Raw genomic sequence first — 57194 nt, 5'->3', positions numbered from 1 at the left:
ATGCACAGCCAGACACCTTTGACGTTGACGCCCATGATCGCGTCGAACTCGTCGAGCGTACCTTCGGCCAACTTGCCTTTCTCGATTTCGATGCCGGCATTGTTGAAGGCATAGTCGAGACGACCGTAAGTATTGATCACCTCCTCCATCAGATTTTTTACATCGCTTTCCAGGGTAACGTTGCAGCGCACGAAGGTCGCTTCGCCACCGGCCGTACGAATCAGCGCCACCGTGCCCTCGCCGCCCGCCGTGTCCATATCGGCCACTACTACCTTAAGGCCCTCGGCGGCAAATGCCTGGGCAGTCGCGCGGCCAATACCGGCCGCCCCGCCTGTTACCACGACCACCTGGCCGGAAAACGTCATGCTCATTGTTATGTCCTCGAAAAGAAGAATGCGGGGAATCGCGTAGGACCAGTCTAGCCATGGAGGTCTTGAACACGGCAGCACTATCAAGGCTCCGGTTGGGGGCCCATGAGTTGCAGTGATGGAACTGCCGTACCAACTATCACTGCACTGGATCAACCTGCATTCGCCACATCAGCCGAACTTGCGGCAACGGCGCTGACCGGCTATCAACAAAGCTTCATTCATCTTGAGCGCCTGCCATGACCTCCCAGACCAATCGCCAATTCCTGCTCGCCAAACGTCCGGTTGGCGCGGCGACCCGTGAGACATTCACCTACCAGGAAGTACCGGTCGGCGAGCCGGCGGCGGGTCAGATCCTGGTCGAAAACCAATACCTGTCCCTGGATCCGGCCATGCGTGGCTGGATGAACGAGGGCAAGTCCTACATCCCGCCGGTCGGGCTCGGCGAAGTCATGCGAGCCTTGGGCGTGGGCAAAGTCATTGCGTCGAACAACCCGGGGTTCGCGGTCGGGGATTACGTCAACGGCGCCCTGGGCGTGCAGGACTTCTTCCTCGGCGAGCCGCGAGGCTTCTACAAGGTCGATCCGAAACTGGCGCCACTGCCACGTTACTTGTCCGCGCTGGGCATGACCGGGATGACGGCGTACTTCGCCCTGCTCGACGTCGGCGCTCCGAAGGCCGGTGACACCGTGGTGCTGTCGGGCGCAGCGGGCGCCGTGGGCAGCATTGCCGGGCAGATCGCCAAGATCAAAGGCTGCCGGGTGGTCGGCATCGCCGGCGGCGCCGACAAGTGCAAGTTCCTGATCGATGAGCTGGGTTTCGATGGCGCTATCGACTACAAGAGCGAAGATGTCCTGGCCGGCCTCAAGCGCGAGTGCCCGAAAGGCGTCGACGTGTATTTCGATAACGTAGGCGGCGACATTCTCGACGCAGTGCTGAGCCGCCTGAACATGAAGGCGCGGGTGGTGATTTGCGGTGCCATCAGCCAGTACAACAACAAGGAAGCGGTCAAGGGACCGGCCAACTACCTGTCACTGCTGGTCAACCGCGCGCGCATGGAAGGTTTTGTGGTGATGGACTACGCCGCCCAATACGCCAGCGCCGCCCAGGAAATGGCCGGCTGGATGGCCAAGGGGCAGCTAAAGAGCAAGGAAGACATCGTCGAAGGACTGGAGACTTTCCCGGAGACACTGATGAAATTGTTCAGCGGCGAGAATTTCGGGAAGTTGGTGTTGAAGGTTTGACCCGAAATTTGAACTAACCCAAAAACCAATGTGGGAGCGGGCTTGCTCGCGAAGAGGGAATGTCAGTCGACATATTTATTGACTGATCTACCGCATTCGCGAGCAAGTCGGATCGCCGCACCGCCGCTCCCACATTTGGATCTTCAGTGTTTGATCAGGCGAGTTCAGCCACTACGTCGGCCAACGCCTTCGCCGGATCCGCCGCCTGGCTGATCGGACGGCCGATCACCAGATAGTCGGAGCCGGCATCCAGCGCCTGACGCGGGGTCAGAATGCGCCGCTGATCGTCCTGGGCGCTGCCCGCCGGACGAATCCCCGGGGTCACCAGTTGCAGCGACGGGTGCGCCGATTTCAGCGCCTGGGCTTCCAGGGCCGAGCACACCAGGCCGTCCATCCCGGCTTTTTCCGCCAGGGCGGCCAGGCGCAGCACCTGCTCCTGGGGCTCGATGTCCAGGCCGATGCCCGCCAGGTCTTCACGCTCCATGCTGGTCAACACGGTCACACCGATCAGCAGTGGCTTGGGACCGGTTCGTTGATCCAGCACTTCACGGCACGCAGCCATCATGCGCAGGCCACCGGAGCAATGCACGTTGACCATCCACACGCCCATTTCCGCAGCCGCCTTGACGGCCATCGCGGTGGTGTTCGGGATGTCGTGGAACTTGAGGTCCAGGAACACTTCGAAACCCTTGTCGCGCAGGGTACCGACGATTTCCGAGGCGCAACTGGTGAACAGTTCCTTGCCGACTTTGACCCGGCACAGCTTCGGGTCCAACTGATCGGCCAGCTTCAGTGCGGCGTCACGGGTAGGGAAATCCAGGGCGACGATGATGGGAGTCTGGCAGGCGGACATGAGTGGGCTCTCAGGCAAGTCGAAATCGGCGCGCATTGTAGCGGAACCAGCGCCGCTGCGGGACCCGATGATCGGTAAATCGTCGCAACGGCTCAGGCAAGACTAGCCCCCAAGGCCATTGTGTCGAGTTCGATACACACACGACACGCCGGCAACACCCGGGCCCGCTACCCTCGGCAACCGCAACATGTCCCTGCAACGGCACTTCCCGCCTCAGGGCCGGACGCCTATGCTGGAACCACAACCTCGCAGCCTATCTTTGTGGTTGGCAGCCTACCTGGCAGATGAACGCACGCATGCACAACGCCCAAGCACCCGTGAACGAAGAGCAAAAAACGCCCGGTGACGACAAACGCTGGAGCATCCGCGCCCTGATCGTCGACGATGACGTCCCGATCCGCGAATTGATGATCGACTACCTGGCCCGGTTCAACATCCACGCCAGCGGCGTCACCGATGGCGCCGCGATGCGCCTGGCGATGCAGGCGGAGCATTTCGATGTGGTGGTGCTCGACCTGATGCTGCCCGGTGAAGACGGTCTGTCGCTGTGCCGCTGGCTGCGCGCCGAGTCGGACATCCCGATCCTGATGCTCACCGCCCGTTGCGAACCCACCGACCGGATCATCGGCCTCGAACTGGGCGCCGACGACTACATGGCCAAGCCGTTCGAGCCCCGCGAGCTGGTGGCGCGAATCCAGACCATCCTGCGCCGGGTGCGCGATGACCGCAGCGAACAGCGGGCGAACATTCGTTTCGACAATTGGCGCTTGAACAGCGTGCTGCGGCAACTGATCGCCGATGATGGCCTGGTGGTGCCGCTGTCCAACGCCGAATTCCGCCTGCTCTGGGTGTTTATCGAACGTCCGCGCCGCGTGCTCAGCCGTGAGCAACTGCTGGACGCCGCTCGCGGTCGTTCTATCGAAGCCTTTGACCGCAGCATCGACCTGCTGGTGTCGCGCCTGCGCCAGAAACTCGGCGACGACCCCAAGGCTCCTCAGTTGATCAAGACCGTCCGCGGCGAGGGTTACCTGTTCGATGCCCGAGACATCGGCTGATGCGCGGGCGCTTCGATACGCTGTTCGGCCGCCTGTTTGGCGTGCTGTTGCTGGCGATTATCCTCGCGCACCTGCTGGCCTTTGCCTGGTTTCACCATTACGGCCCGCCACCACCACCGCCTCCACCGGAGTTTTCCGAAGGCCTGGACGGGCCACCCCCGCCAATGGACCCAAACCACGAGAAACGGCCACCACGGCCGTGGTTCGGCGGCCCCCTGGTGCCCCTGACGTTTCAGTTGGTCACACTGATCATCGCCGCCTGGTACGGTGCCAAACTGCTGAGCCGGCCGATCCAGCGCCTGAGCGACGCGGCCGAGCGATTGAGCGAAGACCTCGACAGCCCGCCACTGGATGAATCGGGACCACGGGAAGCGCGGCAAGCGGCGCACACGTTCAACAAAATGCAGCGCCGCATCCTGGAACAAGTCAAGCAGCGCTCGCGCATGCTCGGCGCGGTGTCCCACGACCTGCGCACGCCATTGTCGCGGCTCAAGCTGCGGCTGGAGAAAATCGACGACGACAAGCTGCAAGGCCAGATGCGCCAGGACCTCGACGACATGATCAGCATGCTCGACGCCACCCTCACCTATCTGCATGAACAGCGCACCAGCGAAGCCCCACAGTGGATGGACGTGCAGGCGTTGGTGGAATCCCTGAGCGAAAATGCCCAGGACCAGGGCGCGAACGTCCAGGCCAGCGGCCACTGCGCGCCCCTACAGGTGCAGCCGATGGCCTTGCGCTCCTGCATCAACAACCTGATGGACAACGCCCTGCGCTATGCCGGACAGGCGCTGATTACCCTGCAAGACCATCGTGAACAGTTGGTGATTCGGGTCATCGACCACGGCCCGGGCATCGCCCCGGAACAACGTGAAGCGGTGTTCGAACCCTTCTTTCGCCTTGAAGGCTCGCGCAATCGCAATTCCGGCGGCGTAGGCCTGGGCATGACCATTGCTCGTGAGGCGGCGCAACGAATGGGCGGGCAGTTAACTTTGGAAGAGACGCCAGGTGGCGGCCTGACGGCCGTGATTCGCCTGCCGCGAACCTGACACCCCCACCGAACCAGTGTGGGAGCGGGCTTGCTCGCGAAAGCGGTGTATCGGTCAACTGATGTATCAACTGACAGATTGCCTTCGCGAGCAAGCCCGCTCCCACAGGTTCAGGGGCTTGGCGATCTATGTGTTTAGCTATCGGTACAAACTCCACATACCCACGACAACTCACCCCTTGAGTCTGCATAAACCGGTGCACCACCGGTTTGTCTTTCCAGGGAGTGAGCCCGATGATCGGTAGCATCAGCAGTAATTACTCGAACTACACCAGCACCAGCAGCACAACCAATAGTACCCGCAGCCAGCAATTCCAGAAGGACCTGCTGGCCAAACTCGACAGCAACAGCGACGGTTCCGTCGATCAGGATGAACTCGACAGTGCCCTGTCGCAAAAATCCGACGACGGTTTGCTGGTCAGCCTGAGCAAGAATTTCGCCGACCTTGACAGCGATGGCAGTGGCAACCTGAGCGGCGAAGAAATGGCCGCGATGGCTCCACCGCCGCCACCGCCTCCACCACAACAAGTGTCCAGCGACGAACTGTTCAGCCAGCTCGATGCCGACAGTGATGGCAGCGTCAGCGCAACCGAACTGAGCAGCGCGTTGCAGGCCAGCAACAACGACTCGTCGACCAGCACCGACACCAGTGCTGCGCTACTCAAGGCGCTGGACAGCGACAGCAGCGGTGGCGTCAGCAGTGATGAACTCAAGACGGCCCTGCAGGCCGGTCGCGAGCAGAACACCACCCGTTCTTCCGATCAAGGGAGCGTAAATGAAGCGCTGCAAAAAATGATTGCCAACCTGAGCAAGCAGTACTCGCTCGATAACGTGGCGAGTGTGGGCAAGCACCTGAACGTGGCGACCTGAGTCAAAAGCTTCGTCGGAACGCCGCCCGGAGCGGGCTTGCTCCGGGCGGCGTTCCGACGAATAGGCCCTAAGCAAATACAAATCTCAGGGCCGGCGATCTTCGACCCGCGCCTGAGTCTTGCTCCAGTCGATCAACAGACTGTAGGCCACCGCCAGCAATGTCGGGCCGATGAACAGGCCGATAAATCCAAAGGCAATCAACCCGCCAAACACCCCAAGCAGCACAATGACCAGCGGCAGGTTACCGCCACGGCTGATCAGGTACGGCTTGAGCACGTTGTCGACACCGCTGATGACGAATGTGCCCCAGATACCGAGGAATATGGCCATCCCGTACTCGCCTTTCCAGGCCAGCCACGCGGTCGCCGGAATCCACACCAGCGGCGGGCCCATCGGGATCAGGCTGAGCATGAACGTCACGATGCCAAGCACCAGCGCACCCGGTACGCCGGCAATCAGGAACCCGATCAGCGCCAGGATCGCCTGGGCCGCCGCGGTGCCGATCACGCCGTTCACCACCCGCTGTACCGTGCCCGCCACCAGTTCGATGTAGTAGCCGGCCCGTTGACCGATCAGCCGCTCCAGCAATGTGTGTACAAACGCCGCCAGGCGCGGCCCATCACGATAGAAAAAGAACACGAAGACGATGCTCAGGGTCAGTTCGAGAATACCGCCACCGATCTGCGCGCTGCGCGCCAGCAACCAGTTACCCATCTGCCCCAGATAAGGCTTGAGCGACACCATCATCGCCGCGCCCTGCTCATCGATGCTGTTCCAGAGTCCGACCAACCGCTCGCCCACCAGGGGAATCGAACCCAGCCAGACCGGTGCTTCAGGCAGCCCCTCGACCTGCGCATCCTTGATGAATGCGGTGGCATCACGCACATGATCGGCGAGGTTGAAACCCAGCCACACCAGCGGTGCCGCGACCAGCACCATCCAGCCCAGCGTCAGCAATGCCGCCGCCAGAGACTCGCGGCCGTTGAGCCAACGGGTCAACAGGCGCATCAGCGGCCAACTGGCGAATGCCAGGACCGCGCCCCAGAACATCGCCGACCAGAACGGCGCCATCACCCAGAAGCTCGCGCCGAACAGCACGACGAGCAGGATCTGCACCAACAGGCGATCGTTATTGATCATCGAAAGTCTCGAAAAAGTCAGTCAGCAAAAGAGTAGGCGAACGCAGCGTGCACGCTCGCCCGGTACAGCCTAGCGCAATAGCTCGATGTGCAGGCCAGAGCCTTCGGCACTGCCGGCTTCCATCCGCGCGGCACGCACGCCCTGGGTAATCAGTGCCTGACGCCAGGCTTCGGCGTTCGCTCCGGAAATACTGACCCGCAAGGTGGTGTCCAGATTCAGTCCGCGAGAAATCAGCCGTAGCCAGGTCTCGTCAGGTGCGCTGTTCAACGCGGGAAAATCGAGCTCGCCGGTGCTTCTGAGTTCACGCAGCAAGGTCGCGGAAGTCGGCAGCAACTCGCCTAGCGGTGCCGATGCGTCGAACTGCTCGACATGCAGGTAGGCTTTGCGATTACCCCGGGTGATGCTGTACAGCGCAACGAGCGTGTTGTCCCTTGGAGCGGCAAGTCGCAGCAGCAGATAGGCCTGTTGATCGTCGGAACCGTACAGCTTGGCGTTGCCGAAGACCTCATTGGCCCAGAGACTGCTTTCGCCGCAATCGCGCGCCTGGCACCAAAAGAGCAACCCGGCGTCCTGCTTTTGCAAAGCCTCGCGGGCAGCGGTGAACGCCTCGATGGATGAATGCTCCGGTGGCAACTCGTAGGTCACCGAAGTGACGTTGCCGCGGGCACTGACCTGGCCGTCGAAACGTAACTGGCCACTGATCTTGCGGATCGAGCCCAAGGGGTAGATCCGCTCCAGTTCGGCGGCGGGGCGATAGTCGACAATCTGGGCGTCGACCATGCGCGGCACTATCGGCAGGTCCTGACTGCCCGGGACATCGGCGGCAAACGACAAGGAACTGAAACTGCACAGCACCAGCAAACTGAATGAACGCATGGATAGACTCATCGGATCAGCATGGCCTGGGCGCCCTTGATAATACTGGCTTCATCGGCGCGTTGCGGTACCTGCAAACCACGCTGCACCGCCGGACGGGCCTCCAGGGTTGCCATCCAGCGTTGCAGCGCCGTCAAGCCCTCCACCGAGACGCCCGACCACTCGTAACCGCGCACCCAGGGAAAGGTGGCGATGTCGGCGATGCTGTACTCGCCGGCGAGGAACTCCACGCTTTGCAACCGCGTGTCGAGCACCTCGTAGAGGCGACGGGTTTCATGCTGATAGCGGTCGATGGCGCCCTGGAGTTTTTCCGGAAAATAGCGGAAGAACACATTGGCCTGGCCCTGCATCGGGCCGATGCCGCCCATCTGGAACATCAGCCACTGCAATACCAGCGAACGTCCCTTCGGGTCGCTCGGCATCAGTTTGCCGGTCAGTTCAGCGAGGTAGATCAGGATGGCGCCAGACTCGAACACGGCGAAATCGCCGTTGGCGCGGTCGACAATCGCCGGAATCCGGCCATTGGGGTTGATCTTGAGGAAGTCCGCGGACTTCTGCTCCTTTTTGTCGAAACTCAAGGCATGTACCGTGTAGGGCAGGCCGAGTTCCTCGAGCACGATAGAGACCTTGTGGCCATTCGGGGTCGCAGCGGTGTAGAGATCTATCATGGTTGTCTCCCTTTTCAACCCGCCAAGCCTCGACAGTTGCCCGGCGCAAGTCAAGGAATGGCGAAAAACCGATTGAAACAGTCTGCGACAAGATCGGCACCGGACTCGTCATTGAGGTGCAAATGGTGGCCGCCTGGCAGCTGTTCCCGGCTAAAGGGTAGACGCTCCAGCAACTCCGGGTGTTTGGCGAGCATGCCATCGGCAGCGACCACCAGAGTTGCAGGACACTTGATCCGCTGGACGAAGGCCATGGCCTGTTCGGTGGTCAGACGCAGCGGCGATGGCAGTGTGAGGCGATTGTCGGTGCGCCAGGTGTAACCGCCCGGCACCGGCATCAAGCCACGCTGCGCCAGCAGTTCAGCGGCTTCGCGGCTGACCGCCACCAGGCCCTTCATACGCGCTTCGATGGCCCGGTCGAGGGTGTCGTAGACTGGCTTGCGCTTTTCCCGCAGGTCCAGTTGCGCCTGCAGGGCCATGCCCATGCGCTCGGCAGCGTTTTCACCTTTGTCTGTAGGAGGAATGATGCCGTCGATCAACGCCAGGTGGGTGATCCGCTCGGGCATCGACCCGGCGATGATCAACGATGCAATGGCGCCCATCGAATGCCCCATCAGCGCAAACTTGCGCAGTCCAAGCTGTTCGGCCACTTGCAGCACATCGTGGGCATAGTCCCACATGGCGTAGCCGGCGCCCGGCGGGCGATGCCCGGAATGACCGTGACCGGCCATGTCCAGCGCGATGATGCGCAAGCCTTTGAGCTTCGGCGCCAGACGGGCAAAGCTGTTGGCGTTGTCCAGCCAGCCATGCAGGGCAATCACCGGCAGACCGTCTTCAGGGCCGAACAGGTGCGCCGCCAGTTCGATGTGCGGCAGGCTCAGGCGGACCTCTTCGACGACGTGGTTCATGCGCAATCCTGCTGTCGACGGCCGCCCCAGCGATGGAACAGGCCTTTGAGCATGTCAGCGGTATCAAGGGGACGTTCGAGCGGAAACATGTGGCCGCCAGGCATGGTCAACGACTCACCCAGGGGCAGGCGGTCTACCGAACTGGCGTGATGGCGCATCACCACGCGGCTGTTGTGCCCGCGAACCACCGCCAGCGGCACTTGCAACTGCCGGGTGCTGCCTGGGCTTGTGTGCGGCACGCCGCGATAGATGCTGATTTCCGTGGCCGGGTCGAAGCGCAGACGCAACTTGTCGCCGACCTGATGCAAACCGTGTTGCAGGTAGGCATCGAAACATTCCGGGTCGAACCCGCGAAACAGGGTTTTGCCGGCGAAATACTTGCGGGCGCTTTCCAGGTCGGCGAATTCTTCACGGCGGCCCAGGGTACGCCCGGCCGGGGTCAAGCGGTCGATGAAACCAAAGCGTTTGGCCGCCCGTATGACCCATTGGTCGGTGCGGGTCAGCACGGGCGAGTCGAGCATCACCACCCCGCGATACAGCTCAGGGCAGCGCAACGCCGCATGCAGGTGCAACACGCCACCGAAGGAGTGACCGACCCCCCACACGGGCTCGGCCTGTTGTTGCAGGTGATGGATCAGCTCGTCCACCAGGTTGTACCAGTTGTCGTCCGCCGGGTAACGCGGGTCGTGGGCGTGCTGCTCCAGATGCGTCACCTGAAACTCGGGTGCCAGCGCCGCAAACAACTTGCCGTAGGTCCCCGAAGGAAAACCATTGGCGTGGGCGAAAAAGATCTGTTGCGACATACCTGCAAATCCATGAGCGAGAACAGGCATTGATTGTCCGCAAGACCGCGTCCTTGAGCAATGACCGTAACTGACAGGAATGATGACAGTCCGGTCAAAGCGATGGCTTGAGCTCAACGCGCCGGCGGATTCTCACCCAACGGCACCACTGCCATGGTCAATCGCGACACACAACTGGCCTTGCCCTCATCGCTGGTCAGGCGAATGTCCCAGACATGGGTCGTGCGGCCGATGTGGATCGGCTTGGCCACCGCCGTCACCCGTCCGCTGCGCAGGCCGCGCAAATGGTTGGCGTTGATTTCCAGGCCCACGCAATAGAACTTGCTGGCATCGATGCACAGGTAACTGGCCATCGAGCCGACCGATTCTGCCAGCACCACCGAGGCACCGCCATGCAGCAAGCCGTAGGGCTGGTGGGTGCGGTGATCGACGACCATGCTGGCGGTCAGGGACTCGTCGTCAAAGGCCTCGAAACGGATGTCCAGCACTTCGCCAATGGTGTTTTTCTGGATTGCGTTCAACTGCTCAATGTTCGGGGTGGTGCGCCACAGGCTCATCGCAGAGGTTCCTCGTTGGTTTTGTTCGTGGATCAATCCTGCCACAGCACCGCTCCGTTGCGCTCGCTCCATTCCTCAAAGCGCTCACCGTAAGCCGCTTCGATCACGTTGCGCTTGATCTTCAGGGTCGGGGTGAGGAAGCCGTTTTCCACGGCCCAACTGTCCTTGACCACCACCAGGCGCCGCAGTTGTTCATGCTTGTCGAGGGCGCCGTTGACCTCTTCCAGCAGTTTTTCCAGGCTCGAATGCAGGCCGGCGCGCGCGACCCCGCCGGCATCCTGCTGGCCGACCGCCGACAACACGCACAACCCCAGCGGTGCGCTCAAGCCATCGCCCACCACGCAGACCTGCTCGATGCGCGAATGCACGGCCAGGCGATTTTCAATCGGTGCCGGGGCCACGTACTTGCCTTTGCTGGTCTTGAAGATTTCCTTCAGGCGCCCGGTCAGGCGCAGATTGCCTTCGGCGTCCTCCTCGCCCTTGTCGCCGGTACGAAGGAAACCGTCCTCAGTAATGGTGTCGGCGGTTTTTTCCGGTTCCTTGTAATACCCGAGCATGGTTGCACCACTGCGCACCATGACCTCCCCCGTCTCGGCGATCCGCACTTCGACGTCCGGACACGGCTTGCCGATCCAGCCCGGTTTGTGCTGGCCCGGTATGCCGATGTGGGAGTAGCCGCAACTCTCGGTCATGCCGTAGACCTCCAGCACATCCAGGCCCAGTTTGCGGTACCACTCAAGCAAGGTCTGCGGTACCGGCGCCGCGCCCGACAATGCAACACGCAACGCATCCAGCCCCAAACCGGCGAGGACTTTATGCCCGACCCGTTTGCCGATGATCGGCAGGTCGAGCAGGAAGTCGAGGCGTTTAGCCGGGATCTTGCTGTACACGCCCATCTGGAATTTGGTCCAGATGCGCGGCACGCCAAACAGTGCGGTGGGGCGCGCACGCTTCAGGTCGGTGAGGAAAGTATCGAGGCTCTCGGCGAAAAACACCGTTTGGCCGGTATAGATCGACGCCAGTTCGACGAACATCCGCTCGGCAACGTGGCACAACGGCAGATAGGACAACAGCCGGTCCGACTCGTTGAGGCCGAACAACGCAGTGCCCCGTGTGGTGGCGAACCCCAGATTGCCGAAGCTGTGCATCACGCCCTTGGGCATGCCCGTGGTGCCGGATGTGTAGATGATGGTCGCCAGGTGATCGGCGTCAGGTTTGGGATTGTCCTGGATGGGCGAGTTGCGTTGCAGGTCGTCCCAACTGAAATCAAAGTCGCCGGGAGGATGCAGGGGCAGGCTGATGGTGGGCAGGTCGGGGCTGACGCCACGGGACATGCCTGGCCAGTCGTCGAGCTTGCCGATGAATGCCAGTGCCGCCTCCGAATGTTCGAGTACCTGGGCAACGGTCTCGGCGGTCAGGTTCGGGTACAACGGCACCGAGACATGCCCGGCCATCCAGATCGCCAGGTCGGCAATGATCCAGTGCGCACAGTTCTTCGAGATCAGGGCGATATGGCTGCCCTGTGGCAGTTCCCGCGCTCGCAGCCAGTGGGCGGCACAGCGTGCCTGATGACCGACATCGGCCCAGGTCAGGGTCTCGACCTGGCCGCCGCCGACAGGCTGGACCAGAAAGCGCTGGCGGGGATGACGGGCCTCACGCTCGTAGAAAACGTCCAGCGGCAAACGAAAAGCAGCAGACATGCGACTCGCTCCTTTGTTTTTGGTCTGGAGCAAGCGTAGTCAACCAAGCAAGTGCTTGGTTGACTATTTCATACAAAACTTTTCGGATTATGACGTACCTGTGGGAGCGTGGCTTGCCCGCGATGCAGGCTCCGCGGTTTATCAGGCATGACCGAGTCGATGCCTTCGCGGGCAAGCCACGCTCCCACAGAAAAGCGGTGTTATGGGTGCTTGATGCTGTCGAGCGTCATCGACCCGACCAACAGCTCATCACCCTTGAGCTCGGCCAGCCCGGCGGTGCTGACCCTCTCCGGGGGATATCCGGCGCCATGTTGCAGATAGCTCACCAGATTCCCCACCAGCGGGTTGTGACTGACCAGCAACACGTTGCTTACCGCGACCATCTGTTCGGCCACCTTGTCCGGCTCCGTGTCCGGTGTAAGCCACTCGACGGTGCGGATTTCCGGTTCGAAACCCAATGCCTCCCGTACCAGTTGCGCTGTTTGCTGCGCTCGCAGGTACGGGCTGGCGTAAATGCCGGTCAGCGGCTGTCCCACCAGCTCTGCGGCGATTTTCAATACTTCCTTACGACCGTTATCCGTCAGTTCCCGCTCCGAATCGTGGGGACGGGAGCCGTGTGGTACAGCTTCACCATGACGCAATACCCAGAGTTTCATAGCTTGGGTTCCTCATCTCGGGCCGGATGCGGTGCCGGTGCCACGACATGCGGCGCCTCACCTTCCGGTGTACGCGGCGTCGGCCAGTCGGCGAACGGCCAAGGCTTCTGGTCGCTGTGAAAGCTGCCGAAACGACCGATCTGCGCCAGAAACTGGCTCAGGCTGTCGCCGAAGTTCATCAGGCTGGCGCTTGGGGCGCCATAGAACAAACGATAGATCAACTGCACCAGCACGACGGCGCCGAGGATGAACTGCGCCACTTGCCACACCAGCACGAAGACGATCATCCACAGCACCCGCAGCAGGATGGATTCGTACTTGGCTTCTACTTTTGGATCGTTCATGCGCAACTCCCTGCTTTTCTGGCAAGCGTGATTAATTGAAACCACTGGTGGAAATAAAATCGACGTCGGTTTTCGGCTCGCCACGCATTAACAGTGCGATGACCTGCTCCAGCGTGCGGCCTTCGAACAGGATCGCGTGCAGCCCGGCGACCAGCGGCATGTACACGCCAACCTCCTGGGCCTTGGCCTTGAGCACTTTAAGGGTGTTGACCCCTTCGGCGACTTCACCCAGGCGCGTGACCGCCTCGTCCAGGCTCAGGCCCTGGCCGAGGGCAAAGCCGACCTGATAGTTGCGGCTCTTGGGCGACGAACAGGTCACGATCAGATCGCCCACGCCCGCCAGCCCCAGGAAGGTCATCGGGTTCGCGCCCTGATTCACCGCAAAGCGGGTCATTTCCGCCAATGCCCGGGTGATCAGCATGCTCTTGGTATTTTCCCCCATGCCCAGCGCCACCGCCATGCCGGCGATGATCGCGTAGACGTTTTTCAACGCCCCGCCCAGTTCGACGCCGAAACGGTCGGCGCTGGCGTACACACGGAACGTGCGCCCGTGCAGCGCGGCCTGAACCTGCTGGCAGAGTTCTTCGTCTTCACTGGCGACCACAGTGGCCGTCAGTGCATGTTCGGCGATTTCACGGGCCAGGTTGGGCCCGGACAGGACGCCGATGCGCGCCTGCGGGGCGATCTCTTCGAGGATCTCGCTCATCAGCTTGAACGTATGGGCTTCGATGCCTTTGGTCAGGCTCACCAGCATTTTGCCGGTCAAGCGTTCGGCGTGGGGCACCAGCACCGAACGCAGCGCGCTGGAGGGCAATGCAACGAAACACAGGTCGCAGGCGTCCAGGGTGGCTTGCAGGTCGGTGACCGGCGTGACGCCGGACAGAATCTTGATGCCTTTGAGGTAACGCGGGTTCTCGCGATTGACCCGAATGGCCTCGGCCTGTTCGGGGTCACGCATCCACTGAAGGACCTGATGCCCGTTCTCGGCCAGCAGATTAGCCACGGCGGTTCCAAAACTTCCGCCTCCCAGGACCGCAATCGGGCGCTGTTCAGTCATATGCAATCCGTTAATCCATACCAGTGGCGATGTCGGCATTATACGGCGCAGCCCATCGGCGGCCAGCCCCGACATCAAATACCTGCACCCGTAGGAAGAAGACCGATAAAACCGAGGAAAATGCAGACATCGTGAATGGAAAAGTCATTCGGCTCGGTTAACATGCGCGCCATCAATCACTGGCAGGGATCTGTTGTGTCTCCGGGCTCTCCTTCACCGCATTCGCCTCTGGTACTGGCGCTGATTTTCAGCTCGCCGGTGCTGGCCGACGACTTGTTCCTGGACAGCGAACCGCTGCCGCAAGTGCTGACGGCCACGCGCCTGAAGCAGTCGCCGGCGGCAGTGCCGGGCAGCATGACGGTGATCGACAGCGCCCTGATCCACGCCAGCGGTGCCCGTGACATCAGCGAACTGCTGCGCCTGGTGCCGGGGATGATGGTCGGCAACATCAGCGGCAACCAGGCTGCGGTGAACTATCACGGCACCAACGCGACGCAAGCACGACGCATGCAAGTGCTGATCGACGGGCGCTCGGTGTATCGCGCCGGCCTGGCCACCGTGGACTGGAGCGACATTCCGGTGGCCATGGAAGACATCGAGCGCATCGAAGTCTTTCGCGGGCCCAATACCGTCAGCTACGGCGCCAACGCCCTGATGGCGGTGGTCAACATCATTACCCGGCGGCCGGCCGACAGCCACGGTACCCGCATGAAGATCACCCGGGGCCAGCGCGGCATCAACGATTTTTATGCCAGCCAGGGCCTGGGCTGGGAGGATGGTGACATGCGCCTGTCCCTGTCCGGCCAGCAAGACGACGGCTTCGACACCGACCGAACCGGCGCTGATTACCATGACAGTCGTCGCCTCGATCGCTTCAACCTCGCAGTCAGCCAGAGCCTCGACGAACGGCAAAGCCTCGATTGGCAAGTCAATGCCAAGGACGGCACCAACCAGCGGCCCTATACCTACCGGCCGGTGTTCCCGGGAATTACCCGAGCGGGCAACGACTCCGACGTCACCGCCAAGGATTACGCCGGGTCATTGCGCTGGAATCTGGACATCGATCCCGACCACAGCCTTTATATCCAGGGTTCGGCCCAACACTGGGATCGCCAGCAAACCTGGCGCGCCTGCGACGCTGAAATATCGTTCAGCCCGCAACTGACCGAACTCTGGCAAATGAACCCGAACTACACCGAGCGCCTGGCCCGCAATATCACGCGTTTCCTCGGCCCTGGTGCGCCGGCCGGCACACCCGCCGAGCAGGCCCTGGCCAACCAGGTACTCGATCAATGGCGCAACGGCGCGAGCCAGACCGTTTGCGGCGACATCGACCAGAGCACCCGGGAATCGCGTTACGACCTCGAATTGCAGGACACTCTGAGCCTTGCCGATAACCTGCGGCTGGTCAGCGGGATAAACTATCGTTACGACCGGGCCGATTCCGAAACCTATTTCAATGGCACTCTCGATGACACGATCTGGCGGGCGTTCGGCCAGTTCGAGTGGCGTGCCACCGAACACTGGCTGCTGCAAGGCGGTGCCATGTTCGAGGACACACGGCTGATCGGCAGTTCGCTGACACCTCGCATGGCGGTCAACTACCTGATCAATCCGCGCCACGGCTTGCGTGCGGTGTACTCCGAGGCCGTCCGTTCGCCGGACATGTTCGAGAACAACGTCAACTGGAGTTATCAGGTCACCAACCTCAAGCCCGGTGCCTTCGGCCAGTCCAGCGCCCGTTATTTCGTCAAGACCCGTGGCCCCGGCGATCTCGACCAAGAGCACATGCGCTCCCGGGAACTGGGCTACAACGGCTATTTTCCCGAACAGGGGCTGGCGCTCGACGTGAAGCTGTTCCACGACGAAATCACCGGCATGATCAGTGAACCGCTGCGCAACAATCAGTACATCGCCAGCAACGCCAACAAAGCACGTTTTTCGGGCGCCGAAACCCAGCTTGACTGGCGCGTCGGCAGCCTCGATCGCCTGCGACTGACCTACGCCTACGTCGATGCCGACGCCAGCAACCCGCTGGATGCCAGGCAGACTGCAAGCAACAGTGGCTCGGCCGGATGGCTGCGCGATTGGGGTCGGGGCTGGAACAGTGCGCTTTTCTATTATGGCGATGACGCCCTCAACGGCTACCGTTTCGAACGGGTCGATGCGCGCATCGCCAAACGTATCGCCCTGGGCAAGGCCAGCCTGGAACTGGCCGGGGTGCTCCAGCAACGGCTGGACAATCAGCCGACCACCTTCATCGACAATAATTTTGACCAGCGCCACGTGATGTATTTCAGCGCGGAGCTGGAGCTTTAAGATGCCGAATCGTCCGGCCTGCAGAATGCCGCCCCTGGGTCGGCTGCTGGCCATACTCTGCCTGCTGACAAGCGGCCTTCTGGGCAGCCTGGCGAGTAACGCGGCCGACATTTTGCTCACGGGGGCCGAAGACAGCCCCGCTGTGCGGGCGTTTACCCAGGCCCTGAGCGAGCTGCGACCAAGCGACAACGTACGCTTCCAGACGCTGGCCAAAATGCCGATACCGGACAAGCTGCCGGAAAACATCCGCTTGATACTGCTCGACCTGCCCAGCCTCGACTGGCGCCTGCAAAACACCCAGGGCCCGGCGACACTCGTATTGCGCATCAGCCGCCTGCAAGCCCGGCAACGCTTGAACAACTCGCTGCCTGCGCGCCTTTGCCTGCTTTGGAGCGATCCACCACTGGACCGCCAGTTGCGCTTGACCCGCACCTTGCTGCCCCAAGCCAGACGCATCGGTGTGCTCTACGACACCCACAGTGAGTTCCTCTTGAATGAGCTGCGTCAGGCCGCCCTCCCCCTGGGTCTTGAGATGGTCACCCAGCGCTGGGACAACATCCACGACAGTCGTCCATTACAGGCCCTCCTTAATAACAGTGACGTGTTGCTGGGCCTGGACGATGCCGACCTGTACAACCCGCAAACCGCAAAAAACCTGCTGCTGAGCAGCTACTCGCGGCAAGTGGCGCTGATCGGCCCCAACGCCGGATTCGTCAAGGCCGGGAGCCTGGCCAGCACCTATAGCGATCAGAGCGACTGGCTGGCGGTCCTCGACGAATTGCTCGACCGACCACCGGCCACCTGGCCGCGCACGCACTACCCCCATCAATTCAAGGTCGCGAGCAATCGGCAGGTGGCGCGTTCATTGGGCATCGAACAGATAGACGAAGCGTCTGTCGCCACACTGCTGGCCGAAGGAGAACGCCGTCCATGAGCTTGCGCCGTCGCTGGGACATCAACACCCGTACCCAACTCATCAGCCTCGGCCCTGCACTGCTGCTGACCTTGTTGCTGATCAGCTTCTTCACCTTCGTGCGCATCCAGGATCTACGTCAGGAAATCACCCACACCGGCCAGTTGATCGCCAATCAACTGGCCCCGGCCACCGAGTACGGAGTGATTTCGGGCAACATCGAAGTGCTCGAAACCTTGCTCAAGGCGACGCTGGCCACGCCCAACGTGAGCTTTCTGGAAATCCAGGACAGCGCCAACCGGGTTCTGGTGTACGTCGAACAACCGAACGAACACCACAATCGCGCGCAACAGCTCGAAGTGTTCCAGGCTCCGATACGGCTCCAGCGCATCGCGTTGCACAATGATTTTTTCCAGAGCAGCAAAACCGCCACCGCGGCCCCGGTCGAGGACTATCTGGGCCGGGTGATCGTCGGGCTGTCCAACGACGCCTTCAGCCGACGCCAACAGGAAATCGTGCTCAAGGCCGCCATCCTGGCGCTGTTTGCCCTGCTGTTTACCTTCCTCGTGGCCCGGCGCCTGGCGGGCAGCCTGTCGCAACCGATCCGCGATATCGGCAATGCGGTCAAGGCAATCCAGGACGGCGACTACAGGACACCGCTGCCGATTGTCGACGACACCGAACTGGGGGCGCTGTCGCAACACATCAACAACCTCGCCAGTGGTCTCGACCAGGCCAGCCGCGAACAGCATCAGGCCATGGCACAGCTGATCCAGACCCGCGAAGAAGCGGAAAAGGCCAACAACGCCAAATCCGATTTCCTCGCCATGATGAGCCATGAACTGCGCACGCCGATGAATGGCGTACTGGGCATGCTGCAGTTGCTGGAAACCACCGACATGACCGAGGAGCAGGTGGAGTACGCGGCGCTGGCCTCGGAATCCACCGAGCACTTGCTCAAGGTCATCAACGACATCCTGGATTTCTCGCGGATCGAACGTTCGGAGCTGGAACTCGAGCACATCCCGTTCAACCTCGCCGACCTGATCGTCAGTTGCGCCCAGTCGTTCCAGCACAGCGCCGCGCAACGCGGTCTGGACCTGCAACTGATGATCCCCGACGACATGCGCGGCTTGCAGGTAAAGGGCGACCCGACGCGTATCCGGCAGATACTGGTCAACCTGGTCGGCAACGCGCTGAAGTTCACCGAAAAGGGCCGCGTCACCATCGAGGCGCAGTGGCAGTCGCTGGACCACGAGCTGCTGTGGTTCACCTGCACCGTGCGCGACAGCGGCATCGGCATCCCGGTGCAAAGCCTGGAATTGATGTTCAACGCTTTCCAGCAGGCCGACAGTTCCATTTCAAGGCGCTACGGCGGCACGGGGCTGGGCCTGCCGATTGCCCGCACCCTGGCCGAACGCATGGGGGGCACCTTGCGCGCGCAGAGCGAGGAAGGCCGCGGTTCGGTGTTCACCCTGGAAATCCCCCTGGCTCTGCACCAACAGACACAACCGTTGTTGCCCCCTCGCGCGCAATCGCGCAACAGCAACGGCGAAGGGCGCAATGTGCTGTTGGTCGAAGACAACCCGGTCAACCAGACCGTCATCGAAGCCATGTTGCGCAGCCTGGGCTTCAAGGTCAGTGTCGCCGCCGACGGCGCGCAGGCGGTTCGCAGTGCCGAGAGCCTGATCTTCGAAGCGATCCTGATGGATTGCCGCTTGCCGATCATCGATGGCTATGAAGCCACCCGACAAATCCGCAACCTGCCCGGTTGCACCGACCTGCCGATCATCGCCCTGACCGCCAACGCCTTGCAGGGAGACCGCGAAGCCTGCCTGTCGGCGGGGATGAACGATTACCTGGCCAAGCCGTTCAAACGCACCGATCTGCAGCAAATTCTGCAACGTTGGGTGCAGTAGTACAGGCCTTTCGACCATCTGCGACTGGCGTGAAAGGCGAAAGTGCGGCAGTCTTAGTCACCCGAACAGGCCCGAAAAGGGGCTTGAATAATAATTTCAGTGCACAAGTGTACATTCATGTCCTTGGTGCTGTGACTTTCACCACAACGCAATAGTCTATGAGTAGGCTGCCGGTTCGAGGCATGAACGCTTCGATCGGCCGGGAAGATTTGCCCCACCTGCCGCATGGGACTATTGAGGAGCTCGCATGACCAAACAAAACGCCTTTACCCGGGAAGACCTGCTGCGCTGCAGTCGCGGTGAGCTGTTCGGCCCAGGTAACGCGCAACTGCCCGCCCCGAACATGCTGATGGTTGATCGCATCACCCTGATCAGCGAAGAAGGTGGCAAGTACGGCAAAGGTGAATTGGTCGCCGAGCTGGATATCAATCCGGACCTGTGGTTCTTCGCCTGCCACTTCGAAGGCGATCCGGTGATGCCGGGCTGCCTGGGCCTCGACGCCATGTGGCAACTGGTCGGCTTCTTCCTGGGCTGGCAAGGCCTGCCGGGCCGTGGCCGTGCGCTGGGTTCGGGCGAAGTGAAATTCTTCGGCCAGGTCCTGCCGACCGCCAAGAAAGTCACCTATAACATTCATATCAAGCGCGTCCTCAAGGGCAAGCTGAACCTGGCCATCGCCGACGGTTCGGTCACTGTCGACGGTCGCGAAATCTACACCGCCGAAGGCCTCCGGGTCGGCGTGTTCACCTCCACTGACAACTTCTAAGGGTTATCCGCATGCGCCGCGTCGTTATCACTGGTCTGGGCATCGTTTCTTGCCTGGGCAATGACAAAGAGACCGTCTCCGCTAACCTGCGTGCAAGCCGCCCTGGCATCCGGTTCAATCCGGAATATGCCGAAATGGGTCTGCGTAGCCAGGTTTCCGGCTCCATTGACCTCAACCTTGAAGAACTGATCGATCGAAAGATCTATCGCTTCGTCGGCCACGCGGCAGCTTATGCCTACCTGGCCATGAAAGACGCCATCACCGACTCCGGCCTGACCGAAGAGCAGGTGTCCAACCCGCGTACCGGCCTGATCGCCGGTTCCGGTGGCGCATCGACCCTGAACCAGATGGAAGCGCTGGACATCCTGCGCGAGAAAGGCGTCAAGCGCGTCGGCCCATACCGCGTAACGCGGACCATGAGCAGCACCGTTTCGGCATGCCTGGCCACTCCGTTCAAGATCAAGGGCCTGAACTACTCCATCGCTTCTGCCTGCGCCACCAGTGCTCACTGCATCGGTACCGCCATGGAACAGATCCAGATGGGCAAGCAGGACATCGTCTTCGCCGGTGGCGGTGAAGAAGAGCACTGGAGCCAGTCGTTCCTGTTCGACGCCATGGGCGCCCTGTCCAGCAAGCGCAACGACACTCCGGAAAAAGCTTCCCGTGCCTACGACGCTGACCGTGACGGTTTCGTCATCGCCGGCGGTGGCGGCATGGTCGTGGTTGAAGAGCTGGAACACGCTCTGGCCCGTGGCGCCAAGATCTACGCGGAAATCGTCGGCTACGGCGCGACCTCCGACGGCTACGACATGGTTGCCCCAAGTGGCGAAGGCGCGATCCGCTGCATGCAGCAGGCGCTCTCCACCGTCGATACTCCGATCGACTACCTGAACACCCACGGCACCTCGACCCCGGTCGGTGACGTCGCGGAAATGAAAGGTGTGCGTGAAGTGTTCGGCGACAAGGCTCCGGCCATCAGCTCCACCAAGAGCCTGTCGGGTCACTCCCTGGGCGCCGCCGGCGTTCACGAAGCGATCTACTGCATGCTGATGATGGAAGGCAACTTCATTGCCGGCTCCGCCAACATCGACGAGCTGGACCCTGAAGTGGCCGACCTGCCGGTGCTGACCAAGACCCGCGAAAACGCCACCATCAACACCGTGATGAGCAACAGCTTCGGTTTCGGTGGCACCAACGCCACGCTGGTACTGAAGCGCTGGGAAGGCAAGTAATTCCCCGCTGCTGAGCCGCACATGAAAACGCCCCGACTGGTTCGGGGCGTTTTTTTTGCCTTGAGAAAAGCCCGGGACAGAGGCAATACCTGTGCTCTAAACAGGATTTTCGGTGCTCTCAACATGAAACGTTTGTCATGAAACTAAACGCCCGACGACTGAATGTCGCGGATTCCGCGGGCTGCAGGACTGTTTCCGTTTTTGCAAAAAACCCGTCCCAAATTCAGTCGTTTACTTAGCAAGCTACCAACACCTATAACAGAGGCCTGCACACGCCTTGCTGCAGATAACAGAGATTGGAGCTAGCAGATGACAGTAAAAGTAACTGAACGCGACGATTCACATAAATCCCACGAGGGTGTAGCCGCCGGTATCCGGATCTGGGACGTGCATCAACAAGACCTGCTGGTCGGGATGTTCCACTCCGAGACCGAAGCGCAGCACTACAGGGCCGAACTGGAAATGCTCGAGCGTGATCGCGAGCTCGCAAGCCGTTGAAGACAGACTCCACCACCGTGCAGCCTGCCCCTCCCCCCACGGGCAGGCTGCGATCGGAGCACGCGGCTCAGGCAATCTGAATGACCGCTAAATGAAGGGAGTCGTCGATCACCACCGAAGGAACAACACCGACGATCCAGCCCGCCTCAAGTTTCACCACCTCGCACTCACCGTCGCTCATGCCGTCATTGAACTTCATTCCATTAGTTCTCTCCCCGAGAATATTCCGGGCAAAAGAAAACCCGAGAGATCGTATCGGCGCGATCTTTCGGGTTCGATTGATTAATCCAGCAATGTACTAACAAACATGTAATGCCAGAGAAGCGACTACCACATCAGATCATCAGGGATCTTGTAAGCCGCGTACGGATCATCCTCGACGCTGACTTCTTCGGTCTGCACATTCAACTGCACGATGCGTTGCGGGTCGCGCTCCTGAATCTTCAGTGCCGCCTCGCGCGGAATCACTTCGTAGCCGCCGGCGTGATGCACGATGGCCAGCGAACCGCTGCTGAGTTTGTTGCGCATCAGGGTGTTGACGCAGATGCGCTTGACCTTCTTGTCGTCGACGAAGTTGTAGTAATCCTCGGTCGTCAATTTCGGCAGGCGCGAGACTTCGATCAATTGCTTGACCTGCGCGGCACGGGCCTTGGCCTCGGCCTTTTCCTGCTGCTGGCGGTTGAGCTCCTGGTCGCGCTTGACCTTCTCGGCCATGGCTTCCTGTGCCGCGCGTTGCTGGGAGTCATCCAGCTCGATCTGGCCTTTGTGGGCCAGGCGTTGCTGTTTCTGCTTGTCTTTGCTGACCTGCTTGGCCTGCTTCTGGTTGACCAGCCCTGCTTTGAGCAACTGGTCGCGAAGGGAAATGCTCATGGTGCTTATTACTCACTTAGGCTACTGCTCAACCGCAGCTGGGCAAATTTTTTTCCTGACGTTTGGCTTCGCCCCACAAGGCGTCCAACTCTTCGAGGGTGCAATCTTCCATGGGACGGCGGGTGTCGCGCAATGCCTGTTCGATAAAACGAAAGCGTCTTTCAAACTTGCCGTTGGCGCCACGCAGTGCGGTTTCCGGATCAACCTTGAGATGCCGCGCCAGATTGACCACGGAAAACAGCAGGTCACCGATCTCGTCGGCCACGGCCTCGGGATCATTTTCCGACATGGCTTCGAGGACTTCATCGAGCTCTTCACGCACTTTATCGAGCACCGGCAAGACGTCCGGCCAGTCGAAGCCGACCTGCCCTGCGCGCTTTTGCAATTTCGCCGAACGTGACAACGCCGGCAATGCAGCGGGGACGTCATCGAGCAATGACAGCTGCTCTGGAGCTGAGGACTTCTCTGCGCGCTCCTCGGCCTTGATCTCTTCCCAACGCTGCTTGACCTGCGCTTCACTCAGGCGCGGGACATCCAGTGGTGCGTAGAGATCGCCGGTGGGGAACACGTGGGGATGACGGCGGATCAGCTTGCGGGTGATGCTGTCGACCACGCCGGCGAACTCGAAGCGCCCTTCTTCTCGGGCCAGTTGACTGTAATACACCACCTGGAACAGCAGATCGCCCAGCTCACCCTGCACGTGATCGAAGTCACCGCGCTCAATGGCATCGGCAACTTCATAGGCTTCTTCAAGGGTGTGCGGGACGATGGTGGCCCAGGTTTGCTTGAGATCCCACGGGCAACCGTACTGCGGGTCGCGCAGGCGGTTCATCAGGTGCAATAAATCTTCAAGTGAATACATTTATCAAACTCTACTGGGCCCTGTGGGAGCGGGCTTGCTCGCGAAGAGGGAGTATCAGGCAACACAGTTGCCGACTGACACACCGCTTTCGCGAGCAAGCCCGCTCCCACATTGGATCGGCACCGGTCTTCACGGCGTACGGTTACGCCGGGTTTCGATGATGTTCGGCAACTGGGAAATCCGCCCCAGCAACCGTCCCAACGCATCCAGCCCCGGAATCTCGATGGTCAGGGACATCAACGCGGTGTTGTCCTCTTTGTTCGAGCGGGTGTTGACCGCCAGCACGTTGATCCGCTCATTGAGCAGCACCTGCGAGACGTCACGCAGCAGACCGGAACGGTCGTAGGCGCGAATGACGATATCCACCGGATAGGTGAGCACCGGCACCGGGCCCCAGCTGACCTGGATGATTCGCTCTGGCTCCCGCCCGCTCAGTTGCAGCACCGAGGCGCAGTCCTGGCGGTGAATGCTCACGCCACGGCCCTGGGTGATGTAACCGACGATGGCATCCCCCGGCAGCGGCTGGCAGCAACCGGCCATCTGGGTCATCAGGTTGCCGACGCCCTGGATCTGGATGTCGCCGCGCTTGCCCGGTTTGTAGCCGGTGGCCTTGCGCGGTATGAGTTCAAGCTGTTCGTTGCCACGCTCCGGCTCGACCAGTTGCTGCGCCAGGTTGACCAGTTGCGCCAGGCGCAGATCCCCGGCGCCGAGGGCGGCGAACAGGTCTTCGGCGGTTTTCATGTTGGCCTTGTCGGCCAGCTTGTCGAAATCCACCGCCGGTAGACCGAGTCGATTGAGTTCGCGCTCGAGCAGGGTTTTACCAGCCGCGACGTTCTGGTCGCGAGCCTGCAACTTGAACCAGTGAACGATCTTCGCCCGTGCCCGCGACGTGGTGACATAGCCCAGGTTCGGGTTCAGCCAGTCGCGGCTCGGGGTGCCGTGCTTGCTGGTGATGATCTCGACCTGCTCACCGGTTTGCAGGCTGTAGTTGAGCGGCACGATGCGCCCGTTGATCTTGGCGCCACGGCAGTTGTGACCGATTTCGGTGTGGACGCGGTAGGCGAAGTCCAGCGGGGTCGCGCCCTTCGGCAAGTCGATGGCGTGACCGTCCGGGGTGAAGATGTAGACCCGGTCCGGCTCGATATCGACCCGCAACTGTTCCGCCAGGCCACCGATGTCACCCAGCTCTTCGTGCCATTCGAGCACTTGGCGCAGCCAGGAGATTTTCTCTTCGTAGTGATTGGAGCCGGACTTGACGTCGGTGCCTTTGTAGCGCCAATGCGCACATACGCCGAGTTCGGCTTCTTCGTGCATCGAGTGGGTGCGAATCTGCACTTCCAGCACCTTGCCCTCGGGCCCGATCACCGCGGTGTGCAACGAGCGATAGCCGTTTTCCTTGGGGTTGGCGATGTAGTCGTCGAACTCTTTCGGGATGTGTCGCCACAGGGTGTGGACGATGCCGAGCGCGGTGTAACAGTCGCGCATTTCCGGCACCAGCACGCGAACGGCACGCACGTCGTAGATCTGGCTGAACTCCAGACCCTTGCGCTGCATTTTGCGCCAGATCGAATAGATGTGTTTGGCCCGGCCGCTGATGTCGGCATCGACACCGGTGGCCTGCAATTCGTTTTTCAGCTGGCTCATCACGTCGCTGATAAAGCGTTCGCGATCCAGTCGCCGCTCATGGAGCAACTTGGCGATCTGCTTGTACTGGTCAGGCTCCAGGTAACGGAAGGACAAGTCTTCCAGTTCCCACTTGATGTGACCGATACCCAGGCGATGGGCCAGCGGCGCGTAGATGTCGAAGACTTCACGGGCCACGCGATTGCGCTTTTCGTCGTCGGCGGTCTTCACCGCACGGATTGCGCAAGTACGCTCGGCCAGTTTGATCAGGGCAACGCGAACGTCGTCGACCATGGCCACCAGCATCTTGCGCAGGTTTTCCACCTGGCCCTGGGTGCCCAGCACCAGGGATTTGCGCGGGCTCAGACTGTCGCTGATCGCGGCCATGCGCTGCACGCCGTCGATGAGCTTGGACACCACCGGACCGAAGCGCTGGCTGACCGCCGGCAACTTGATCTGGCCTTCACGTACGCCTCGATACAGGATCGCGGCGACCAGTGAGTCCTGGTCGAGTTTGAGGTCGGCGAGAATCTCGGCGATCTCAAGCCCGGTACGGAAAGTCGAGTTACCTTCCGACCACAGATTCTGTGCCGCATTGGCTTGTTGTTCGGCCTCGCGAGCGTACTCGCAGGCCTCTTTCAAGGCTTCGCGATCCAGTGCCAGATCGACACTGACCGCATGATCGAGCCAAGCCTCGAGATTGATACTGCCGTCGGTGTTGATCGGCTGGTGTGCTCTCACCTGTACCATCTTGCTTACCTTCCCTACGACGCAGATTCAATGCGTCAAATCGCTGACCTTCGTTGCCCGTGCGCCCACGTCGGGCTGGTGCGCGGCTGCACGGGCGGGCCAGTCGGACCAGACGAGCATCCTAGCTCGCTTCAAATAACGCCATGGCCTCGACATGTGCCGTTTGAGGAAACATATCGAGAATCCCGGCACGTTTTAACCGGTAGCCCTGCTTGATCAATTCGACCGTGTCGCGCGCCAGAGTTGCCGGGTTGCACGACACATACACCAATCGTTCGGCGCCCAGGGTCCTGAGCTTGCGCACGACCTCGAAAGCACCGTCACGCGGTGGGTCCAAGAGTACCGCACAAAAGCCTTCGTCGGCCCATTCAGCGTCCGTCAAAGGCTGGGATAAATCGGCCTGAAAAAACCTCGCGTTATGCAGATTATTGCTAGCCGCATTCGCCGCTGCCCGATCGACCATCACCTGCACGCCTTCGACCGCCACCACCTCACGAGCGGCCTTGGCCAGCGGCAAGGCAAAGTTGCCCAGGCCACAGAACAGATCGAGTACACGCTCATCCGCTGTCGGCTTCAACCAGTCCAGTGCCTGGGCGACCATCGCTTCGTTGACGGCGGCGTTGACCTGGATGAAATCCCCTGGCCGGTAAGCCAGCTCCAGATCCCACTGTTCAAGACGATAGCCCAGCGACTGCCCAGCCTCGACCGGTTGCGGTTCACCGTCGCCATGCAGCCACAACTGGGCTTCATGGAACGCGCAGAAATCCTTGAGGATCGTCAGGTCGGCGTCGGACAACGGCGCCATGTGCCGCAGCAACACGGCCAGCTTCGAGCCGCTGAACAACTCCACATGCCCGAGTGCCTGGGGTTTGCTCAAGCGCCGCAGCATCTCCGGCAAGCGGCTCATGATCGGTTGCAAGGGCTGTACCAGCACCGGGCAATCATCAATGCCAACGATGTCCTGGCTGCCGGCGGCACGGAAACCGACTTCGAGTTTTTTCGCCTTCATGTCCCAGCGCACTGCCACGCGGGCGCGACGCCGGTAAGCGAACTCAGCACCGCTCAATGGCGCCGCCCACTCTTCGGGTTCGACACCTGCGACCCTCGACAACTGCTCGGCGAGCATGCGCTGTTTCAGGGCGAGTTGTTCATTGTGAGGCAGATGCTGCACGCTGCATCCGCCGCAACGGCCGGCGTGGGCGCACGGTGCCGCGCGGCGTAATTCGCTGGCCTTGAACACCCGTTCGGTACGCGCCTCGACCACTTTGCCGTGGGCACCGAGGACGCGCGCCTCGATCTCTTCACCGGCCAATGCGCCGATGACGAACCAGGTGCGGCCTTCGAAAAACGCGATACCGCGACCGTCATTGGCCAGGCGCTCGATGGTCAGGCGCTGCTTTTTGCCGGTCGGGACTTGCGGGGCCTTGCTGCCGCCGGTGGGCTGGAAGCGCAGGCCTCTTTCATGTTTGGCCATCAGTTGGGCGCGTCGAAAATGCCGGTCGACAGGTAACGGTCGCCACGGTCGCAGATGATCGCGACGATCACCGCGTTTTCAACTTCTTTGGACAGACGCAGCATTGCCGCTACGGCACCGCCCGAGGACACGCCACAGAAAATGCCTTCTTCGCGGGCCAGACGACGGGTCACGTCTTCGGCTTCGCTTTGGGCCATGTCGACGATCCGGTCCACGCGGTCGGCCTGGTAGATCTTCGGCAGGTATTCCTGAGGCCAGCGGCGGATACCCGGGATCGCCGAGCCTTCCATCGGTTGCAGGCCGATGATCTGCACGTTGTCGTTCTGCTCTTTCAAGTAGCGCGACACGCCCATGATGGTGCCGGTGGTGCCCATGGAGCTGACGAAATGGGTGATGGTGCCCTGGGTCTGGCGCCAGATTTCCGGGCCGGTGGTGGTGTAGTGCGCCTCGGGGTTATCACCGTTGGCGAACTGATCCAGTACCTTGCCGCAACCTTCGGCTTCCATCTTCTGCGCCAGGTCACGGGCGCCTTCCATACCCTGCTCCTGGCTGACCAGAATCAGCTCGGCGCCATAGGCCGTCATGGCCGCTTTGCGCTCGGCGCTGGAGTTGTCCGGCATGATCAGGATCATCTTGTAACCCTTGATCGCAGCGGCCATGGCCAGGGCGATCCCGGTGTTACCCGAGGTCGCTTCGATCAGCGTATCGCCGGCGTGGATCTGCCCGCGCAGTTCGGCGCGGGTGATCATCGACAGCGCCGGACGGTCCTTGACCGAACCCGCCGGGTTGTTCCCTTCGAGCTTGAGCAAAAGGGTATTGCTGGTGGCGCCGGGCAGGCGCTGCAAACGGACCAGCGGAGTGTTGCCGACGCAATCGGCGATGGTTGGGTACTGCAAGGTCATGGCGTATTCGCAATCCAGACTGCGGGGGCACCTATCATACCGGCAAACGTTCCCAGGCCATATCACGCAAAGTGTGGTGCTTATGGCTTATGGGAATAAGGGTGGCATTTTTTGGGAAGCCCCCCCTTCCATTTTCCTTACGCGATCCTAAAGAGGCGCCGAAAGACAATCACAAAGTAGAACCTGAAGTCGCTTCTCCACCCTCCCCTTGCGCCGTATTCAGTGCATAAAACTCATGCAGTTTGGCCTGCAACAACTGTTTATCCGGTAGCTGCACCTGATACTCAGCGATCAGTGCTGGAGACAAGCTGCGATTGAGGGCGTACTCGACAACTTCGTCATCCTTACTGGCGCAGAGCAATACCCCAATTGCGAGGTTTTCATGAGGTTTGCGTTCTTCGCGATCCAGGGCTTCCAGATAGAAGCCCAACTTGCCCAAATACTCCGGCTCGAAACGGCCGACCTTGAGCTCGATGGCCACCAGGCAGTTGAGACCGCGGTGAAAGAACAACAGGTCCAGTGCAAAATCACGCCCGCCGACTTGTAAAGGGTATTCGGAGCCGACAAAGCAGAAATCGCGGCCAAGCTCACTCAAGAACTGCTTGAGGCGTCCCAGTAAGCCCCGATGCAGATCCGTTTCGGCGTGGGCGCCGGGCAAGTCGAGAAACTCGACCATGTAGGCATCACGGAATATCTCTAACGCAGAGGGGTGGGCTTGTTTCAAAACTGCGGAGACTTTGGCCGGCTGGGTCACGCTGCGTTCAAACAGCGCTGCCTTGAACTGTCGCTCCAGTTCGCGCTTCGACCATTTCTCCTGGATCGCCATACGCAAGTAAAACTCCCGCTCTTCCGGGAGTTTGCTTTGGCTGAAGATGACCAGATTTTGGGTCCAGGGTAATTGTCTCACCAGCGGTGAGACTTTCACGTCGCCCCGGTAAGTCTCGTAGAACTGACGCATACGAAACAGATTGGGACGGGTAAAACCACGCAAACCCGGTTGAGTCTGAGCCAGGTGCACGGCGAGTTGACCGACCACGGAATCGCCCCATTCAGCTTTCTCCAGCTTGCGGCTGATATAGGCACCAACCTGCCAGTACAACTCGATCAGTTGGGTATTGACCGACTGCATGGCCTGGCGCCTGGCACGTTGAATGAGCCCAAGCACTTCATTGAAACGGTCCTCGGCTAGGTTGCCGGGAACGTGGGGGGCAATCATGCCTGGGTCCTTGAACATGAGTAAAAGCGTGAGCTTAAACTGCCAGGGATGCTTGAAATAACCGGTGATACCCCTTGGGAAATGTCGTACAGAAACTTGGGAACGCTCTGGCAAAATCAGAGTACTGGAGGATAGGAGAGCCTCTACGCGAGCGGGCTTGCAAAGACGTCATCACTGACAGTTCCATCATCCGCCACCAACTGCATATTCATCCGCAACCCGCTCCCGGTGTTCTGCGCCCAAAGCTGCCCGCCCTGACGCTGCACCGCATTCCTGGCGATGCTCAGACCCAGGCCAAACCCACCATCCCCCGGCCTCGAACCGTCGAGTCGGGTGAACGGCAGGAAGATCCGCTCCAGATCAGCTTGCGCCACGCCGCCGCCCTGATCTTCCAGCCACAGGTGCCAGAAATCGCCATCACGCTGACCGCTCAGTTGGACAATGCCGCCAGCCGGTGAATGCCGAATCGCATTACGCAGAATATTTTCCAATGCCTGGGCCAGAGTATTCAGATGACCGCGTACCCAGCAGGATGACTCCACCGTGCATTGCAACTGCGTATCGGGCCAGCCACTTTCATAGCAGGCATTCTCCGTGAGCATCTCCCACAGCGCCTGGATCTGGATCGCTTCGTCGGGCAAGCGGGTGCGCTCGGTGTCCAGCCAGGCCAGTTGCAAGGTGTCTTCCACAAGCCGCTGCATGCCATCGACCTCGCGACCGATGCGTTCGCGCAAGGCTTCCAGCTCCTGCTCGCTTTCACTGGCCACCCGCAAGCGGCTCAGGGGCGTACGCAATTCGTGGGACAAGTCGCGCAGCAGTTGCTGCTGCAAGGCCACGGTGCTTTGCAGACGTTCAGACATGTGATCGAACGCCCGACCCAACTCACCCAATTCATCCGATCGATTGGTGGTCCGGGTCGACAGCCGTACGTTCAGTTGATCGGCACGCCAGGCATTGGCCTGTTCACGCAGGCTGTTGAGCGGCACCACCAACTCGCGATACAGCCCGACGCACAGCAGCAAGGTGAACAATCCGGGAATCACGCCGTTGGTGATCACCCGCCAGAACACCCGGTAACGCCCGGGTACGAAGCGCTTGGGCAGCTCGATCACCAGGCTGCCGGCGGACGGGTCGCCGGGAAACGGTATGCGCATCCACGGTTGGCCTTTCTTGTGGATCGGCCAATCGAGGCCGCGTAAAAAAGTCAGGCGTTCGACTTCCTTCTCCGTCAGCGATTGGTTGCTCAAGGACTGCAAATCACCGCCGATGACACCGACCCAGCCTTTTTCCCGCTGATGCATGCCTTGCAGCCAGTCATCGACACCGGCGCTCTGGCGCTGCCGCCATGCCTGCTCGGCCTCGGCGGCATAGCGTGTCAGGGTGCCGCGAGCCTCATCGGAGAGGAACTGGTTACGCTGCTCCATGTACCGGCCCCAGGACCAACTCAGCCAGATCATCAGCAGACAGAAAGCGACCAATAGACAGGCCAGTTTCCAGAACAGCGAATGCCTGCCCGGCAAGTTACATTTCATCAGTGGCGCTCAGGATGTAACCCTTGCCCCATACCGTACGCACTTCGCGCTCGGTGTAGCCAATGGCCTTGAGCTTGCGACGGATCTGGCTGATGTGCATGTCCAGGCTGCGGTCATGGGTCGCGTAACCGCGTTGCAGTACCTGTTGATAAAGGAAGGCTTTGCTTAACACTTCATCGGTACTGCGGTGCAAAGTCTCCAGCAACCGATACTCGCTGCGGGTCAGGCCGCCGGCCTGTTCGCCATAAAAGACCTCGAAGCTTTCATCGTCGAAGCGCAGGCTGTCCATCGAAGGAACAGGCACTGTCGGCACCGGCCGGCGGTCGAGTGCCACCCGCCGTAGTATGGCTTCGATGCGCACCCGCAACTCCACCATGCTGAAGGGCTTTGGCAGGTAATCATCGGCCCCCAGACGAAAGCCGCTGATGCGATCGGCCTCGGCGCCGAGGGCCGACATCAGCAACACCGGGGTGGAATGGCTCTGGCGCAATTGGGTCAGCACCGCCAGGCCGTCCAGGCCCGGCAGCAGAATATCCATCAACACCACGTCGAAAGGTTGCCGACGGGCGATGTCCAGGCCTTCCTGACCGTTCTGGCACCAGGTCACCTGGAAGCCGCTGCGGTCCAGATGCTCATGAACGTAGGCGCCGAGCACAAGGTCGTCTTCGATGGACAGGATTCGCGGGGGGGCGGCAGCGATGGGAGTCATGACTATCTGCAAACAATTCTCAGTTAAGTGATTATTCAAGATTGCCTCGCCAGGGGCAACCCACGGTTTGTCCGCATTGCCAAAGAGTTGCCCGGGCCGACGAATGACCGCACCATTTTTACGAGGATTGCCCGCGAGCAAATCGCTACACTGCGCAAGGTGGTGCATGGCGGACGCATGTGCAGGTCAATAAATTGCGGGATGCAGGAGAGATGCGTGCTCAAGAAACTGGGAATCAAAGGCCGCGTGCTATTGCTGACCCTGTTGCCAACCAGCCTGATGGCGTTGGTGCTGGGGGGATATTTTACCTGGATGCAACAGGCTGACCTGCAATCCCAACTCATGCAGCGCGGCGAAATGATCGCCGAGCAGCTGGCGCCACTGACAGCGCCAGCCATGGGCCATCAGGACAACGAACTGCTCGAGCGCATCGCCACCCAGGCCCTGGAACAAACCGACGTGCGGGCCGTGACCTTCCTGGCTCCTGACCGCACGCTGCTGGCCCACGCCGGCCCGACCATGCTCAACCAGACACCCTCAGGCAGTGGCACGCAGATGCTGCGCCGCAGTGGCAGCGATGCGACCCGCTATCTGCTGCCGGTATTCGGCAAACACCGCAACCTGGCCGGGGACGTGATACCCGAAGAGGCCGACCGCCTGCTGGGCTGGGTCGAACTTGAACTGTCCCATAACAGCATGCTGTTGCGCGGTTACCGCAGCCTGTTCGCCAGCCTGATGCTGATCATTGCGGGACTCACGGGTGCGGCACTGCTGGCCCTGCGTATGGGCCGAACGATCAATCGGCCGTTGAGTCAGATCAAGCAGGCAGTGGCCCAACTCAAGGACGGTCATCTGGAAACCCGCTTGCCGCCCCTCGGCAGCCAGGAACTGGACGAACTGGCCTCCGGCATCAACCGCATGGCCGGCACCCTGCAAAATGCGCAGGAAGAATTGCAGCACAGCATCGACCAGGCCACCGAAGACGTGCGCCAGAACCTGGAAACCATCGAGATCCAGAACATCGAGCTGGACCTTGCGCGCAAGGAGGCTCTGGAGGCAAGCCGGATCAAGTCCGAATTCCTGGCCAACATGAGCCATGAAATCCGCACGCCGCTCAACGGCATTCTCGGCTTCACCCACCTGCTGCAAAAAAGCGAACTCACCCCGCGCCAGCTTGACTACCTGGGCACCATCGAAAAATCCGCCGACAGCCTGCTGGGCATCATCAACGAGATTCTCGACTTTTCGAAAATAGAGGCCGGCAAGCTGGTGCTCGACCATATTCCGTTCAACCTGCGCGACCTGCTCCAGGACACCCTGACCATCCTCGCCCCCGCCGCCCACGCCAAGCAGCTGGAACTGGTGAGCCTGGTGTACCGGGACACACCGCTGTCACTGGTGGGCGACCCGCTGCGGCTCAAGCAGATCCTGACGAACCTGGTGAGCAACGCGATCAAGTTCACCCGCGAAGGCACCATCGTCGCCCGCGCCATGCTCGAAGAAGAACACGAAGACACCGTGCAGTTGCGCATCAGCATTCAGGACACCGGCATCGGTCTGTCGAACCAGGACGTACGCGCCCTGTTCCAGGCCTTCAGCCAGGCCGACAACTCGCTGTCGCGACAACCCGGCGGCACTGGCCTGGGCCTGGTGATTTCCAAGCGTCTGATCGAACAGATGGGCGGCGAGATCGGCGTCGACAGCACGCCGGGGGAAGGCTCGGAGTTCTGGATCAGCCTGAGCCTGCCCAAAGCCCGCGACGATGTCGAAGACCTTCCTTGCGCGCCCTTGCTCGGACGACGGGTGGCAGTACTGGAAAACCACGAGCTGGCGCGGCAGGCATTGCAGCATCAACTGGAAGACTGCGGCCTCAGCACCACACCGTTCAATACCCTGGAAAGCCTGACCAATGGCGTCACCGCCGCCCATCAGACCGACCAGGCGATCGACCTTGCCGTGCTCGGCATCACCAGCAACGACATGCCGCCGGAACGCCTGAACCAGCACATCTGGGACCTCGAGCATCTTGGCTGCAAAGTGTTGGTGCTGTGCCCTACCACGGAACAGACACTGTTCCATCTTTCCGTGCCCAACCCCCACAGCCAGCTTCAGGCGAAACCGGCCTGCACCCGCAAGCTGCGACGCTCCCTGTCTGATCTGGTCAGCCCGCGCCCGATGCGCAGCGAGCCGGGTGAACCGGTGTCCAGCCGTGCCCCGAAGGTGCTGTGCGTCGACGACAATCCGGCCAACCTGATGCTGGTACAGACCCTGCTCGAAGACATGGGCGCCAGGGTGCTCGCGGTGGAAAGCGGTTATGCCGCCATCAAGGCTGTGCAGAACGAGACATTCGATCTGGTGTTGATGGACGTGCAGATGCCCGGCATGGACGGTCGCCAGAGCACCGAGGCGATCCGCCAGTGGGAAAGCGAACGCCATTGCACGCCTTTGCCGATCGTAGCCCTCACCGCCCACGCCATGGCCAACGAAAAACGCGCGCTGCTGCAAAGCGGCATGGACGACTACCTGACCAAACCGATCAGCGAACGGCAATTGGCGCAGGTGGTGCTGAAGTGGACTGGTCTGGCGCTGCGTAATCACAGCCCGGAGCGCTCCGGCGATGGGCATGCTGGCGCCCATGACCTGTTGGTGCTCGACCACGAGGAAGGATTGCGCCTGGCCGCCGGCAAGGCTGATCTGGCGGCGGACATGCTGGCGATGTTGCTCGCATCCCTGGAAGCCGACCGCGAAGCCATCCGCCTCGCTCAGCAAAGCAACGACCACAACGCCCTGATCGAACGGGTTCATCGCCTGCATGGCGCGACGCGTTACTGCGGCGTACCGCAATTGCGTGCGGCCTGCCAACGCAGCGAAACCCTGCTCAAGCAACAGGACCCGAAAGCCGGCGTAGCACTGGATGAGCTCGACCGGGCGATCAATCGCCTGGCGGCCCAGGCGCGTATCAATGCTTGATTCAGCGCAACCCTGCCAGGTTGCATGAAAGCTAATGTAGCAGCTGCCGAAGGCTGCGTTCGGCGGCGAAGCCGTCGTAAAAACCGTATCCGCGGCTAACCTGCAGAACTGCGGCGGCTTGTTTTGCGACGGCTGCGCCGCCGAACGCAGGCTCCGACAGCTGCTACAGAAAGCTTCAACTCTCAGGGGGACAGCATGCGCACGATTCTTTTCAGCAGCCAGACCTACGACCGCGACAGTTTTCTCGCCGCCGAGCTGCCCGCCGGCATCGAGCTGCACTTTCAGGCGGCGCGACTGAGCCTGGATACGGCGGCACTGGCGGAACATCACGAGGTGGTCTGCGCCTTTATCAACGATGATCTCGGCGCCCCGGTGCTTGAACGCCTGGCTGCCGGCGGCACACGTCTGATCGCCCTGCGTTCGGCCGGTTACAACCATGTCGACCTGGCAGCGGCGAAACGTCTGGGACTGGCGATTGTGCGGGTCCCGGCCTATTCGCCCCACGCCGTGGCCGAGCACGCGGTGGGGTTGATCCTGGCGCTCAACCGACGCTTGCACCGTGCCTACAACAGGACCCGTGAAGGCGATTTCAGCCTGCATGGACTGACCGGTTTCGATCTGGTGGGCAAGACCGTCGGCGTGGTCGGCACCGGTCAGATTGGCGCCACCTTCGCCAAAATCATGAGCGGATTTGGCTGCCAGTTGCTGGCCTATGACCCCTGCCCCAACCCGCAGGTCGAAGCCCTCGGTGCGCGCTACCTGAGCCTGCCGCAACTGCTGGCCGAATCGCAGATCATCAGCCTGCACTGTCCGCTCAACGAGCAGAGCAGGCACTTGATCAACCGCGAGTCCCTGGCGCACATGCAACCGGGCGCGATGCTGATCAATACCGGGCGTGGCGGTCTGGTGGACACTCCGGCACTGATCGATGCCCTGAAAGACGGTCGCCTGGGTTACCTGGGACTGGACGTGTATGAGGAGGAGGCGCAGTTGTTCTTCGAGGACCGCTCCGACCTGCCGCTGCAAGACGATGTGCTGGCACGGCTGCTGACCTTTCCTAACGTGATCGTCACCGCGCACCAGGCCTTCCTGACCCGCGAAGCGCTGGGCGCGATTGCCGCCACCACATTGCGCAACATTGCAGCCTGGACGGCGGGCACCCCGGAAAACCAGGTGACGGGAGACTGAAACGGATCGAAGGTCATCTGCCTGCGCGGTGCGGTGTGCAAGCCCGTGATAGCATATCGCGCATATTTGGAGGACCCATGGTCGAACACGATTTCCGCTACAGCCTGATGAACCCGCAACACACCCTCACCGAATGCCGCGCCCTGGTGCCGGGGCGCTATCAAGTCACCGGCAACGGTGGTTCGATTCGCAACAATGACGTGCTGGTCGTGACCCTCAAGGGTGCCAAGGACTTGTCCATGCGCCTGACCGTCGAAACGGTTCGCCACCTGATCAACCCGCCCGGCCAATGGGTCGCGGTGGCCAGTGGCCCGGTGTTCGGCGAACTGGCCATCCACACCTGGCAAGTGAACTGTGACAGCTGCGCCAAAGAGCTGAGCTTCGAGTTCGCCGTCGATGCCAAGCTGGGCAACAAGGCCGAAAAGCCTGCCGCCACCGCGCGGATTGCCGAGCTGGGCTGGACCACCGTCGGCGAGAAACACCTGTGCCCGAAATGCCAGGAGCCTGCGTGATGAAACGCCTCGCTCTGACCGCCATGGTCGGCGCCAGCCTGCTGGGCTGCGCCGCCGAGCCGGTGCAACTGCAACAGAATCGCAGCTACATTCTGGAGTGGATCGGCGAGCGGCCGTTGATGGACTACAGCCACCTGACCATCACCCTCGGCGAAGACGGCCGGGCCTACGGCAATGGCGGCTGCAACCACTGGTTTGCGCCGTACACCCTCGATGGCGACAAACTGACCTTCGGCAAAATCGGCAGCACCCGCAAATTGTGCGCGCCGGCGCTGATGGAACAGGAAAAACGCTTCCTTCAGGCCCTGGAAAACGTCCAGCGCTGGGACGTCTCCCCGATCGAGCAGATACGCTTCTGGCCAGCCGAAGGCAAGCCGTTGCGTTGGTGGCTTGAGGAGGGTTGATCCGCAAAAAAGATCGCAGCCTTCGGCAGCTCCTACAGGATTAGACGTAAACCTGTAGGAGCTGCCGAAGGCTGCGATCTTTTGCCTTAATTTTTTGCCTGCAACGCCTCAAGCTTCGCCATCACCCCCGCCGCCGTCTGTTCACCCATCAACTGCTCACGCACCTTGCCCTTGTTATCGATGATGTAGGTCACCGGCAACGCCTCGCTGCGCGGCAGCTCGAACAGTTCGGAAGGGTCCTGGGCCAGCACGGTGAACCTGATCCCCAGTTTCTCGCTCGCGCCCTTCAGCTCTTGCCCCTGGACGTTGTCGAAATTGACCCCGAACACACCGATTTTCCTGTCCTTGAGCTGCTCGGCCAAGGCATTCAACTCCGGGATTTCAGTACGGCAAGGCCCGCACCATTCTGCCCAGTAGTTAAGCACCAGCCATTTGCCGTCCAGTCGGTCGGCGGCGATCTTGTGGCCGTCCTGGTCGATGCCATAGTCATTACCGCAGCCCCCCAGCATCAACGCCCCGATGATCGCCAATGCTGCCGCCAGTCGCCTTGTCATGTCGTGTTCCTTGTCAAAAATAGAATGCGCCTGCGACCCATCGCCTCTCACGGTTCTGGATTGCGCGCCGCACAGTTAGAATAGCCGCCACCTTACGCAAGATGCGACCCGCTCATGACCGATCTGACGCTTTATCACAACCCGCGCTGCTCGAAATCCCGCGGTGCGCTCGAACTGCTTGAAGTCCGTGGCCTGACCCCGACCGTGGTCCGTTACCTGGAAACCCCGCTGGACGCCGCGCAGATCCAGAGCCTGCTGGGCAAACTCGGGATCAGCGCCCGGCAATTGCTGCGCACCGGCGAGGACGAGTACAAGACCCTCGACCTGGCTGACAGCAGCCTGAGCGAGGCGCAATTGATCGCCGCCATCGCCGCCCACCCGAAACTGATGGAGCGACCGATTCTTGAAGTCGGCGACAAGGCCATCATCGGCCGCCCACCGGAACAGATCCTGGAACTGTTGCCATGAGTGCACCGTACATTCTGGTTCTGTACTACAGCCGCAGCGGCTCGACCAACGAAATGGCCCGGCAGATCGCCCGTGGTGTCGAACAGGCCGGGCTTGAGGCCCGTCTGCGCACGGTGCCGGCGATTTCCACCGAGTGCGAAGCCGTTTCGCCGGAGATTCCCGACGAGGGCGCGCTGTATGCCAGTCTCGACGACCTGAAGAACTGTGCCGGTCTGGCGCTTGGTAGCCCGACCCGCTTCGGCAACATGGCCGCGCCGCTCAAGTACTTTCTCGACGGTACCAGCAACCTGTGGCTGACCGGTGCCCTGGTGGGCAAACCGGCCGGTGTGTTCACCTCCACGGCGAGCCTGCACGGCGGCCAGGAAACCACCCTGCTATCGATGATGCTGCCGCTGCTGCACCACGGCATGCTGATCACAGGCCTGCCCTACAGCGAGTCGGCACTGCTGGAAACCCAGGGCGGCGGCACGCCATACGGCGCCAGTCATCACGCCGGTGCCGACGGCAAAAGCGGCCTGGATACCCATGAAGTGGCGCTGTGCCGGGCACTCGGCATGCGCCTGGCCAAGACTGCGCAGAAACTGGAGAGCTGAGGTGGCCAAGAAGCCGAAGATCCTGCCCGCCCTCGAATGGCTCGAACCACGGGTCAAGGCGATGCGCGCCATCAGCCTGCTGTGTTTTTTCGGCCTGGTGGGGCTGCTTTGCGTTTACTACCTGGCGGTCGCCGACCTGCACGGTGCACGCCCTTGGGTGATTCTGTTGATCGAGCTGGTGCCGCTGCTGATTCTGGCGCCGGGGATGATCATCGGCAGCCCACGCGGGCATTCGTGGATGTGCTTTGTGGTGAACCTGTATTTCATCAAGGGCGCATTGGCTGCCTATGACCCGAACCGGCAAGTCTTTGGCTTGCTGGAGATGGGCGCGAGCCTGGCGGTATTCTGCTCGGCGCTGTTGTATGTGCGCTGGCGGTACCAGTTGAACCGCAAGCTGGCTGGCGAGGGTGAGATTTCCGTCGCCTGACCAGACGCCTTCGCGAGCAAGCCCGCTCCCACATCTGATCGCATTTCAAATGTGGGAGCGGGCTTGCTCGCAAAGGGGGCGACGCGGTCTCAATGATTGACGGTGTAAGCCAGCATCATCGAAATCTGGCTCATCGGCCGCCCGCCACTTTCCTCATGCCACTGGTTGAACACGTCCTGCACCAACGCCAGGTCGCGCAGACTGCTCGGCACCTTGTCGACGATGTCCTGCGCATTGAGCGCCGCCACCACGTCATAGCTCGGCACAAAGGTGTCCTTGCCGATCATCCGCAAGAAGCGCGGGGCTGACAGCCCGCCCAACTGATGTCCGCGTTTTTTCAGGAAGGTCCAGAGCCCGACGATATCGGTCACCGGCCAGTCGGCGATCAGCGCACCGAAGCTGCCCTTTTCATAGGCGACGTCCAGTATGAACTGCGCATTGCGCGGCACGCTCTTGAGCTTGCCCAGGTGACGGATGATCCGCGTGTCCTGCATCAGGCGCTCAAGGTGCTCGGCGCTCATCAGCACGACTTTTTCCGGGTCGAACTTGAAGAACACTTCTTCGAAGGCCGGCCACTTGGCATCCACCAGGCTGTGCTTGAGCCCGGCGCGGAATACCCGCAACGCCATCATCGAGAGGTAGCGATCGTCGCTGATCTTGCGCAGTTGCGCCGGGGTCTTGGGAACGGGCAGATGGGCTTCCAGTTCAGCCGCCGAACCGAAGCGGTTCAGACAGTATTCATTGAGCCACTTGTAATCGCGCATGCCCTCTCCTGAGGATTGAAACGAAAAACCAAAGTGGGAGCGGGCTTGCTCGCGAAGGCGGTGCGTCATTCAACATTGATGTCGACTGACACTACGCATTCGCGAGCAAGCCCGCTCCCACAGTTTTAATCAGAGGTTGACCACGTTGACGAATCGCGAAGCCGCGCTTTCGTCGATCTTGAGGCTGGTGAAGTCGAACAGGTTGCGGTCCGCCAATTGCGACGGGATCACGTTCTGCAGGCTGCGGAAAATGCTCTCGGTACGGCCTGGGGTCTTGCGCTCCCAGTCCAGCAGCATTTCCTTGACCACCTGACGCTGCAGGTTCTCCTGGGAACCGCAGAGGTTGCACGGAATGATCGGGAATTGCTTGAAGTCCGAGTAGGCCTGGATGTCTTTTTCGTTGCAGTAGGCCAGCGGGCGGATCACCACGTTGCGACCATCATCAGCGCGCAGCTTCGGTGGCATGGCCTTGAGCGAACCGTTGAAGAACATGTTCAGGAAGAACGTTTCGACGATGTCGTCGCGATGGTGACCGAGTGCCATCTTGGTCGCGCCGATTTCATCGGCAAAGGTGTATAGCGTGCCACGACGCAGGCGCGAGCACAGCGAGCAGGTGGTCTTGCCTTCCGGAATCAGCTCCTTGACCACCGAATAGGTGTCTTTCTCGACGATGTGGTACTCGATCCCCAGCTCCTTGAGGTAGGCCGGCAGCACGTGCTCCGGGAAACCCGGCTGTTTCTGGTCCATGTTCACGGCCACGATCTCGAATTTGATCGGCGCGACCTTCTGCAAGTGCATCAGCACATCGAGCATGGTGTAGCTGTCCTTGCCACCGGACAGGCAGACCATGACCTTGTCGCCGTCTTCAATCATGTTGAAATCGGCAACTGCCTCACCGGCCAGTCGGCGAAGGCGCTTTTGCAGTTTGTTCTGGTTGACCGTGAGAGTGCCCATGACGCGAAATCCGTGAGGTGTGACGAAAGGCCGGCATTTTACGCAAAAACACCTCAGGGGCGAAGTGCCTCGCCAAATGGGCTGTTCGCCACAGACCCCGCGGCGATTAACAACTGTGTTTACAGCGCGATTTGCTCTAAAGCCCCTACTCCCACTGGGGAAACTCCTCCCTATACTGCGACATAAGGTCGCGTACAAATTCAGACCTATGACTTGCTTGGCCGCATTGGCCCGTAGGCGCTCCGCTGGGGGGCGATGGTAAAAACAAGAGGAGTGACTGGCATGATCCATCACGTAGTGGGGCTCTTCACCCACCCTGACCAAGAATGGAAAGAAATCCGTGGCGACCAGGAGGAAAGCATCAGCCACATGTACCTGACCCATACGCTGATCCTGGCGGCGATCCCCGCCGTGTCTGCCTTTATTGGTACCACACAGGTCGGCTGGGTCATCGGCAATCGACCGCCCGTCATGCTGACCGTAGAAAGCGCGATATGGATGACGATCATGTCGTACCTGGCGATGCTCGGCGGTGTCGCGGTAATGGGCGCATTCATCCACTGGATGGCCCGCACCTATGACGCCAACCCAAGCCTGGCCCGCTGCATTGCGTTTGCAACCTACACCGCTACACCGCTGTTCATCGGCGGCCTCGCGGCCTTGTACCCACACTTGTGGCTGGGGATGATCGTCGGCACCGCCGCCATCTGCTACACGGTGTACTTGCTGTATGTGGGCTTGCCGACATTCATGAACATTCCATCTGACGAGGGTTTCCTGTTTTCAAGTTCAGTGCTCGCCGTAGGCCTGGTGGTGCTGGTCGCCATCATGGCATTCACAGTAATTGTCTGGGGACTCGGCGTGGGCCCGGTCTACACCAGTTAGCCGCTCATCACTGAAAATCGGAACTGCCGACAAGGGCCGCCGCAAGGCGGCCTTTTCTTTCTTCAGCAACGAGGCGGCACACGACCATTCATCAACCTGGCGATTCGCAAGGTCCGAGTGTTGCGGCATACTCGAGCGCTCTGGAGATCCATCAAGCATGCCCGAGCAACTCAATACCCGCGTCGAAGACTGTTTCCAACTAGCCGAATCCTTTTTCAAACGACCTTTCAAACGCCCCGTGGTGAGCCTCAAGCTGCGCGGGCAAAAAGCCGGTGTCGCGCATTTGCACGAGAACCTGCTGCGCTTCAACCCGCAGCTGTACCGGGAAAACGCCGAAGACTTCCTCAAGCAGACCGTGGCCCATGAAGTCGCGCACCTGATCGCCCACCAACTGTTCGGCGACCGCATCCAGCCCCATGGCGAAGAGTGGCAATTGATCATGCGCGGCGTATATGAACTGCCGCCCAACCGCTGCCACACCTATGACGTCAAACGCCGCAGCGTGACCCGCTACATCTACAAGTGCCCGTGCGCCGACAGCGACTTCCCGTTCTCGGCCCAGCGCCACAGCCTGGTTCGGCAAGGGCGGCGGTATCTGTGCCGGCGGTGTCGCAACACCTTGGTGTACAGTGGGGAGATGCGGGTCGAATAGCGAGATTTGTGGTGGCTGTACTGGCCTCTTCGCGGGCAAGCCCGCTCCCACAGTGGCCGGGGTTGTCCACAGAACTTGTCATCGACGCGAATCCCTGTGGGAGCGGGCTTGCCCGCGAAGAGGCCGGAGCAGACGCTAGAGAATTACCTTGGCGAACCGCAATTGAGCAATCCGCTCAACGCTAAACCCCAACTCCCCCAACACCTGATCGGTATGCTGCCCCAGCGCCGCGCCAATATGCCGAGGCTCAGGCAAGCCCTCTGAAAACTTCAGCGGGCATGCCATCTGCGCCTGGGTTGAACCATCGTCCCGCGGCACATCGGTCACCAACTCCCGCGCTTGCAACTGCGGATGACACAGCGCTTCTCCCAGGCTCAACACCGGTTCGACGCACGCATCCAGTTCCGCGAACAGCGCACGCAACTCGGCAAAATCATGCTTTTCGAATTCGACCCTCAGCGCGTCTTTTAGCTGTTTCTGCTGCGCCGGTTGCGGTGACAGGCCGAGGCCAGCCAGTTCCTCCAGCCCCAACGCCGCGCACAACTGCTTCATGAACACCGGCTCCAGGCTGCCCACCGACAGCCAGCGCCCATCCCGGGAGCGGTAGTAATCGTAAAAGCTGCCGCCATTGAGCACCTGGTTTTCCGGCCCCGGCTCGACGCCGCAGGCCAGATACCCGGCACCCGCCAGCGCATTCAGGCTGAACGCGCAGTCGGTCATGCTGACATCCAGGTGCTGGCCCTGACCGGTTTGCTGCCGGGCGATGACCGCCGCCAGCAGGCCAATCACCCCGTGCAGCGAACCACCGGCGACATCCGCCACCTGCATGCCCAGCGGCAGCGGCCCACTGTCGGCACGGCCGGTGTAACTCGCCAGTCCGGACAGGGCCAGGTAGTTGATGTCATGGCCGGCGCGGTCCTTGTAGGGGCCGGTCTGGCCGTAGCCGGTGATCGACACATAAATCAGTTTTGGATTGATCGCCTTCAGGGCTTCGTAGCCCAGGCCCAGACGCTCCATGACACCCGGACGGAACTGCTCGAGCACGATGTCGTAGTCCTGCAGCAACGACCTGATCACCTCAAGGGCCTCAGGCTGTTTGAGGTCCAGGGCGAGGCTGCGCTTGTTGCGGTTGAGGTAGGCATGACTGGCTGACACGCCTTGATCGTGGGGCGGCAACACCCGCAACAGGTCCATGCGAGTCGGTGATTCGATGCGCAGCACTTCGGCGCCCATGTCCGCCAGCAGCAACGAGGCGAACGGCCCCGGCAGCAGTGTCGAGAAATCCAGAACCTTGAGTGATGCCAGTGGACCGAGCATGAGCGTTCTCCCTTGACGATGCCCACAGCCTAGGCAGCCGATCGCTTTGCAGCAATCACCTTATACGCCACGAGCAGTGACCGTTACGCTCAAACGCCGGGCATGAAAAAACCCGCCGAAGCGGGTTTTTCATCAGGACAAGGCTTACTTGGCGTTAGCCGGGGCTACCTCTTCGACGTGGCCCAGAACATCGTCTTTAGGCTCGTCGGCAATGCCGCGACCGCCCGAAGCCAGTTCGGCTTGCAGCACGTCGGTGTCCAGTTCCTTGACCCACTTGGCCACAACGACAGTGGCAACGGCGTTGCCGATCAGGTTGGTCAGGGCGCGTGCTTCGGACATGAAACGGTCGATGCCAAGGATCAGCGCCAGGCCGGCAACCGGCAGGTGGCCAACGGCGGACAGGGTCGCAGCCAGTACGATGAAACCGCTACCGGTCACGCCCGCAGCGCCCTTGGACGACAGCAGCAATACCACCAGCAGGGTGATCTGGTGCGTGATGTCCATGTGGGTGTCGGTTGCCTGGGCAATGAACACCGCGGCCATGGTCAGGTAGATGGCGGTACCGTCGAGGTTGAACGAGTAACCGGTCGGGATCACCAGACCCACGACGGATTTCTGCGCACCCAGACGCTCCATCTTGATCAGCATCCGTGGCAGTACCGATTCCGAAGAAGAAGTACCCAGCACGATCAGCAGTTCCTCACGGATGTAGCGGATCATCTTCAAAACGCTGAAGCCGTGCATGCGGGCAATGCCGCCCAGCACGATCAGGATGAACAGCAGGCAGGTGATGTAGAAGCACGCCATCAACTGACCCAGTTGCACCAGCGAGCCGACACCGTAGGCACCGATGGTGAATGCCATGGCACCGAAGGCACCGATTGGCGCGAGCTTCATGATCATGTTGATGATGTTGAACATCACGTGGGCGAAGCGATCGATGAAGTCGAGGATCGGCTTGCCGTAGGCACCCAGGCGATGCAGGGCGAAACCGAAGATCACCGAGAACATCAGCACTTGCAGGATGTCGCCGGTGGCGAAGGCGCCGACGATGGTGGCCGGGATCACGTTCAGCAGGAAGCCGACGACGCTTTGGTCCGCACCAGCTGCAACATAAGTGGCAATCTTGGAGGCATCGAGGGTGGCGACGTCGATGTGCATGCCATTGCCCGGCTGCACGATGTTGACCACGACCAGACCGACCAGCAGTGCGATGGTCGAAACGATCTCGAAGTACAGCAGCGCGTAGCCACCGGTCTTGCCGACCGACTTCATGTCCTGCATACCGGCGATACCGCTGACAACGGTACAGAAGATGATCGGGGCGATGATCATTTTGATCAGCTTGATGAACCCGTCACCCAGTGGCTTAACGGCCACACCGAGCTGTGGGTAGAAGTGACCGAGTGCGATACCGATGACAATTGCAACGATCACCTGGAAATACAGGGATTTGTACAGTGGCTGACGAGTCGTCATTGCAAAGTTCCTCAAGGGTGCCCGGTGTCAACATCCATCTGTTGCCCGCTACACCGCAATTGCGAACCCTCCTGCACTGGAGGGATTTGTTTTTTCGAGCTGCGCAACGGCAGGCCTCTGCACGCTGTATCGCAAGGCCCGTGCCACCTTCCGTAAAATCCCTGCAAGCCTTTTGATATCAGGGGTTGCAGCCAATTCCCTGTCACCGAACGGTTACAAGCATGTGGCGGGTTTCCGCCCTTCCACTAATAGTCGCCCTGCAATTTGGCGGATATCCGCCCTGTTCATGCCCGCAGTGCGCAGCTACCATCCGTCGATCAACGGTCAGATCTGCTGCCATGCGCGAACGCACCATTGCCAGTCATTTCGCCCGCGCCGCCCTGGGTGGCGCGCGTCGGCATGGCTACGACTATTCGGGCCTGCTCCAGCAATTGGGCATCAGCCCCGAGTTGCTGGACGAGCCCCGGGCACGCATCGCTCCGGAGCAGTTCACCCAACTGATCCAGGCGCTATGGCTGGCGCTGGACGACGAGTACCTGGGGTTCGGGCAAGCCCCAAGCAGGCCGGGTAGCTTCGCGATGATGTGCCATGCCGTGATTCATTGCCGCAATCTGGAAAAGGCACTGCATCGCGGCTTATTGTTTTATAGCCTATTCCCCGGGGCTCCGCGTTTGACCCTGAGCCGAGAAGATGAATGGGTGCGCTTGAGCCTGGACGACTCGCGACTCTGGGACCCGGATCATTTCCTCAGCGAAAGCCTGCTGGTGATCTGGCACCGTTTCGGCAGCTGGCTGATCGGCCAGCGCATTCGCCTGGAGCAGGCCACGTTCAGCTACCCAAGGCCCGAACACGGCGCCGAGTACGACCTGCTGTTTTCCTGCCCGCTTGAGTTTTCCAGGCCCCAGAGCAGCCTGTTGTTCCACAGCCGTTACCTGGCCATGCCGCTGTTGCAGGACGAACGCACCCTCAAGCATTTCCTTGAACGCTCCCCCGCCGACCTGCTCTCGCGCCCGGACGATGGCGACAGTTTGAGCAGCCGCCTGCGGCGCTTGCTCAGTCGTGACAGTTCACACTGGCCCGACCTGGAAGCCGTGGCCGCCCACCTGCACATTAGCCCGCAGACCTTGCGCCGGCATTTGCGGGAAGAGGGTTCGAGCTTTCAGGAGTTGAAGGACCAATTGCGCCGGGACATCGCGATTTATCACCTGAGCCGCGCCGACCTGTCGTTGCAACAGATCGCCGAGCAGCTGGGGTTTTCCGAGCCGTCGGCGTTTCACCGGGCGTTCAAGAAGTGGACCGGGCTGACACCGGGGGCCTATCGGGCGCAGGAGCACTAAATTTCAAGGCCGATTTTTTGCTGTATTCACTGGCCTCTTCGCGGGCAAGCCCGCTCCCACATTTGACCCCGTTCCGTCAGAGGGAACTCGATCGAATGTGGGAGCGGGCTTGCTCGCGAATGGGCCAGTAGATGCACTATCAAACTCCCGGTCAAACCACCGGAAAGTAAATCCTGAACGCCGCCCCGCCCATCGGTGAGTCCCCAAGGGTCAGCTTGGCGCTGTAGCTTTCGATGATGTCCTTGACCACCGCCAGGCCGATGCCCTGCCCCGGGTGCTGGCGGTCCAGGCGCTCTCCGCGCTCGAGAATCCGTGCGCGCTGATCCTGTGGTACGCCAGGGCCGTCATCCTCGACACACAACTCGGTGCCGCTGAGGGTTTCACGCACGCTGATGCGTATTTCGCCCAGGCAAAGGCGATAGGCGTTTTCCAGCAGATTGCCCATCATCTCCAGCAGAGCGCCCTGCTCGATCGGTACGTAGCACGGGTCGGGCAGGTCGAACGCGACGTGCACGCGCTTGTCGCGATAGACCTTGTCCAGCGTGTCGCACAGGCTTTTCAGTACCGGCCGCAAGTGCACCTGATGACGTACCAGGCCGCTTTTGCGCAGGCTGGCGCGCTGTAACTGGTAGCTGATCTGCTGGCTCATGCGTTCGATCTGGGTTTGCAGCACCCAGGCCTGATCGCGATCCTCGGGACGCTGGGCCAGGTCCTCACTGACGCCTTGCAACACCGCCAGCGGCGTTTTCAGGCTATGGGCCAGGTCGTCGAGGGAATCACGGTAGCGACTGCGCTGCTCACGCTCGCTGTGCAGCAAACGGTTGAGGGAACCGGTCAGGCGCAGCAATTCCCGGGGGTGTTCCTCACTGAGGCTTTCGCGGGTGCCACCCTCGATCTGGTCCAGTTCCTGGCTCAAGCGCCGCAATGCCTGCAAGCCCCAGGTCAGACCGATCCACAGCAACGCCAGCAGCACCAGCAGTGCCGCGCCAAAACCCAGATAGAGATTTTCCCGCAGGCCTTCGAGGGTCAGCTCGTACTCGCGAACCGGCTGCAACGCCACTATGCTGAAGGCTGCACTTTTGCCGCCGAGCAACTTGACCTCGACGTCGTAGACGAAGAACTCCTGGCCATTGGCTTCGCGGATCCGGGCAAATTCGCTGCCACGTCCGTCGTAGCGCGGCTTGTAGTTGATGCGTTCTTCCTGGGTCGCCTTCGAACGCCAGACCAGATGCCCTTCACGGTCATAGATGTAGCCGAGCAATCGGCTGTCGGTGAGGTTGAAGCGCTCGTCGGGCAATTGCGCCGGCATCTGCAGGCTGTTGTTCTCCACCCTGGCGGCGGAGATCAGCGTTGTAACGTCGGATGCCAGGCGCTGCTCGATGGAGTCCTGCAGCGCCAGGCTGAAGGCACCCTGCATGGCCGGCAGCAACGCCAGCATGAACAACACCGCCAACAGCGTGGCGGCGAGCATCAAGCGTATGCGCAGCGAACGGATCAAGTGCAACGCTCGTTGAACAGGTAACCCAGGCCGCGCACGGTGTCGATCGGCTTGAACCCGCCCGCCCCCTCCAGTTTGCGGCGCAGACGACCGACCAGCACCTCGATCACATTCGGATCGCGCTCGTCGTCATCCGGGTAGAGCTGTTCCATCAAGCGATCCTTGGGCACCACTTGCTGATGATGGCGCATCAGGTATTCGAGAATGCGGTACTCATACGCGGTCAGTGCCAGCGGCTGTTCATCGAGGGACGCCTGCTTGCGGTTCAGATCCAGCAGTAGCGGGCCAGCGACGATGGTCGACTGGGTGAAACCGCTGGAGCGACGCAGCAAGGCATTCAGGCGGGCCTCCAGCTCTTCGAACTGAAACGGCTTGACCAGGTAATCATCGGCGCCGGCGGCCAGGCCTTCGACCTTGTCCTGCCAGTTGCCGCGCGCGGTGAGGATCAGGATCGGGAAGCTCTTGCCGCTTGAGCGCAACTGACGGATCAGATCGAGCCCGCTCATGCCCGGCAAACCGAGGTCGATCACCGCCAGGTCAAAGTTGAACTGTCCCGTCTGGTACAGCGCCTCCTCGGCGTTGGCCACGGACTCGACCACGTGGCCGCTCTCCGTCAGGCGGGTTTGCAGGTGATGACGCAGTAGCGCTTCATCTTCGACGACCAGCAATTTCATATTGCTCTCCCGGGCAAATCAACATCTCCAGAGGCGCAACGTCGCACCTCAATAGCTAACATGGCAACGCCGGATCAGTCACTCGGACTGATCCGGCGCGGGCCGTTCACGAAACGCTTGTCAGAAAGCGTAGTTGGCGGACAGGTAGGTCTGGGCGCTGCTGGTCAGGTCCAGCGAACCCTGCTTGCTGCCGCCGCGCTCACTCATCTCGGTGCTAGCGTTGCTGCGCAGATAACGGTACCCCAGTTCAACCGAGGTGTTCTGCGAAACCTGTTGCAGTACACCCATCTGGCCACCGATGGCGTAGCCGATATCGCTGTCGCGGCTGAAGCCTGGCGACTCCTGAGTCATTTTGGTCAGGCCGGCCGTGGCACCACCGAACAGCCTGGTGCTGCCGCCCACCGGGTAGAACAGATCGTAGCTGCCCAGGAGATTTTCCTGACGCAGTTTAATGCCGTTGTGGGAGCCCGACACATTGTCGTAAGTGGCGTAGTAGCGACCCTTGGTGTTTTGCTGGCCGAGACGAACGCCCCAGGTGGTGTCCTTTCCGATCACTCCATCGGCGTTCGGATGATTGAGATTGTCGTTCAGTGCGTGGGATTTTTTGACCTTGTCGCTGGTCTGTCCAAGAGTAAGGCTGGCAAAGTTGTCGTCGGACGCCAAAGCCGCTGTGCTTGCGCCCAGAACCGTGAATGCCAGAAGCAGTTTTTTGAATCCAGTCATTGGGGAGTTTCCTCATGTGCCGTTTGTTTTTTGGGTACGGAGCAAGGTTACGCACCGCGCCCTGAACTCCCCCTGAACGCACTCTGAACCTGGGCTGAACAGCCCCCTTCCGAATGTTTCGACACGTTTCAACAGGAGTTCCGACCATGCGCCTGTTCCTCGCTGTCCTCCTGCTGGCCCTGAGCGGGCTCAGCCAGGCCGCCATCCAGACCCGGGAAATCCCCTACCAAAGTGCCGACGGCACGAAAATGATCGGCTATTACGCTTATGACGATGCCATCAAAGGCCCGCGCCCCGGGGTCGTGGTGGTGCATGAGTTCTGGGGCCTGAACGACTACGCCAAGCGTCGCGCCCGCGATCTCGCCGGCCTGGGCTACAGCGCCCTGGCCATCGACATGTACGGCGACGGCAAAAATACCGAGCACCCCAAGGACGCCATTGCCTTCATGCAGGCGGTGGCGAAAGACAGTGCCGTATCGAGCGCGAGGTTTCAGGCCGGGCTCGACCTGCTGAAGAAACAGCCGCAAACCGACCCGAATAAAATTGCCGCCATCGGCTACTGCTTCGGTGGTGGCGTGGTGCTCAATGCCGCCAGACAGAGCGTGCCATTGGCAGGCGTGGTGAGTTTCCATGGCGCGCTGGCAACCAATACGCCGGCAACGCCGGGCAGTGTCAAAGCGAAAATACTGGTGGAACACGGGGCGTTGGACAGCATCGTCACCCCGGAGAACATCACGGCGTTCAAGAGCGAGATGGACAAGGCCGGCGCCGACTACCAATTCGTCAGCCTCGACGGCGCCAGGCACGGCTTCACCAACCCGGATGCCGATCGACTGGGCCATGGCGATCATGGCGGGCCGGACATTGGCTACAACAAGGCCGCGGATGAAAAGTCGTGGGCGGACATGCAGGCGTTTTTCAAGAAGATTTTCAACTGAGCCGGTAGACCGCTTCGCGAGCAGGCTCGCTCCCACAGGAATTGTGCAAGCGACACAGATCCACTGTGTGAGCGAGCCTGCTCGCGAAGGCCGCACCACCGATCAGAAGCTTTGCACTACCCAGCCTCAAGCCAACCCGGCAAAATGCCTTATATGAATCCAGCCCCCGCCCTGCCCTTCTGCTGCACGCCCCTCGATGACCATTGGCCGCTGCCGTTCCTGCTGCCCGATACGGTCCTGCTGAGCACTCATTTCGATAGCACCCGACTGGCCAGCGATGACTTTCAGCGCAGTGCTGTCGAAGCACCGGCGAGTATCCAGCGCTCGGTGGCCAAACGGCAGGCGGAGTTTCTCGCCGGGCGAGTGTGCGCCCGGGCCGCGTTGCAGCGACTGGAAGGCTTGAGCTTCATTCCCGCCATCGGTGAGGACCGGGCACCGGTCTGGCCTGCTCATATCACAGGCTCGATCACCCACAGCACTGGCCGGGCCGCGGCGATCGTGGCGAACAAAGACCATTGGCGCGGCCTGGGCATGGACCTGGAAAACCTGCTCAATGCCGAACGGGCCGAACGCCTGGCCGGGGAAATCCTCAATCCGCCGGAGCTACAGCGCATGGCGGCCGCTGATCACGATCGACGGGCGTTGCTGGTCACCCTGACTTTCTCGGTCAAGGAAAGCCTGTTCAAGGCGCTCTATCCGATCGTTCAGCAACGCTTTTACTTCGAACATGCCGAAGTGCTGGAGTGGCGTGAGTCGGGCGAGGTTCGGCTGCGATTGCTCACTGATCTGTCCAGCGAATGGCGCAATGGCACCGAGCTGGATGCGCAGTTCGGGGTCAAGGACGGGCAGTTGTTGAGTCTGGTCAGTATCAGGGCCTGACGATTTTCGGTGCTTGGTATGCCCCCTTCGCGGGCAAGCCCGCTCCCACAGGTTTTGTGTCGTATACAAGTCAACTGTGGGAGCGGGCTTGCTCGCGAAAGCGGTTGAACATTCGCCGGAAATCTCAACGCTTCTCCTGATTGCGCGGCCAGCTCAGGCTGAAACATGCCCCGCCCAGGCTCTTGCTCTTGCCGATCAACGCGCGCCCGTCGTGCCAATGGATGATGCGCCGCACGATCGACAACCCCAGTCCATGCCCGCCCGACGCACGGGTGCGGCTGTCGTCCAGACGCAGGAACGGCGTGAAGATCTTCTCCCACGCCGACTCCGGCACACCCGGTCCGTCATCCTCGATATCCACCCGGCATCGCTGCTGCCCTACCTGATAGCTGATGGTCACCCGTGATTGCGCATGGCGCATGGCATTGGTCACCAGGTTCTGGATCGCCCGATGCAGATAGCGCGGTTCAGCCTCGACCCAGGCGTCGTCGTTGTCGGCGGCCGACAGGCACAACCCGCGTTGCACAGTAACGTCGGCGCGCAACGGCGCCAGCTCTTCGATCACCTGATCGACCAAGGCATCCAGATCGATCCGCTGAAAGTTCAGCGCCGGCGAGCCCTGCTCCAACCGCGCGTAGGTCAGCATCTCGTCCACCAGCCGGTCGAGATCCTCGATGTCGTGGTCCATGCCCTGGCAGTATTTTTCCAGGGCTTGCGGCGTGGTGGCCGAACCGATCATCTCCAGGCCAAAGCGCAGGCGCGCCACCGGTGTGCGCAATTCGTGGGACACCGCGCGCACCAGTTCGCGCTGGATCGCCAGCAACTGCTGCAAGTGTTCGGCCATGCCATTGAACGCCGAGGCCAGCCGTCCCACCGAGTCCGCACCGCGCGCCGGCACACGGGTTTCCAGGCTGCCCTTGGCGATACGCGTGGCGGCGGCTTCCAGGCCACGCAAACGTCGCTCGAGCTGGCGCACCAACAGATAGACGATCAAACCGATCAGCGTCAGGCCCAGAGCGGCGATCAGCACCAGCCACTCCGGCGGATAGGGATTCATCTGATACAAAGGGCCGATTTCCAGGACCCACGGTGTGCCCACCATGCCGGCAAACACCCTGATCGAATCCCCCCCCTTGCCCAGCGCCATCACGGTGTCACCTTCGGATACCCGGCGGCTCTGGTCTTCATCCATGTCTGCCTCGTCGACCGTGACCAGACGCAGGTCGAAGCCGAAACCCTTGCTTTCCTTCAATTGCGCCAGGCGCAAGGGCTGGTCGGCAACCGGGGTGCGCACCAGTTCATCGGTCAACAGGTAGATGGTCGCCCGGGCCAGTTGCTCACTGATCTGCTGCACTTCCCCGGTGAGCATCAACTGCTCCTTGTCGCTGAGCAGCTTGTAGACCTTCGCCGCGTGCGGTCCGGTCTGTTCCACCAAAGCCTGGCCGCGCAACACACGGGTGCGCTGGGTCAGGTCGAGGTCGGTCTCGGCAAAGGTTTTCAGCGCCAGCGGAATCCCCAGCAGCCGCTCCCACACCAGCAAGGCCCGGTGGCGCTCGGTCTGGTTCATCGGTTGCAGATTATCGGCCATCAGCGAGAACGTGCCGTGGGCCAGGCGTTCGCGGTATTGCTCGCTGCGCACCTCATTGAGCAGGTGCAACGCCAGCACACCGAGCACCGCCACCAGAATCAGCGCGGCGCACATGCCGCCATAGATACGCAGGAAGATCGAGTTCACAGGGACGGGTCTACGCAAGCCTCGGGAACGAACAGATAGCCTTTGCTGCGCACGGTCTTGATCAGCCGTGGATGCTCCGGATCATCGCCGATCTTCGGGCGGATGCGCGAGATGCGCACATCGATGGAGCGGTCCTGACCGTCATAGCCGATGCCCCGCAGCGCGGTGAAGATCTCTTCCCGGGAGAGGATGCGCCCGGCATTGGCCACCAATAGCCAGAGCAGGTCGAATTCGGCGCTGGTCAACTCGATGCCGTTGCCCTGCAACCAGGCTTCGCGCAAGGCGTTGTCGACGATCAACGGACCGAACTGTAGACGCCGCTGTTTTTCCGGGGCGACTTCGGGCGTCTCACTGCGACGCAGCAAAGCCTGGATACGCGCCAGCAGCAAACGCGGGCGTACCGGTTTGCAGACGTAATCGTCAGCCCCCAGGTCCAGGCCGAGAATCTGGTCAGTGTCATCGGTGCGGGCAGTAAGCATCAGGATCGGGCCGTCATAGCGGGCGCGGACCTTGCGACAAATGCTCAGGCCATCTTCACCGGGGAGCATCAGGTCGAGGATCACCAGGTCCGGTTGTTCCTTGATGATGCGATTGGCAGCAAGCGCACCATTGCCTTCGATCGATACACGCAGGCCATTGGCTTCCAGGTAATCGCGGGTCAGTTCGGCCAGTCGCTGGTCGTCCTCCACAATCAATACCTGCCAGGCTTCTTGCTCCACGGGTGACCTCTGCTTGCCAAAAACACTAATAAGGAAGGATCCGCCCGTCTTTTTGTAATGATTCGGGGGGATAAATATGTATACACGCTGGGCCGATTGTATAAACGCCGCCCGTCGAGAACACAAGCGGGTAAATGCGTTCGGACAACACGCTTTTTTGTGATAGGGTTCGCGCCCTTAAAAATCCGCCCGGGCGTTTTCGATGGTTGAAAATCGCTGAAAAAAGGTCCGGTCCAGCAGCGTCGCGGCCTACACGCCGATTACCTCTTTCACACACAATTTACGCACAGGTTTATCCACAGGTAGTACGTTGCAATCCCCCCCTAAAACGCATTATCTTGTACCCCGGCGCTAAAAAACCCCTAGATGTAGGGTTTTGCGCAAAAAACCAAACACAAACCAGACACCAATTTCAAGCGCTTTTACTGCCTCTGTCCGGTTGAACCCTACGTATTTTTGAAAGACCAAACCGCGCGTGCGGATGGCTACTGTATTTCGGCCCCAGTGGTGAAAACGGTACGGGTGTTGCAGTCCAGAACTGTCACCTCAAAGGACCCCGGTCTCAGGCCCATGGCGTGAGACCAAAGACTTCGGCATGGAAGCGGCGCCCTATAGCCCCCTTCCTGATCTGTCCCGAAGTTGTTATGCCCGGCCCTCGCCGGTTGTAGTGCTTCAGGACGGAACGGTGGGCACCGTGAAGGTGCCCAAACAAACATAGAGAATGTGGAGACACCCCCCATGCAAACCGACACAACTCGCGAGAACCCGCAGGGCACCTTGCCGCAGGCCGCTGATTCGAATTCGGATCTGTCCGCCACCGCGCCAGGTCAGTTGCGTGTGATCAAGCGTAACGGCACTGTCGTTCCCTACACCGATGACAAAATCACCGTCGCCATCACCAAAGCGTTCCTCGCAGTTGAAGGCGGCACCGCTGCTGCCTCGTCGCGAATCCACGACACCGTTGCCCGCCTGACCGAACAGGTCACCGCGACCTTCAAGCGTCGCATGCCATCGGGTGGCACCATCCACATCGAAGAAATCCAGGACCAGGTCGAACTGGCCCTGATGCGTGCCGGCGAGCAGAAAGTGGCCCGCGACTACGTGATCTACCGTGACGGTCGTTCGAAAGAACGCGCTGCCCACGCACCGGCAGAAGAGGCGGTCAACGCTCACCCGTCGATCCGCATCACCCGTGCCGACGGCAGCCTGGCGCCACTGGACATGGGCCGCCTGAACACCATCGTCACCGAAGCGTGCGAAGGCCTGGAAGAAGTCGACGGCGACCTGATCCAGCGCGAAACCCTGAAGAACCTGTACGACGGCGTGGCCCTGAACGACGTCAACACCGCCCTGGTGATGACTGCCCGTACCCTGGTTGAACGCGAGCCGAACTACTCGTTCGTGACCGCGCGCCTGCTGATGGACACCTTGCGCGGCGAAGGCCTGGGCTTCCTCGGCGTGGCCGAGAGCGCCACTCACCACGAGATGGCCGACCTGTACGCCAAGGCGCTGCCGGCCTACATCGCCAAGGGTATCGAATACGAGCTGCTGAACCCTGAGCTGGCCTCCTTCGACCTGGAAAAACTGGGCAAGGCGATCAACCACGAGCGCGACCAGCAATTCACCTACCTGGGCCTGCAGACCCTGTACGACCGTTACTTCATCCACAAGGATGGCGTGCGTTTCGAACTGCCGCAGATCTTCTTCATGCGCGTGGCCATGGGCCTGGCGATCGAAGAGAAAGACCGCGAAGCCCGTGCCATCGAGTTCTACAACCTGTTGTCGTCCTTCGATTACATGGCTTCGACCCCGACCCTGTTCAACGCCGGCACCCTGCGTCCACAGCTGTCGAGCTGCTACCTGACCACCGTGCCGGATGACCTGTCGGGCATCTACCACGCGATCCACGACAACGCCATGCTTTCGAAATTCGCTGGCGGCCTGGGCAACGACTGGACCCCGGTTCGTGCGCTGGGTTCGTACATCAAGGGCACCAACGGCAAGTCCCAGGGCGTCGTACCGTTCCTGAAAGTCGTCAACGACACCGCCGTTGCCGTTAACCAGGGTGGCAAGCGCAAAGGCGCTGTGTGTGCCTACCTGGAAACCTGGCACATGGACATCGAAGAGTTCATCGAGCTGCGCAAGAACACCGGTGATGACCGTCGTCGTACCCACGACATGAACACCGCCAACTGGATCCCTGACCTGTTCATGAAGCGCGTCTTCGATGACGGCAAGTGGACCCTGTTCTCGCCGTCCGAAGTACCGGACCTGCACGACCTGACCGGCAAGGCCTTCGAAGAGCGCTACGAGTACTACGAAGCCCTGACCGAGTACCCGGGCAAGGTCAAGCTGTTCAAGACCATCCAGGCCAAAGACCTGTGGCGCAAAATGCTGTCCATGCTGTTTGAAACCGGCCACCCGTGGCTGACCTTCAAGGACCCGTGCAACCTGCGCAGTCCGCAGCAGCACGTAGGCGTGGTCCACAGCTCGAACCTGTGCACCGAGATCACCTTGAACACCAACAAGGACGAGATCGCGGTTTGCAACCTGGGCTCGATCAACCTGCCGAACCACATCGTCGACGGCAAGCTGGACACCGCCAAGCTGCAACGCACCGTGAACACCGCCGTGCGCATGCTCGATAACGTGATCGACATCAACTACTACTCGGTGCCGCAAGCGAAGAACTCCAACTTCAAGCACCGTCCGGTCGGCCTGGGCATCATGGGCTTCCAGGACGCCTTGTACCTGCAGCACATCCCTTACGGTTCCAATGCAGCCGTCGAGTTCGCCGACAAGTCGATGGAAGCGGTCAGCTACTACGCGATCCAGGCTTCCTGCGACCTGGCCGACGAGCGCGGCGCCTACGACACCTTCCAGGGTTCGCTGTGGTCCAAGGGCATCCTGCCGCTGGATTCGCAACAGATCCTGATCGAGGCCCGCGGCCAGAAGTACATCGATGTCGACCTGAACGAATCCCTGGACTGGGCTCCAGTTCGCGCCCGTGTACAGAAAGGCATCCGTAACTCGAACATCATGGCCATCGCACCGACCGCGACCATCGCCAACATCACCGGCGTATCGCAGTCGATCGAACCGACCTACCAGAACCTGTATGTGAAATCGAACCTGTCGGGCGAATTCACCGTGATCAACCCGTATCTGGTTCGCGACCTGAAGGCTCGCGGCCTGTGGGACTCGGTCATGATCAACGACCTGAAGTACTACGACGGTTCGGTGCAGCAGATCGAGCGCATCCCGCAAGAACTCAAAGAGCTCTACGCGACTGCCTTCGAAGTGGACACCAAGTGGATCGTCGACGCCGCCAGCCGTCGTCAGAAGTGGATCGACCAGGCTCAGTCGCTGAACCTGTACATCGCCGGCGCTTCGGGCAAGAAGCTGGACGTGACCTACCGCATGGCCTGGTACCGTGGTCTGAAAACCACTTACTACCTCCGTGCCCTGGCTGCGACCAGCACCGAAAAGTCGACCATCAACACCGGCAAGCTGAATGCTGTTTCCAGCGGCGGCAACCACGGTGACGACTCGGTCCTGGCAGCTCCTGCCGGCCCTGCTCCAGTGCCAAAGGCTTGCGCCATCGACGAGCCGGATTGCGAAGCTTGCCAGTAAGCTGAGCCAGCAAGCACCGAAAGGTGCTTGCTCGAAACCCCCGATCTGCCTCTGGCGGGTCGGGGGTTTTCTTTTGCCCTTGAAAAGATCGCAGCCTCGCTTCGCTCGACAGCTCCTACAGCTAACCGCAATCCCCTGTAGGAGCTGTCGAGCGAAGCGAGGCTG

At 61.0% G+C, this 57194-nt stretch carries 54 protein-coding genes (1 of these 54 running past the window's edge); 23 read left to right on the top strand and 31 right to left on the bottom strand.

The features are described from left to right. Positions 1-371: the 5' portion of an SDR family oxidoreductase gene (locus AC07W4_RS22425; protein ID WP_008051440.1), read on the bottom strand. The gene continues 391 nt to the left of window position 1, outside the view; 371 of the gene's 762 nt are visible here — the first part of the coding sequence; its start codon is at positions 369-371; the stop codon falls past the left edge of the window. A gap of 236 nt (positions 372-607) precedes the next feature. Here AC07W4_RS22425 and AC07W4_RS22420 point away from each other — a divergent pair, with 236 nt between their 5' ends. Then, positions 608-1612 (top strand): NADP-dependent oxidoreductase, encoded by a 1005-nt coding sequence (locus AC07W4_RS22420; protein WP_090457259.1) that lies wholly within the window; start codon positions 608-610, stop codon positions 1610-1612. 154 nt (positions 1613-1766) lie between these two features. Here the strand turns inward: AC07W4_RS22420 and pyrF are convergent, their stop codons facing one another. Beyond that, on the bottom strand, positions 1767-2465 hold the full coding sequence (pyrF, locus tag AC07W4_RS22415; protein ID WP_162247449.1) for an orotidine-5'-phosphate decarboxylase: 699 nt from the start codon (positions 2463-2465) through the stop codon (positions 1767-1769). 296 nt (positions 2466-2761) lie between these two features. On the opposite strand from pyrF, the gene AC07W4_RS22410 reads away from it, so the two are divergent. The 3 genes from AC07W4_RS22410 to xopAW all read left to right on the top strand — a co-directional run bounded on the left by AC07W4_RS22410 (position 2762) and on the right by xopAW (position 5438). Continuing rightward, the gene (locus AC07W4_RS22410) at positions 2762-3520 is read left to right on the top strand and encodes a response regulator (RefSeq protein WP_495034020.1); all 759 of its coding nucleotides are present in this window, start codon (positions 2762-2764) and stop codon (positions 3518-3520) included. Beyond that, the gene (locus tag AC07W4_RS22405; protein WP_495034019.1) at positions 3520-4569 is read left to right on the top strand and encodes a sensor histidine kinase; all 1050 of its coding nucleotides are present in this window, start codon (positions 3520-3522) and stop codon (positions 4567-4569) included. The genes AC07W4_RS22410 and AC07W4_RS22405 overlap by 1 nt, the downstream gene beginning before the upstream one ends. Positions 4570-4802: 233 nt before the next feature. Beyond that, complete coding sequence (gene xopAW, locus AC07W4_RS22400) at positions 4803-5438, top strand: XopAW family type III secretion system calcium-binding effector (protein ID WP_495034018.1); 636 nt, start codon at positions 4803-4805, stop codon at positions 5436-5438. A gap of 84 nt (positions 5439-5522) precedes the next feature. Here the strand turns inward: xopAW and AC07W4_RS22395 are convergent, their stop codons facing one another. From AC07W4_RS22395 to AC07W4_RS22350, 10 genes are all read right to left on the bottom strand, one after another. After that, positions 5523-6578 (bottom strand): AI-2E family transporter, encoded by a 1056-nt coding sequence (locus AC07W4_RS22395; RefSeq protein ID WP_008051446.1) that lies wholly within the window; start codon positions 6576-6578, stop codon positions 5523-5525. Between the two features lie 69 nt (positions 6579-6647). Further along, entirely contained in the window at positions 6648-7454 is an 807-nt protein-coding gene (locus AC07W4_RS22390; protein WP_495034017.1) for a DUF4892 domain-containing protein, read from the bottom strand. 8 nt (positions 7455-7462) lie between these two features. Further along, positions 7463-8122, bottom strand: coding sequence for a glutathione S-transferase family protein (locus AC07W4_RS22385; RefSeq protein ID WP_495034016.1), 660 nt, complete (start codon positions 8120-8122; stop codon positions 7463-7465). Positions 8123-8172: 50 nt separating this feature from the next. Continuing rightward, positions 8173-9027: an alpha/beta hydrolase gene (locus AC07W4_RS22380; protein WP_008051450.1), complete on the bottom strand. Its 855-nt coding sequence runs from the start codon at positions 9025-9027 to the stop codon at positions 8173-8175. Continuing rightward, positions 9024-9830 (bottom strand): alpha/beta fold hydrolase, encoded by an 807-nt coding sequence (locus AC07W4_RS22375; protein WP_008051451.1) that lies wholly within the window; start codon positions 9828-9830, stop codon positions 9024-9026. The genes AC07W4_RS22380 and AC07W4_RS22375 overlap by 4 nt, the downstream gene beginning before the upstream one ends. Positions 9831-9943: 113 nt before the next feature. Then, complete coding sequence (locus AC07W4_RS22370) at positions 9944-10387, bottom strand: hotdog fold thioesterase (protein ID WP_008003274.1); 444 nt, start codon at positions 10385-10387, stop codon at positions 9944-9946. A 32-nt stretch (positions 10388-10419) separates the two neighbouring features. Next, on the bottom strand, positions 10420-12087 hold the full coding sequence (locus AC07W4_RS22365; protein ID WP_495034015.1) for an AMP-binding protein: 1668 nt from the start codon (positions 12085-12087) through the stop codon (positions 10420-10422). A gap of 200 nt (positions 12088-12287) precedes the next feature. After that, positions 12288-12743, bottom strand: a complete 456-nt coding sequence (sixA, locus tag AC07W4_RS22360; RefSeq protein WP_495034014.1) for a phosphohistidine phosphatase SixA — start codon at positions 12741-12743, stop codon at positions 12288-12290. After that, positions 12740-13087: a DUF4389 domain-containing protein gene (locus AC07W4_RS22355; protein WP_007974561.1), complete on the bottom strand. Its 348-nt coding sequence runs from the start codon at positions 13085-13087 to the stop codon at positions 12740-12742. The genes sixA and AC07W4_RS22355 overlap by 4 nt, the downstream gene beginning before the upstream one ends. Before the next feature lie 31 nt (positions 13088-13118). After that, positions 13119-14144, bottom strand: coding sequence for an NAD(P)H-dependent glycerol-3-phosphate dehydrogenase (locus AC07W4_RS22350; protein ID WP_495034013.1), 1026 nt, complete (start codon positions 14142-14144; stop codon positions 13119-13121). 195 nt (positions 14145-14339) lie between these two features. Here AC07W4_RS22350 and AC07W4_RS22345 point away from each other — a divergent pair, with 195 nt between their 5' ends. The 6 genes from AC07W4_RS22345 (at position 14340) to AC07W4_RS22320 (ending at position 21788) form a co-directional block, all read left to right on the top strand. After that, positions 14340-16463 (top strand): TonB-dependent receptor plug domain-containing protein, encoded by a 2124-nt coding sequence (locus AC07W4_RS22345; protein WP_495034012.1) that lies wholly within the window; start codon positions 14340-14342, stop codon positions 16461-16463. 1 nt (position 16464) lies between these two features. Further along, positions 16465-17397 (top strand): ABC transporter substrate-binding protein, encoded by a 933-nt coding sequence (locus AC07W4_RS22340; RefSeq protein WP_495034011.1) that lies wholly within the window; start codon positions 16465-16467, stop codon positions 17395-17397. Next, a complete protein-coding gene (locus AC07W4_RS22335) occupies positions 17394-19295 on the top strand; it encodes an ATP-binding protein (RefSeq protein ID WP_495034010.1) in 1902 nt (633 codons plus the stop codon). Before AC07W4_RS22340 ends, AC07W4_RS22335 begins: the two co-directional genes overlap by 4 nt. Before the next feature lie 247 nt (positions 19296-19542). Continuing rightward, positions 19543-20058, top strand: a complete 516-nt coding sequence (fabA, locus tag AC07W4_RS22330) for a 3-hydroxyacyl-[acyl-carrier-protein] dehydratase FabA (RefSeq protein ID WP_003227150.1) — start codon at positions 19543-19545, stop codon at positions 20056-20058. 11 nt (positions 20059-20069) lie between these two features. Further along, positions 20070-21290, top strand: coding sequence for a beta-ketoacyl-ACP synthase I (gene fabB / locus AC07W4_RS22325; RefSeq protein ID WP_007974551.1), 1221 nt, complete (start codon positions 20070-20072; stop codon positions 21288-21290). 309 nt (positions 21291-21599) lie between these two features. Beyond that, positions 21600-21788 carry a hypothetical protein gene (locus AC07W4_RS22320; RefSeq protein WP_008051464.1) on the top strand — a complete coding sequence of 63 codons (189 nt, stop codon included), beginning with the start codon at positions 21600-21602 and terminating at the stop codon, positions 21786-21788. A gap of 67 nt (positions 21789-21855) precedes the next feature. Here the strand turns inward: AC07W4_RS22320 and AC07W4_RS22315 are convergent, their stop codons facing one another. The 9 genes from AC07W4_RS22315 to AC07W4_RS22275 form a co-directional block, all read right to left on the bottom strand. Continuing rightward, positions 21856-21987 carry a hypothetical protein gene (locus AC07W4_RS22315; protein ID WP_495034009.1) on the bottom strand — a complete coding sequence of 44 codons (132 nt, stop codon included), beginning with the start codon at positions 21985-21987 and terminating at the stop codon, positions 21856-21858. Between the two features lie 128 nt (positions 21988-22115). Continuing rightward, complete coding sequence (locus AC07W4_RS22310; protein WP_008051468.1) at positions 22116-22658, bottom strand: DUF2058 domain-containing protein; 543 nt, start codon at positions 22656-22658, stop codon at positions 22116-22118. A gap of 28 nt (positions 22659-22686) precedes the next feature. Further along, positions 22687-23520, bottom strand: a complete 834-nt coding sequence (mazG, locus tag AC07W4_RS22305; RefSeq protein ID WP_495034008.1) for a nucleoside triphosphate pyrophosphohydrolase — start codon at positions 23518-23520, stop codon at positions 22687-22689. A 129-nt stretch (positions 23521-23649) separates the two neighbouring features. Beyond that, entirely contained in the window at positions 23650-25893 is a 2244-nt protein-coding gene (gene relA, locus AC07W4_RS22300) for a GTP diphosphokinase (RefSeq protein WP_095942666.1), read from the bottom strand. 121 nt (positions 25894-26014) lie between these two features. After that, positions 26015-27367 (bottom strand): 23S rRNA (uracil(1939)-C(5))-methyltransferase RlmD, encoded by a 1353-nt coding sequence (gene rlmD, locus AC07W4_RS22295; RefSeq protein WP_495034007.1) that lies wholly within the window; start codon positions 27365-27367, stop codon positions 26015-26017. Continuing rightward, a complete protein-coding gene (gene cysM, locus AC07W4_RS22290) occupies positions 27367-28269 on the bottom strand; it encodes a cysteine synthase CysM (RefSeq protein ID WP_007997169.1) in 903 nt (300 codons plus the stop codon). Before cysM ends, rlmD begins: the two co-directional genes overlap by 1 nt. A gap of 169 nt (positions 28270-28438) precedes the next feature. Beyond that, positions 28439-29485 carry a PDDEXK nuclease domain-containing protein gene (locus AC07W4_RS22285; protein WP_495034023.1) on the bottom strand — a complete coding sequence of 349 codons (1047 nt, stop codon included), beginning with the start codon at positions 29483-29485 and terminating at the stop codon, positions 28439-28441. Positions 29486-29628: 143 nt separating this feature from the next. Beyond that, positions 29629-31017, bottom strand: a complete 1389-nt coding sequence (locus AC07W4_RS22280; protein WP_495034006.1) for a sensor histidine kinase — start codon at positions 31015-31017, stop codon at positions 29629-29631. Further along, entirely contained in the window at positions 31007-31726 is a 720-nt protein-coding gene (locus tag AC07W4_RS22275) for a response regulator transcription factor (protein ID WP_495034005.1), read from the bottom strand. Before AC07W4_RS22275 ends, AC07W4_RS22280 begins: the two co-directional genes overlap by 11 nt. Before the next feature lie 216 nt (positions 31727-31942). On the opposite strand from AC07W4_RS22275, the gene AC07W4_RS22270 reads away from it, so the two are divergent. The 4 genes from AC07W4_RS22270 (at position 31943) to AC07W4_RS22255 (ending at position 36800) form a co-directional block, all read left to right on the top strand. Continuing rightward, complete coding sequence (locus tag AC07W4_RS22270) at positions 31943-34696, top strand: response regulator (protein ID WP_495034004.1); 2754 nt, start codon at positions 31943-31945, stop codon at positions 34694-34696. A 195-nt stretch (positions 34697-34891) separates the two neighbouring features. Next, positions 34892-35884, top strand: coding sequence for a 2-hydroxyacid dehydrogenase (locus AC07W4_RS22265; protein ID WP_495034003.1), 993 nt, complete (start codon positions 34892-34894; stop codon positions 35882-35884). Positions 35885-35961: 77 nt separating this feature from the next. Beyond that, complete coding sequence (locus tag AC07W4_RS22260) at positions 35962-36396, top strand: hypothetical protein (protein ID WP_007988765.1); 435 nt, start codon at positions 35962-35964, stop codon at positions 36394-36396. After that, the gene (locus AC07W4_RS22255; RefSeq protein ID WP_495034002.1) at positions 36396-36800 is read left to right on the top strand and encodes an META domain-containing protein; all 405 of its coding nucleotides are present in this window, start codon (positions 36396-36398) and stop codon (positions 36798-36800) included. The genes AC07W4_RS22260 and AC07W4_RS22255 overlap by 1 nt, the downstream gene beginning before the upstream one ends. Positions 36801-36886: 86 nt before the next feature. Here AC07W4_RS22255 and AC07W4_RS22250 read toward each other — a convergent pair whose 3' ends face one another. Beyond that, on the bottom strand, positions 36887-37354 hold the full coding sequence (locus AC07W4_RS22250; protein ID WP_008051488.1) for a TlpA disulfide reductase family protein: 468 nt from the start codon (positions 37352-37354) through the stop codon (positions 36887-36889). A gap of 114 nt (positions 37355-37468) precedes the next feature. Here AC07W4_RS22250 and arsC point away from each other — a divergent pair, with 114 nt between their 5' ends. From arsC to AC07W4_RS22235, 3 genes are read left to right on the top strand one after another with little or no spacing between them, the layout of a single operon-like run. After that, positions 37469-37822, top strand: a complete 354-nt coding sequence (gene arsC, locus AC07W4_RS22245; protein ID WP_008051490.1) for an arsenate reductase (glutaredoxin) — start codon at positions 37469-37471, stop codon at positions 37820-37822. Then, positions 37819-38415, top strand: coding sequence for an NAD(P)H:quinone oxidoreductase (wrbA, locus tag AC07W4_RS22240; RefSeq protein ID WP_008003645.1), 597 nt, complete (start codon positions 37819-37821; stop codon positions 38413-38415). Before arsC ends, wrbA begins: the two co-directional genes overlap by 4 nt. A 1-nt stretch (position 38416) precedes the next feature. Further along, entirely contained in the window at positions 38417-38842 is a 426-nt protein-coding gene (locus AC07W4_RS22235) for a DUF2069 domain-containing protein (RefSeq protein WP_495034001.1), read from the top strand. A gap of 89 nt (positions 38843-38931) precedes the next feature. Here the strand turns inward: AC07W4_RS22235 and AC07W4_RS22230 are convergent, their stop codons facing one another. Together AC07W4_RS22230 and ttcA are read right to left on the bottom strand one after the other, a co-directional pair. Next, positions 38932-39606 (bottom strand): DNA-3-methyladenine glycosylase I, encoded by a 675-nt coding sequence (locus AC07W4_RS22230; RefSeq protein WP_495034000.1) that lies wholly within the window; start codon positions 39604-39606, stop codon positions 38932-38934. Positions 39607-39735: 129 nt separating this feature from the next. Further along, positions 39736-40560, bottom strand: coding sequence for a tRNA 2-thiocytidine(32) synthetase TtcA (gene ttcA, locus AC07W4_RS22225; protein ID WP_008051493.1), 825 nt, complete (start codon positions 40558-40560; stop codon positions 39736-39738). Positions 40561-40842: 282 nt separating this feature from the next. Between ttcA and AC07W4_RS22220 the strand changes: the two genes are divergently transcribed. Together AC07W4_RS22220 and AC07W4_RS22215 are read left to right on the top strand one after the other, a co-directional pair. Continuing rightward, positions 40843-41445, top strand: coding sequence for a Yip1 family protein (locus AC07W4_RS22220; RefSeq protein ID WP_008051494.1), 603 nt, complete (start codon positions 40843-40845; stop codon positions 41443-41445). 157 nt (positions 41446-41602) lie between these two features. After that, positions 41603-42097, top strand: a complete 495-nt coding sequence (locus tag AC07W4_RS22215) for a SprT family zinc-dependent metalloprotease (RefSeq protein WP_495033999.1) — start codon at positions 41603-41605, stop codon at positions 42095-42097. A gap of 135 nt (positions 42098-42232) precedes the next feature. On the opposite strand, the gene AC07W4_RS22210 is transcribed toward AC07W4_RS22215, so the two are convergent. Next, complete coding sequence (locus tag AC07W4_RS22210) at positions 42233-43414, bottom strand: CaiB/BaiF CoA transferase family protein (protein ID WP_495033998.1); 1182 nt, start codon at positions 43412-43414, stop codon at positions 42233-42235. A 144-nt stretch (positions 43415-43558) separates the two neighbouring features. After that, complete coding sequence (locus AC07W4_RS22205) at positions 43559-44893, bottom strand: dicarboxylate/amino acid:cation symporter (RefSeq protein ID WP_495033997.1); 1335 nt, start codon at positions 44891-44893, stop codon at positions 43559-43561. Positions 44894-45231: 338 nt separating this feature from the next. Here AC07W4_RS22205 and AC07W4_RS22200 point away from each other — a divergent pair, with 338 nt between their 5' ends. Continuing rightward, positions 45232-46230: an AraC family transcriptional regulator gene (locus tag AC07W4_RS22200; RefSeq protein ID WP_495033996.1), complete on the top strand. Its 999-nt coding sequence runs from the start codon at positions 45232-45234 to the stop codon at positions 46228-46230. A 151-nt stretch (positions 46231-46381) separates the two neighbouring features. Here AC07W4_RS22200 and AC07W4_RS22195 read toward each other — a convergent pair whose 3' ends face one another. The 3 genes from AC07W4_RS22195 to AC07W4_RS22185 all read right to left on the bottom strand — a co-directional run bounded on the left by AC07W4_RS22195 (position 46382) and on the right by AC07W4_RS22185 (position 49125). Then, positions 46382-47728, bottom strand: coding sequence for an ATP-binding protein (locus AC07W4_RS22195; protein ID WP_495033995.1), 1347 nt, complete (start codon positions 47726-47728; stop codon positions 46382-46384). Beyond that, complete coding sequence (locus tag AC07W4_RS22190; RefSeq protein WP_495033994.1) at positions 47725-48402, bottom strand: response regulator; 678 nt, start codon at positions 48400-48402, stop codon at positions 47725-47727. The genes AC07W4_RS22195 and AC07W4_RS22190 overlap by 4 nt, the downstream gene beginning before the upstream one ends. Before the next feature lie 120 nt (positions 48403-48522). Further along, complete coding sequence (locus AC07W4_RS22185) at positions 48523-49125, bottom strand: hypothetical protein (protein WP_008051512.1); 603 nt, start codon at positions 49123-49125, stop codon at positions 48523-48525. A 146-nt stretch (positions 49126-49271) separates the two neighbouring features. Here AC07W4_RS22185 and AC07W4_RS22180 point away from each other — a divergent pair, with 146 nt between their 5' ends. Further along, a complete protein-coding gene (locus AC07W4_RS22180) occupies positions 49272-50063 on the top strand; it encodes a dienelactone hydrolase family protein (protein WP_495033993.1) in 792 nt (263 codons plus the stop codon). A 153-nt stretch (positions 50064-50216) separates the two neighbouring features. Continuing rightward, the gene (locus AC07W4_RS22175) at positions 50217-50942 is read left to right on the top strand and encodes a 4'-phosphopantetheinyl transferase family protein (RefSeq protein WP_495033992.1); all 726 of its coding nucleotides are present in this window, start codon (positions 50217-50219) and stop codon (positions 50940-50942) included. Positions 50943-51066: 124 nt separating this feature from the next. Here the strand turns inward: AC07W4_RS22175 and AC07W4_RS22170 are convergent, their stop codons facing one another. Next, on the bottom strand, positions 51067-52677 hold the full coding sequence (locus AC07W4_RS22170; protein WP_008051515.1) for an ATP-binding protein: 1611 nt from the start codon (positions 52675-52677) through the stop codon (positions 51067-51069). Then, complete coding sequence (locus tag AC07W4_RS22165) at positions 52674-53396, bottom strand: response regulator (RefSeq protein ID WP_008051517.1); 723 nt, start codon at positions 53394-53396, stop codon at positions 52674-52676. The genes AC07W4_RS22170 and AC07W4_RS22165 overlap by 4 nt, the downstream gene beginning before the upstream one ends. Positions 53397-54134: 738 nt before the next feature. On the opposite strand from AC07W4_RS22165, the gene AC07W4_RS22160 reads away from it, so the two are divergent. Next, complete coding sequence (locus AC07W4_RS22160; RefSeq protein ID WP_495033991.1) at positions 54135-57029, top strand: ribonucleoside-diphosphate reductase subunit alpha; 2895 nt, start codon at positions 54135-54137, stop codon at positions 57027-57029. The last annotated feature ends 165 nt before the right edge of the window (positions 57030-57194 follow it).

Source organism: Pseudomonas sp. GW821-FHT02A08 (genome assembly GCF_059422045.1).
The sequence above is the reverse complement of the archived record's forward strand: the minus strand, read 5'-3'. Positions and strand labels throughout refer to the sequence as shown.

What these genes read in the sequence shown, in the direction of transcription:
- AC07W4_RS22340 (WP_495034011.1), top strand. Translation starts at nt 16,465, where the DNA reads ATGCCGAATCGTCCGGCCTGCAGAATGCCGCCCCTGGGTCGGCTGCTG.
- AC07W4_RS22405 (WP_495034019.1), top strand. Translation starts at nt 3,520, where the DNA reads ATGCGCGGGCGCTTCGATACGCTGTTCGGCCGCCTGTTTGGCGTGCTG.
- AC07W4_RS22265 (WP_495034003.1), top strand. Translation starts at nt 34,892, where the DNA reads ATGCGCACGATTCTTTTCAGCAGCCAGACCTACGACCGCGACAGTTTT.
- AC07W4_RS22320 (WP_008051464.1), top strand. Translation starts at nt 21,600, where the DNA reads ATGACAGTAAAAGTAACTGAACGCGACGATTCACATAAATCCCACGAG.
- AC07W4_RS22210 (WP_495033998.1), bottom strand. Translation starts at nt 43,414, where the DNA reads ATGCTCGGTCCACTGGCATCACTCAAGGTTCTGGATTTCTCGACACTG.
- AC07W4_RS22185 (WP_008051512.1), bottom strand. Translation starts at nt 49,125, where the DNA reads ATGACTGGATTCAAAAAACTGCTTCTGGCATTCACGGTTCTGGGCGCA.
- sixA (WP_495034014.1), bottom strand. Translation starts at nt 12,743, where the DNA reads ATGAAACTCTGGGTATTGCGTCATGGTGAAGCTGTACCACACGGCTCC.
- AC07W4_RS22160 (WP_495033991.1), top strand. Translation starts at nt 54,135, where the DNA reads ATGCAAACCGACACAACTCGCGAGAACCCGCAGGGCACCTTGCCGCAG.
- AC07W4_RS22280 (WP_495034006.1), bottom strand. Translation starts at nt 31,017, where the DNA reads ATGAAATGTAACTTGCCGGGCAGGCATTCGCTGTTCTGGAAACTGGCC.
- AC07W4_RS22250 (WP_008051488.1), bottom strand. Translation starts at nt 37,354, where the DNA reads ATGACAAGGCGACTGGCGGCAGCATTGGCGATCATCGGGGCGTTGATG.
- AC07W4_RS22190 (WP_495033994.1), bottom strand. Translation starts at nt 48,402, where the DNA reads ATGAAATTGCTGGTCGTCGAAGATGAAGCGCTACTGCGTCATCACCTG.
- AC07W4_RS22375 (WP_008051451.1), bottom strand. Translation starts at nt 9,830, where the DNA reads ATGTCGCAACAGATCTTTTTCGCCCACGCCAATGGTTTTCCTTCGGGG.
- relA (WP_095942666.1), bottom strand. Translation starts at nt 25,893, where the DNA reads ATGGTACAGGTGAGAGCACACCAGCCGATCAACACCGACGGCAGTATC.
- fabB (WP_007974551.1), top strand. Translation starts at nt 20,070, where the DNA reads ATGCGCCGCGTCGTTATCACTGGTCTGGGCATCGTTTCTTGCCTGGGC.
- AC07W4_RS22255 (WP_495034002.1), top strand. Translation starts at nt 36,396, where the DNA reads ATGAAACGCCTCGCTCTGACCGCCATGGTCGGCGCCAGCCTGCTGGGC.
- AC07W4_RS22275 (WP_495034005.1), bottom strand. Translation starts at nt 31,726, where the DNA reads ATGACTCCCATCGCTGCCGCCCCCCCGCGAATCCTGTCCATCGAAGAC.
- xopAW (WP_495034018.1), top strand. Translation starts at nt 4,803, where the DNA reads ATGATCGGTAGCATCAGCAGTAATTACTCGAACTACACCAGCACCAGC.
- AC07W4_RS22365 (WP_495034015.1), bottom strand. Translation starts at nt 12,087, where the DNA reads ATGTCTGCTGCTTTTCGTTTGCCGCTGGACGTTTTCTACGAGCGTGAG.
- AC07W4_RS22285 (WP_495034023.1), bottom strand. Translation starts at nt 29,485, where the DNA reads ATGATTGCCCCCCACGTTCCCGGCAACCTAGCCGAGGACCGTTTCAAT.
- cysM (WP_007997169.1), bottom strand. Translation starts at nt 28,269, where the DNA reads ATGACCTTGCAGTACCCAACCATCGCCGATTGCGTCGGCAACACTCCG.
- AC07W4_RS22350 (WP_495034013.1), bottom strand. Translation starts at nt 14,144, where the DNA reads ATGACTGAACAGCGCCCGATTGCGGTCCTGGGAGGCGGAAGTTTTGGA.
- wrbA (WP_008003645.1), top strand. Translation starts at nt 37,819, where the DNA reads ATGAGTGCACCGTACATTCTGGTTCTGTACTACAGCCGCAGCGGCTCG.
- AC07W4_RS22215 (WP_495033999.1), top strand. Translation starts at nt 41,603, where the DNA reads ATGCCCGAGCAACTCAATACCCGCGTCGAAGACTGTTTCCAACTAGCC.
- AC07W4_RS22355 (WP_007974561.1), bottom strand. Translation starts at nt 13,087, where the DNA reads ATGAACGATCCAAAAGTAGAAGCCAAGTACGAATCCATCCTGCTGCGG.
- fabA (WP_003227150.1), top strand. Translation starts at nt 19,543, where the DNA reads ATGACCAAACAAAACGCCTTTACCCGGGAAGACCTGCTGCGCTGCAGT.
- AC07W4_RS22335 (WP_495034010.1), top strand. Translation starts at nt 17,394, where the DNA reads ATGAGCTTGCGCCGTCGCTGGGACATCAACACCCGTACCCAACTCATC.
- pyrF (WP_162247449.1), bottom strand. Translation starts at nt 2,465, where the DNA reads ATGTCCGCCTGCCAGACTCCCATCATCGTCGCCCTGGATTTCCCTACC.
- AC07W4_RS22180 (WP_495033993.1), top strand. Translation starts at nt 49,272, where the DNA reads ATGCGCCTGTTCCTCGCTGTCCTCCTGCTGGCCCTGAGCGGGCTCAGC.
- AC07W4_RS22420 (WP_090457259.1), top strand. Translation starts at nt 608, where the DNA reads ATGACCTCCCAGACCAATCGCCAATTCCTGCTCGCCAAACGTCCGGTT.
- rlmD (WP_495034007.1), bottom strand. Translation starts at nt 27,367, where the DNA reads ATGGCCAAACATGAAAGAGGCCTGCGCTTCCAGCCCACCGGCGGCAGC.
- AC07W4_RS22230 (WP_495034000.1), bottom strand. Translation starts at nt 39,606, where the DNA reads ATGCGCGATTACAAGTGGCTCAATGAATACTGTCTGAACCGCTTCGGT.
- arsC (WP_008051490.1), top strand. Translation starts at nt 37,469, where the DNA reads ATGACCGATCTGACGCTTTATCACAACCCGCGCTGCTCGAAATCCCGC.
- AC07W4_RS22380 (WP_008051450.1), bottom strand. Translation starts at nt 9,027, where the DNA reads ATGAACCACGTCGTCGAAGAGGTCCGCCTGAGCCTGCCGCACATCGAA.
- AC07W4_RS22260 (WP_007988765.1), top strand. Translation starts at nt 35,962, where the DNA reads ATGGTCGAACACGATTTCCGCTACAGCCTGATGAACCCGCAACACACC.
- AC07W4_RS22385 (WP_495034016.1), bottom strand. Translation starts at nt 8,122, where the DNA reads ATGATAGATCTCTACACCGCTGCGACCCCGAATGGCCACAAGGTCTCT.
- AC07W4_RS22315 (WP_495034009.1), bottom strand. Translation starts at nt 21,987, where the DNA reads ATGAAGTTCAATGACGGCATGAGCGACGGTGAGTGCGAGGTGGTGAAA.
- AC07W4_RS22205 (WP_495033997.1), bottom strand. Translation starts at nt 44,893, where the DNA reads ATGACGACTCGTCAGCCACTGTACAAATCCCTGTATTTCCAGGTGATC.
- AC07W4_RS22370 (WP_008003274.1), bottom strand. Translation starts at nt 10,387, where the DNA reads ATGAGCCTGTGGCGCACCACCCCGAACATTGAGCAGTTGAACGCAATC.
- AC07W4_RS22310 (WP_008051468.1), bottom strand. Translation starts at nt 22,658, where the DNA reads ATGAGCATTTCCCTTCGCGACCAGTTGCTCAAAGCAGGGCTGGTCAAC.
- AC07W4_RS22410 (WP_495034020.1), top strand. Translation starts at nt 2,762, where the DNA reads ATGCACAACGCCCAAGCACCCGTGAACGAAGAGCAAAAAACGCCCGGT.
- AC07W4_RS22175 (WP_495033992.1), top strand. Translation starts at nt 50,217, where the DNA reads ATGAATCCAGCCCCCGCCCTGCCCTTCTGCTGCACGCCCCTCGATGAC.
- ttcA (WP_008051493.1), bottom strand. Translation starts at nt 40,560, where the DNA reads ATGGGCACTCTCACGGTCAACCAGAACAAACTGCAAAAGCGCCTTCGC.
- AC07W4_RS22220 (WP_008051494.1), top strand. Translation starts at nt 40,843, where the DNA reads ATGATCCATCACGTAGTGGGGCTCTTCACCCACCCTGACCAAGAATGG.
- AC07W4_RS22200 (WP_495033996.1), top strand. Translation starts at nt 45,232, where the DNA reads ATGCGCGAACGCACCATTGCCAGTCATTTCGCCCGCGCCGCCCTGGGT.
- mazG (WP_495034008.1), bottom strand. Translation starts at nt 23,520, where the DNA reads ATGTATTCACTTGAAGATTTATTGCACCTGATGAACCGCCTGCGCGAC.
- AC07W4_RS22395 (WP_008051446.1), bottom strand. Translation starts at nt 6,578, where the DNA reads ATGATCAATAACGATCGCCTGTTGGTGCAGATCCTGCTCGTCGTGCTG.
- AC07W4_RS22390 (WP_495034017.1), bottom strand. Translation starts at nt 7,454, where the DNA reads ATGCGTTCATTCAGTTTGCTGGTGCTGTGCAGTTTCAGTTCCTTGTCG.